Raw genomic sequence first — 55,986 nt, forward strand, 5'->3', positions numbered from 1 at the left:
GCCGCGCTCCGCGGAATATCTCCTCGATCGGCGCATGTTGGCGTGATCATGAAGACGCGATTCGATCTCCCGGACGGTGTCCACCTCGCCTACGAGTCGACGGGCGAAGGCGAACTCGCCGTCTACGCCCATGGCATGCTCCTCAGCCGTCAGGCCGAGGCCGACCAGGGGCTGTACGCCTGGGACGCGGTCGAGCGGCTGGCCGGTCGGCAGTTCGTCCGTTATGACGCTCGTGGTCATGGCGACTCGTCGGGTCGGGCGGAGGCGTCCGACTACACGTTCCCGCGTTTCGCCGGCGATCTGCTCGCGTTGCTCGACCACCTTGGCGCCGACCGGCCTGTGGCGGGTATGGGGGCCTCGCTCGGCTGTGCCACGGTTCTGACCGCCGCAGTCCGGGAGCCGGAGCGTTTCGACCGGCTCGTGCTGCTCATCCCGCCGACGGCATGGGAGACGCGCCCGGCGCAGGCCGCTCTCTACAGCCGGCTCGCCGACGTGGTGGACCAGGGCGGCGTCGAGGCGCTCGGCGCGGCGATGGCCGGGGCGGCCGTCCCCTCTTCCCTCGCTGACGCCCCTGGGTATCCGCCGCGTTCGATCGGTGTGCCGCCTCAGCTGCTGTCGCCTCTGCTGCGCGGCGCCGCCACGTCCGACCTCCCCGCTCGCGAGAAGCTCGCCCGACTGACCCAGCCGACGCTCATCCTGGCCTGGGCCGACGATCCCGGCCACCCGCTGTCGACGGCCGAGCAGCTGGCGGAGCTTTTGCCTGGGGCGTCGCTGCATGTTTCCGGCAATGCGGCGGATATTGCTACGTGGGGTGATCGGGTGGCGGGGTTCCTGGGGGCTTGAGCTTCGGGTTGGGAGGGGCAGGCGTGAATTCCCGGGGTGTTCGGGAGGTGCGGGGCGTGCCGCCTGCGGCGCTTTGTTCCCCTACCCCGCCCCTTCCCGGCTGCATCTGATGTGCGGCTCCGCCGCGCGGGGGGCTTCGCCCCAGACCCCCGAAGCACGCTTCGCGCGCTGTCCTCAAACTCCCCCAGCTACCTCCCCCAGACTCCGTCCGGGGGTGCCCCCAGAGGTGCCCCCAACGGGCTGAAAAACAAAAGCATGGCGCACCCCACGACCCGATGTTGCCCACCCCCGGCACCCACCACAACCGAAGCCCGGCCGGCGTTTGAGGCCGCCCGCCGCAGGCGCAACTAACCCGCGCCCGCCCTCAACGCGACCCGCAAACCACATCCCCCGCCCGTTCACCCCGCACCAAAAACCGCGTCACCGCCGCATCCCCACAATCATTCCCCCCATCCAGATAAACCCCATGCCCACCCGCATCCACCGAAACCATCCGAGCCCTCCCCCCAAAAGCGGCCCGCATCTTCAGCGCACCCCCATACGGCGTAGCAGGATCACGCAGATTCTGAATCATCAGCACATTGGACGGCCCGTCCGACGTGATACGGGTCGGCTTCTCCCTCGGGGTGTCCTTCCAGAAGGGGCACGGCGTGATACCCACCGGCATGCCCGCCGTCAGGGGGTGGCGGGCGCGGTCCGTGGTGACGGCTCGGGCATAGGCGTCGACGGAGCGCGGCCACTCGGCGCCGTCGTTGCACACGATGCCGGCGAAGACGGCGGCGTCGGCCTGCGACAGCGGCTTCGGGTACGGGTCGGGCACACTTACCGCGCCGTCGCCCGTGCGGGCGGCGCGGATGAGGGCGGCGAGTCGGGGGAACTGGTCATCGCCGTAGAGGCTGTTCTGCATGACCTGCCGCAGCAGGTTTCCGGTCAGCTCATGACCCGTGTCGGCGAACTTCCGCGGTTTGCGGTCGAGTTCGGCCGCCAGCGCCAGGAACATAGGCCGTACGTCCGCCGCCTTCGCCGCCAGGCGGTCCGCGCCGCGCGCGGGGTCCGCCGCCCACGCGGCGAAGTCGGGGAAGCGGTCGTCGGCGCCACCGGACATGTTCGCGAGCCAGCCGCGCTCCACCCGCGACGGGTCGGGGTCGCCGCTGCTGTCGAGGACCCAGCGGTCGGTGTGCTGGGGGTACTTCTGCGCGTACACGGCACCCACGTACGTACCGTACGAAACCCCCCAGGCCGACAGCTTCTCCTCGCCCAGGGCCTGGCGGAAGCGGTCGATGTCGCGGGCCTCGTTGGCGCTGGAGATGCTGCGCAGGAGCGGGCCGCCGTTGCGGGCGCACGCGTCGGCGATGCGGCGGGCGCGGGCCACGTTGGCGCTGATGTCGCCGTCGGGGCCGGGCCACGGGCGGAAGTTGACGAGCTGCCGGTCGTCCTCGTCGATGCCGCAGTCGGGCTGGGCGCTGCCGCCGGCGCCGCGCGGGTCGAGGCTGACGAGGTCGTACGCGCCGCCGGTCTTCTCGCGCAGCCGCTTGCCCTTGTCGGCCAGCATCTCGCGCCCCGAGCCGCCGGGCCCGCCGGGTATCAGCAGCAGGGTGCCGCGCCGGGCCTGGGGGTGGTCGCTGCGCAGGCGGGAGACGGCGATGTCGACGGTCGGGCCGTCGGGGCGGGCGTAGTCCAGCGGCACTTGGAGGGTGGCGCACTCGCGGCCGTCCTTCTCCGCGCAGGGCTGCCAGGCTAGCTGCGGGGCCTTCGTGGCGGCGTGGGCGGGAGCGGTCAGAGTGGCTGCCAGGGCGGCCGCGGAGAGAGTGGTCAGGAGAGCCTTACGGGTCATTGGTCGCATGGGTGAAGCGTGCTGTGCGGGCGGCGACTTGCCCATCCGGCCAGCCGTTCCCCTAAGGGTAGGGAGAGCCCCCCCCTGAAGAGCCCCGAAGCGCTCCCGGAGGAGCTCCCGGCCCCGATCCCCGTCCGATGGGTGCACATTCAACTCCCCGGCCAGTAGCTTGTGTTCGAACGGGGGAAGGGGAAAACACCATGGACCGGACACCCACCGGGCTCACCGGAACAGCTCGTGCGCTGGCCGCGGGCGACGTCACCTCGCGCACGCTCGTGGAGGAGGCCCTGCGGCGGATCGAGGAGACACAGCCCGTACTGAACGCCTTCCGGCGATTACGGGCCGAGGCCGCGCTCGCCGAGGCCGACGTGGCGGACCGGCGGCTGGCGGCGGGGGAGCGGGCGCCGCTGCTGGGCGTGCCGCTGGCGGTGAAGGACGACATGGACGTGGCCGGGCTGCCGACCGCGTTCGGCTGCGCGGGCCGCTTCCCGCCGCGGCTCGCGGACAGCGAGGCCGTACGCAGGCTGCGCGCGGCGGGCGCGGTGATCGTGGGCAAGACGAACACGCCGGAACTGGGTCAGTTCCCCGTCACGGAGGGCCGTGCCTTCGGCGCCACCCGCAACCCGTGGAACACCCGGCACACGCCCGGCGGTTCGTCCGGCGGGGCCGCGGCGGCGGTCGCCGCGGGCCTGGTGCCGGCCGCGCTGGGCTCGGACGGCGCGGGATCCCTGCGCATCCCCGCGGCCTGGACGCACCTGATCGGCATCAAGCCGCAGCGCGGCCGGGTCTCGACCTGGCCGGAACCGGAGGCGTTCCACGGCATCACCAGCCACGGTCCGCTGGCCCGTACGGTCGCGGACGCGGCGCTGCTGCTGCACGTGGTGAGTGGTTCGCACCGCGGCGACCTGCACCGGCCGCCCTCCGTCGGGCTGCTCGCGGCGGCGGGCCGGGAGCCGCGGCGGCTGCGGATCGCGCTGTCCTTCCGGCCCGCGTACGCCGTGGCACGGCAATGGCTGGATCCGGCCGTACGGGAGGCGACCCTGCGCGTCGCCGGGCGGCTGGCGGCGCTGGGGCACGACGTGGTCGAGGAGGATCCGCGCTACGGCTTGGTCGGGCTGAGCTTCGTGCCGCGCTCGATGGCCGGGATCCGCGACTGGGTGGAGCGGGCGCCCGACCGGACGCTGCTCGATCCCCGTACGCACGTGAACGCCCGCAACGGGCTGCTGCTCGGCGGCCCCGTCCTGCGCGCCGCGCGCGCGGCGGAGGGGCCGCTGCGGCGCCGCGTCGGCGAGATCTTCGACCGCTTCGACGTGATCCTGACCCCGACGACGGCCGTGCCGCCGCCACGGATCGGCGCGCTGGACGGCCTCTCCAGTCGGGAGACGGACGCGCGGGTGATCGCGGCGTGCCCGTACGCGTGGCCGTGGAACGTTCTGGGGTGGCCGGGGGTGAGCGTGCCGGCGGGGTTCACGGCCGAGGGGTTGCCGTTGGGGGCGCAGCTGCTTGGTCCTGCGTCCGGCGAACCGTTGCTGATCTCGTTGGCGGCGCAGTTGGAGGCGGATCAGCGGTGGTTTGAGCGGTGGCCGGTGGGGGTGGTGCGGGCGCTCCACGAGGTGGGGCGGGGGGTGTGGGGGGCGTAGGTGGTCTTGTGCGGCTCGGTTCGCGCCTGCGGCTCGGACGCCCTTCGGGCGTGGCCTCAAGCGCCGGCCGGGCTGGGTTTGTGGTGGGTGCGGGTGCGTTTCCGGGTGCGGGTTGTGTGCGCCTGCGGCGGGCGGCCTCAATCGCCGGCCGGGCTTGGGTGGTGGTGGGTGCCGGGGGTGGCGCCTCCGGGCTGGGAACCTGGAACGCGGTGCGGGAACCCTTACGCGTATTGAGTGCCGTGAAGTCGCACCGCGTTCCAGAACCCCACCCTCCGACCCCACCCCCTCCCGCCGGAGAGCGACATCACGCTTCGGGGCACGCCATGCTCTTGTTTTCAGCCCGTCCGGCGTTTGAGGACACGCCCGAAGGGCGTTCCCGCCGCAGGCGGCGAACCGGCCCGCAGCTCGGGGTCTGGGGCAGCGCCCCCCCCACGCGGCGGAGCCGCAAATGAGATGCAGCCGGGAAGGGGCGGGGTTGGGGAAAGAGCCCGCCGCAGGCGCCCACCCACCCGCAGCCAGGGGTCTGGGGCAGCGCCCCCCACGCGGCGGAGCCGCACATCAGATGCAGCCGGGAAGGGGCGGGGTTGGGGAACAAGCCCGCCGCAGGCGCCCACCCACCCGCAGCCACGGGGCTGAGGCAGCGCCCCCAACGCCGCGGAGCCGCACATCAGATGCAGCCGGGAAGGGGCGGGGTAGGGGAACAAGCCCGCCGCAGGCGCAACCGCCCCGCAGCCGGGGGCCCGGGGCGCGTGCCCCGGTTTGGGGAGGGGCGGGGCTGGGGGACAAGCCCGCCGCAGGCGCCCCACCCGTTCAGGCCACCCGCCGCAGGCGCCAGCCACCCGTTCAGACCACCCGCCGCACCAGCCCCTCCCCCCGTTCCTCCGACGCCGCGAACGCGACCGCCGCCCCCAGGAACCGCCCGACCGCATCATCCGTCATCCACGCCATATGCGGCGTGACCAGCGCATCCGGATGCCCGCGCAGCAGATCGTCGGCGGGCAGCGGCTCGACGTCGAAGACGTCCAGCGCCACCCCGCCCAGGAGCCCCGCGGCCAGCCGCGCGCGCAGTTCGGTCATGTCGATCAGTGACGCGCGGGCGGTGTTGACCAGCAGCGTCCGGGGGCCGAGCAGGGCGAGTCGGCGCGCGTCGATGATCTCGCGGTTCCCCGGCGTGGCCCGTAGGTGCAGGCTGACCGCGTCCGCGCTGCTCAGCAGGGTGTCCAGGGGCATGTGCACGGCCCCGGCCGCGCGGGCGGTGGCCTCGTCCAGGGACGGTGACCAGGCCGCGACCCGCATGCCGATGCCCTGCGCCAGCCGGGCCACCCGGGAGCCGATGCGGCCCCAGCCGACGATCCCCAGCAACTGCCCTGACAGATCACGCCCGTTGGCCGGTGACCAGCCCCGCGCGGAGCCCACGGCCGTCGGCATCCGGTGGGCCAGCGCGAGCAGCATCGTCAGCGTGAACTCGGCCACGGAGTCCGCGGCGAGGCCCGGCGTCTCGTAGACCGCGATCCCGGCGGACCGGGCCGCCTCGGTGTCGACCGCCCGGCCGACCGGCCCCGCGACCACGACCTCCCGGGGGCGTTCCGCCAGCAGCACCTCCGTGTCCAGCGGCCGGCCGCCGAAGAAGTGCACGACGGTACGGGCTCCGCGGATGCGCTCGGCGAGCTGCGACGGAGTGGTGCACGGATCGGTGAAGATCTCGATCGCCTCGCTGCCGGGGCAGCGGCGGACGATCTCGGCCAGTTGCGGATACCCCTGGCAGTCGGGCATCACGAGGCGTCCCACGTGTGTTCCTCCCCCTCTCCGTACGCGTACGGTGTCGTGCGGCAAATCGGCAAATCGGCAAATCGGCGGATCGGCGGATCAGCGGGTCGCGAGGCGGACGCGGCAGGTCCACCACCACGTCGACCGGTCGGTCATCCGGCGCCCGGCGACCTCCCGCAGCCGGGTGAGGCCCAGCGCGTCCTCGTCGACGCCCTGCTCGCGGAGGGCCGGGATGCCGCCCTGGCTCGCCGCGAAGTCGACGAAGCGGTCGGCGCCGCCGGTCTCCTTCATGTGCAGGCACACCTCGTTGACGTGCCGGAACAGGCCGCTGTCGCGCAGCCGTCCGAGGTGCCCGCTCTTGGCGAGGAAGGTGGGGCGCAGGCCCCGCTCGGCCTCCAGCGCGGTGTGGGTCGCCTCGAACTCGCGGTAGGCGGCGTCGACCTCGGGGTCGACGGCGGGCGGCCAGTCGAAGTCGAAGGCGGCCAGGACGGCGCCGGGCCGCATGATGCGGGCGATCTCCGGGAAGGCGCGGGCCGGGTCGAACCAGTGCAGGGCGTGGCTCACGGTCACGATGTCCGCGCAGGCGTCCGGCAGTCCGGTCTCCTCGCCGGTGCCGTCGACGACCTTGATGCCGCGCCGGGCGGCGATGGCCCGCATCTCGGCCGAGGGCTCCACGCCGGTCACCTCGGGCCAGATCGTGGACGAAAGGCCGGTGCCGCAGCCGATGTCGACCACTGACGGGTTCTCGGTGCCGGACCACTGACGCAGCAGGTCCGCGAGTTCCTGCGGCGGCTTCGGCCGGACCCGGTCATAGAATTCCGCGAACTTGCTGAAACGCTCCGTCGATTCGGGAATTGAATTCGTCATGAAAATGACGCTAACACGAACGGCGTGTAACGCCGGCGTGACAAGGTGCATAGTCAAAACTGTGTCAACTGATGCATGGATATGGCCAGTTGAGGAACCCCCGTGAATGGGTGGCAGCTTTTCGGTATTCCGGCAATTCCGGGCGATCAGGCCGACAGGCGCAGCATCGCCTCGTGGTCGGGCGTGCCCGGCGGCGCCTGGTAGACGATGAGCCGCTGACCGTCGCTCCGGGCCACGTCGAAGGCTTCGTACGTCAGCGTCATCAGCCCCACCTCCGGATGGCGGTGCACCTTGCGCCCGTTGGTCCGCGTATGGACGTCGTAGCGCTGCCACAGGGTGGCGAATTCGGGGCTCTGCGCCGTGAGTTCGTCGACGACCCGGGCGATGTCCGGTGCGCCCGGGTGTACGACGACGGCCGCGCGCAGATGGGCGACGACGCCGTGGGCGACATCGTCCCAATTCGCGTACAGCTCACGGGCGGTGGGGTGCAGAAAGGCGTAGCGCGCGGTGTTGCGCTCCGGCTCGGGCCAGTCCTCGATGCCAGGGAAGAGGCGCATCCCGGGTTCGTTGGCGGCCAGCAGGTCGCTGGCGCGGCTGAGCACGCAGGCGGGGTAGGGGTGGGCGATGCCGGGCATGCGGCGCACGTCCTCCCGGACCGTGCGGTACGCCTCGCCCGGCCGGTCCCCGGGGGCCGGTGTGCGGCGTCGGCTCAGTGCCATGAGGTGGCGGCGCTCGTCCTCGGTCAGGTCGAGGACCCGCGCGATGGCCTCCAGGACGGCGGGGCTGGGGCGTTGCTGTTTGCCCTGTTCCAGGCGGCGGTAGTACTCGATGCTGACGCCCGCGAGGATCGCGACCTCCTCGCGCCGCAGCCCGACGGTGCGCCTGCGCCCCGCTGACGGGGGCAGGCCCGCCTGCTGCGGGGTGACCCGGCTCCGCCGGCTCCGCAGGAAGTCGCCCAGTCCGGTCGTGATCCCCTCCGGCGCATGACCCATAAATGCATTATGCATTGACCGGTGCGGGGGAAGGGGGGCCCTGCCAGGGCCCCCCTTGGCCGGGCCTCCCCACTCCCGCGCTCCGGCGGCAAGCTGAGGCCACCGCGGAGCTCCGCGGACCCGGAAGCGACGGGGCTCAGGGCCCCCGGAGGAAGGACGGTGGACAGACCGTGTCCACTCAGGCTGAACTCACCCGTAAAAGGCGGAATCTCGTCCTGGCGGTCTGTTGCACGAGCGTCTTCATCGGCAACCTCAACAACACCGTGCTCAATGTGGCGCTGCCCGCGATGCAGCGCGATCTGCACAGCTCGCTGTCGGGGTTGCAGTGGACCACCGACGCGTATCTCATCGTGCTGGCCTCGCTGTTGATGCTCGCCGGATCCGCCGGTGACCGGCTCGGCCGCCGCCGCGTCTTCCAGACCGGCCTGAGCCTCTTCACCCTGGGGTCGCTGCTGTGCGGGCTGGCGCCCGGCCTGGACTGGCTCATCGCCTTCCGCGTCCTCCAGGCGGTCGGCGCCTCGATGCTCAACCCGGTGGCGATGTCCATCATCACCAACACCTTCACCGAGCCGCGCGAGCGCGCCAAGGCGATCGGCGTGTGGGGCGCGGTGATGGGCGTGTCGATGGCGCTGGGCCCGATGGTGGGCGGGGCACTCGTCCAGGGCGTCGGCTGGCGCTCGATCTTCTGGATCAACCTGCCGATCGGGCTCGCGGCCCTGATCTGCGCCGCCCGCTTCGTGCCCGAGTCGCGCGCGCCCCGGCCCCGCCGGTTCGACCCCGTCGGGCAGATCCTGGTCATGGTGCTGCTGGGCAGCCTGACGTACGCCATCATCGAGGGCCCCAGCACCGGCTGGACCGCGCCGCAGACCCTCTCCTGCGTGATCGCCGCGCCGCTCGCGCTCATCGCCCTCGTCGCCTACGAGAGCCGGCGCGTCGAACCCCTCGTGGAACTGCGGGTGTTCCGCAGCGCCGCGTTCAGCGGGGCGAGCGTCATGGCGGTGTGCTCGTTCTTCGTGCTCGGTGGCTTCCTCTTCCTCAACACGCTCTACCTCCAGAACACCCGCGGCATGTCCGCCCTGCACGCCGGCCTCTACATGCTGCCCATGGCCGTCATGAACATCATCACCTCGCCGATCTCCGGCCGGCTGACCGCGGGCCGCGGCCCGCGGCTGCCGCTGCTGCTCGCCGGGGCCGCCACCACGGCGGGCGGCGCGCTGCTCGCCGCCGGTGCCGCGTTCACGACCGACGGGCTGCTCTTCACCGCGTACGTCCTGATCGGCATCGGCGCCGGGCTGGCCAACACGCCCATCACCAACGCCGCCATGGCCGGCATGCCGAAGGAGCAGGCGGGCGTGGCCGCGGCGATCGTCTCCACCAGCCGCCAGTTCGGCCAGGCGCTGGGCGTCGCGGTGCTCGGGGCGGTGCTCACCACCGGGCTGCACGACGGCGGTACGGGCTACACGCGGGCGGTGCGGCCGGGTTACTGGATCGTCACCGCCTGCGGCGTGGCCATCCTCGTCCTGGCCGTGATCGCCACGCGCCGCGTCGCGCCGCGGGCGGCCGCTCCGATGCCCGAGCAGCGGCCGGTGCCGGCCGCCGTCGCGGAGCGGCAGCACTGACGAACCGGCAGCGGTACGGGTCCGGCGGGGGCGATCGCCCCCGCCGGACCCTTTTCTGCGGTTCTACGGCTCTCAGCCGGTTCCGCAGCGCCCTGAAGGGGCGCGGGGAACTGCGCGACCAGCCAACGACTCACCCGCAGACGACGCACCGGACTTCCAGCGGAGCGTCATGGCGCCAGAATGTCCAGCTCCGCCATCGCGCCCGCCGTGATCTCGCGGGTGAGGGCCTCCGCCCGGACCGGGTCGTGTTCGCGTACGGCCTCCGCGACGCGTACGTGCAGGGTGACCGCCGCCGGGTCGGGGTCGGTGAACATCACCTCGTGCTGGGTGCGGCCGGTGAGGACCTCGGCGACGACGTCACCGAGGCGCGCGAACATCTCGTTGCCCGAGGCGCGCAGGATCACGTGGTGGAAGGCGATGTCGTGGACGAGATAGCGGTCCAGCTGCTGGCCGCGTGAGGTGGCGACCATGCCGAGCGCGTGCTCGGTGAGTTCGGCGCACTGCGCCGGGGTGGCCAGGCGGGCGGCGAGACCGGCCGCGACGGGTTCGACCGCCGAGCGCAGCACGGTGAGCGAGCGGAGCTGGCGCGGCCGGTCGGCGCCGGCGAGCCGCCAGCGGATGACGCGCGGGTCGTAGACGTTCCACTCCTCGGTGGGGAGTACGGTCACGCCGACGCGGCGCCGCGAGGTGACCAGCCGCATGGACTCCAGGACGCGTACCGCCTCGCGGATGACCGTCCGCGAGACCTCGAACCGCTCCTCCAGCTCGTCGGTGCGCAGGACGGTGCCCGGTGCGTACTCGCCTGCCGTGATCGCGGGCCCGAGGGATTCCAGCACGCGCGCGTGCAGCCCCTGCCCCTGGTTTTTCATGGGGTCAGCCTACGGTTCACGAGCACCGGCAATTAAGTATGACTTTTAGGTCACAGGGGCTTGAATACGTCGTACCAATGAGTTTGAGTGGGCCGCGTCGCCGATGGCGTCGAGGTCGACGAAGACAGCGAGGTAGCGATGCAGGCCCCCCACGCCCCCCACGTCGTGGCCGTCATGGGAGTGTCCGGCACGGGCAAGACCACGATCGGCCCCCTGGTGGCGGACGCCCTCGGTGTCCCCTATGCCGAGGGTGACGACTTCCACCCGGCCGCCAACATCGCCAAGATGTCGGCCGGTATCCCGCTGGACGACGCCGACCGCGCCCCCTGGCTGGACGCCGTCGGCGCCTGGGCGCACAGCCGCGCCGGGCTGGGCGGGGTCGTCAGCTGCTCCGCCCTCAAGCGCACCTACCGGGACCGGCTGCGCGCGGCCGCCCCCGGCATCGTCTTCCTCCACCTCAGCGGGGACCGCGCGCTGATCGCCGGCCGGATGGCCGCCCGCAAGGGCCACTTCATGACGGGCAGGCTCCTGGACTCGCAGTTCGCGACCCTGGAGCCGCTCGAAGCGGACGAGGCAGGCGTCGTCGTGGACGTCGCGCCCGCGCCCGAGGCCGTCGCCGAGCGCGCGACCGCCGCACTGCGGCGGCTGTGAGCCCCCGCATCCCCCTCCCACCCCTTTAGGAAGCCCCGTGAGCACTCTCAGCGTCGAGATGCTGGCCGCGGCCCCCGCCGGACCGATCACTTCGGCGGGTCACGCACAGCTCGGGATCGCCGTACTCGTCGGCATCGCCGTCATCGTCCTCCTCATCACCCGCCTGAAGCTGCACGCCTTTCTGGCCCTGACCATCGGCTCGCTGCTGCTCGGCGCCGTCGCGGGCGCCCCGCTCGACAAGGTCATCACCAGCTTCACCAGCGGGCTCGGCGCGACCGTCGCGGGCGTCGGCGTCCTGATCGCGCTCGGCGCCATCCTGGGCAAGCTGCTCGCCGACTCCGGCGGCGCCGATCAGATCGTGGACACGATCCTGGCCAGGTCGAGCAAGCGGGCCATGCCCTGGGCGATGGTGCTGATCGCGGGCATCATCGGGCTGCCGCTCTTCTTCGAGGTCGGCATCGTGCTGCTGATCCCGGTGGTGCTGCTCGTCGCCAAGCGCGGCAACTTCTCCCTCATGCGCATCGGCATCCCCGCGCTGGCCGGACTGTCCGTGATGCACGGCCTGGTGCCGCCGCACCCCGGACCGCTCGCGGCCATCGACGCCATCGGCGCCAACCTCGGTGTGACGCTGGCCTTCGGCGTGCTCGTCGCCGTGCCGACCGCCGTGATCGCGGGCCCGCTCTTCTCCCGCGTCGCCGCCCGCTGGGTGGACATCGCCCCGCCCGAGAAGCTGATCCCGCAGCGCCCCTCGGAGGAGCTGGAACGCCGCCCCGGCTTCGCCGTCACAGTGGGAACGGTCATGCTGCCCGTCGTGCTGATGCTCGCCAAGGCGCTCGTCGACATCGTCGTCGACGACCCCAAGGACCACGTCCAGCGCGTCACCGACGTCATAGGCTCCCCGCTGATCGCCCTGCTCGCCGCCGTGCTCGTGGGCCTCTTCACCCTCGGCCGCGCCGTCGGCTTCGGCCGGGACCGGCTGGCCACGACCGTCGAGAAGTCGCTGATCCCGATCGCGGGCATCCTGCTGATCGTCGGCGCGGGCGGCGGCTTCAAGCAGACCCTGATCGACGTCGGCGTCGGCCGCATGATCCTCGACATCTCGCAGGACTGGTCCGTCCCCGCGCTGCTGCTCGCCTGGCTGATCGCGGTCGGCATCCGCCTCGCGACGGGCTCGGCCACAGTCGCCACGATCTCCGCCGCGGGCCTGGTCACCCCGCTCGCCGCCGACATGAGCACCGCCCACGCGGCACTCCTCGTCCTGGCCGTCGGCGCGGGCTCGCTCTTCTTCAGCCATGTGAACGACGCGGGCTTCTGGATGGTGAAGGAATACTTCGGCATGGACGTCGGCCAGACGATCAAGACGTGGTCACTGATGGAGACGGTGATTTCGGTGGTGTCGCTGGTGTTCGTGCTGCTGCTGTCGCTGGTGGTGTAGGCCCTTTGGGCGACAGGGAGCAATGCACGGTGACGGTGTTCTCCCAGCCTGAGCGCGGCCGGTACAGCGACACCCACATCGCCGACTTCGGGAACACCGTCACGCTTCCGGGTCTTGGCATCTCCCTGGCGACCGAACGGCTGAAGAAACTACGTCCGCTGAACTCGGGGAACCCTCCCTTGCTGTCGCCGCATGCCACGGGCCCGACCGACACCGATGCCAACCCTGCCGACGGCGCGAGCGGACGCCCGCTACATCACCGGGACGACCGTGAGCGTTGACGGCGGCTTCGCCGTCTGACGTTCACGGGCGGTCCGGCGCCTGCGCCGAGGATTCCTCGCAGAGCTTTTTCTCGTGTTCCTGAAGGGACTTGACGGCGCTGGCGAGCGACATGGCGTAAGCGATCGCCGACACATATCCGTTGCCGGGCCCGACCCTCAGTCGGTGCCCGGCTTCGTCAGTCGCGGCGAGGGCGGCATCGCGCACCGGGTCGTCGAGGACGAGCTTGAGGGCGTCCTCCCGCACGACGCGGATCACGCCCGTCAGATAGATCGTGAGCTGAGCGGTCCACGTACGCAGCTCGACGTGCGTGGGCTTCGGGTCGTCCTTGTCGATCAGCTCTTCGAGAATCCGAACGAGTGGCAGGCTGTGGCCGGTCACCGCGGTGCCGGGGAAGACGGGAACCATGCGAGGTCCTAGGGGAGTTGTCCGTACGGGGTTCTTTCGGTTCTCAGCATCGGGGCGTAGCGCTAGGGTGACCAGTAGTTACGGTGTTAGAAGATCGGGAACGATGTCAGGGGATGTCGGCTCCCGGAGCAAGGGGGAGCGACTGTGCCCGCACCCAAGCGACTTCACCCCTCGTCGCTCAATGAGTGGTACGGGAAGAAGATCCGTAAGCTGCGCATCGCGCGCGGGCTATCGCAGGAGCAGCTGGGTGAGTTGGTGCGGCTCTCGCGGAGCCGTATCGCGCAGTACGAACTGGGTACGGATGTGCCGCCGTTGGATATCGTGCGGCTGCTGGACAAGGTGCTTGAGGCGGGCGACGACCTCATTGAGCTGTGGGACTATCTCACGCACGGCCGTGATGACAGGTGGGCCGAAAAGCTCGTCGATGCCGAGTCCCAGGCGAAGAAAATCCAACACTATACGGACACGATCCCTGGCCTGCTTCAGACCAGGGAGTATGCGACGGCCATGCTGCGAGCGGGTGTGCCCTTCTTCGGTGGCGATCCCGACGAGAAGGTCGAAATCCGAATGGGGCGACAGGACGTCCTGGGTGGCTCCAACCCGCCCTGGATCTGGAGCGTTCTGGATGAATCAGCTCTCTATCGGACCCTCGGTCAGCCGGACGTCATGCGGGACCAGCTGTTGCACTTGATCAAGCTGGGAGAGCAGCCGCGCATCAATGTCCAGGTCATTCCGTTCGGCCAGGACACCTTGATCGCAGGCATCGGCTTGACCTCGATCTTCAGCCTCCGTGACGGCCGCACAGTGGTGTACCGGCAGGAACCCACCGACCCGAAGTTCATCACCGCCCCGGATGACGTGGAACCTTTCGTCGCCCTCTATGATCACTTGCAAGCGGAAGCACTGTCGCCACGAGCATCAATTGGATTCATTCGCCAGGTAGTTGAGGAGAAGTACGCGTGATAGGCACCCTTGCTCATGCTGCCTGGCGCAAGAGCTCCTACAGCACCAATGCTGAGGGTTGTGTCGAGGTCACCGACGACTTCCCCGGCATCGTCCCCGTCCGGGACAGCAAGAACCCTTCCAGACCGGCCCTGATGGTCACTTCCGATGCCTGGGCCGCGTTCGTCACCGCCGTGAACGCGGACACCCTGACCGCCTAGGGAACCCGTTCGAGGGATGTGCGCCAAGTAGCCGCGGCCGGGCGGAAATCGTGCTTTACGGTGGCGGCAGACGGGTTGCCTCGTTCCGACATACGAGGCGACCCCTGGCGGTGCTACCCACACCAGTCCAGGGGTCTACACCCGGTTGGGAGATAGGCCCACCAAGTGCTTCGGCATGCTATCGCGCCTGCGCGTGCGTTCACGCAGGTTGCCAACGACATCATTCGCCATCCCGAGCTCTCCTCGGACGCCGTGCGCCTGCTGATCTGGCAGCTGTCGCTGCCGCCCGCCGCGGATCTGCCGCTGTGGAAGGTGGCGGAGCGGGCGGGGATCAAGACGACGGGGTTCATCCGTGCGAAGCGGGAGCTGGCTGCGGCCGGTTACTACCACGAGTGGCGCAAGCAGGGGCGGGGCGGGCGGTGGACCACCGAGCAGCTCGTCTCCGGGGTGCCGCTGACGGCCGAGGAGGCCGCTGCCGCGCGCGAGGCGCCACCGGGTACCGATATTCCGGCCGTCGGTGAGCCGGGGCGCCGGTCCGTCGGCCGTTACCAAGACAAAGACACGAGGGAGAACACTTCCCAACCTCCCCAACCCGCCCCTCCGGAAGAGCCCGAACCCGCCCCCGTGCCACCGCCTCTGGTCCAGCAGGGCGCGTACGCCCTGACCACCGTCTCCCGCACCGAGCGCCGGTTACGCCTGACGGGCCGGGACATCGCCCGCCTCGCACCGCTCGCGGGGGAGTGGTTCCAGCGGGGTGCGTGTCTGGCGGAGGTCCGGGAAGCGCTGACGGGCGGGCTGCCCGATCACGTCCACTCCGCCGCCGGATTCATCCGCAACCGCCTGCTCCGCAAGATGCCGGACGCTCCCACGTTCGCGGAACAGCGCGCGAAGGAACGGCAATTCACGCAACCACCCGTACGGGCGGTGGCTCCCTCTCCTCCCGCTCACGACACCTCGGGTGCCGTGGCGGCGACCCGCCGAGGCATGGCCGCCGTACGGGCGGCGCTGCACGGGGCGGGCCCGGAAATGTTCCCGGCTCAGGGACCCGGTGCGGGAACGCCGACGGGATGGACATAGGCTCCGATACATGGGGCACGAAGCGCTTCGGCGCCGTATTCGAATCTGGCTGGTCGTCTTTATCGTCGGCCTCGTATTGAGCGGACTGACGGCCTTTCCGCTGGTCACCGAAATCCGCTGGCTCGATGAGGCGTTGCGCTCCGACGGCTCACCGGTGCCCGGCCACCTGCCGGGCCTGGTCGACTGGGTGGGCAGGGTCCGCGAGGGCCTGGAGGCGACCGACACGAAGTACCCCTTCGTGCTGTACGGCACGGACTGGCTGGCCTTCGCCCACCTGGTCATCGCGATCGCCTTCTACGGCCCCTACCGCGACCCGGTCCGCAATATCTGGGTCATCGAATTCGGAATGATCGCGTGCGCGGCCATCGTCCCGCTGGCCCTGATCTGCGGGCCGATCCGGGGAATTCCCTTCTATTGGCAGCTGATCGACATGTCGTTCGGGTTCTTCGGGGTGATCCCGCTGCTGATCGTGCGGCGCATGATCAAGCGGCTGGAGGCGTACGAACTGGCGGCGTAGCCGCGTCCGCCGCGCACACGCACGTGCGGCCGCACCCCCCGTACGGGGCCCGGCCGCAGACGGATGAACTGGTCAGGCTGCGGCCGTGTTGAAGGACAGCGATTGCTTGGGATGGAAATGTGGAGCCGTCAAGGGGGCGGGGCTCTCGGCGACAAACGTCGCTGAAGGCTTGTCCCTCACCAGGTCCATCCAGTCCCACACCGTGCAGTCATGCCGCACATAGACGACCTTTTGTGGCCCCTTCGTGTCCACTGAGAAGTGGACGCCCGTGATCACGTCGTCCCTTGAGCTGACCAGTACGACATCCCGGTTCGCCTCGGCTATGAAGCGCATGACTTCATGAGCGGGTTCGTCATGACCGGCGATGGCCAGGATGTGTTGATCTGCCGGGTTCTCCAATGGAAGGCGGGACACGAACTGGGAGAAGCCGGCGAGATGTTCCATCAGCGCGGCGAAGACTTCCTGCCTCGACTCGGTGAACCCCTGCGCAGGCGTGGAGCGGAACGAGAAACTCAGAGCGTTCGCCAGGAAGTAGTCGATCTGCGTCATCTCGTGCCGGGTCGGGTAAAGGGTTCCGTCGTCAAGGCCGTGCTGGCGCAGCCAGTCATTCACCTCGCTCCAGAGCCAAGCATGCGCCCGGCCCACGGTGCCTTCCGGCAGGGGGAAGGGCCCTTTGTCGGCGAGGCGTGCGCCGGTCGCCCACTGATGAACGTTCTGACGTGAGCGACCTGTTCGCTCGGCGATCTCCTGCACCCCGACCAGATCACGGTCCAGCCGCAGCAGTCGCAAGCCGGGAATCAGGCCGCGGGCTGTGTGGGCCACGGAGAGCGCGGCTTCGACAGCGCTGTCCCCATGGGAAGAGACGCCGAGGAGGTTTTGACCACCGGCCCGGGCGAGCATTGCGTCCAGTTCATCTGCGAGGCGGTTGACTGCTGTGTCGTCGTCGACAGTCGCTCCGTCCACGACGAACGTGAACTCATACTCCATGTGGATGCCCCCTGTGTTGGTGGCCAGAGTGCCTGAGCTGTTGGCAATCGTCAACAGTAAGATCTGCCATATTGGGGCAAATCGCAAGCCTGTGAGTGGGATGTCACTCGCGCGGCCTCCCTGTCCGACTTCTGTTCGGGGCGTCTGGCGGCAGAGGGCATCGGCGTGCCATGCGAGCGATCCGCCTGGCGAGATTTCCCTCGTTCTGTGGTGTCCCTGCAACCGGAATCGTCGTGCACGCGTTGTCGCACGGGCAGTACAAGCGGGCGCCGTGCCCTTCCTTGTGGAGGGTCCAGCCGCCCTCCTTCAGCAGTTCCTCGACGACCTTGCGCACGTCCTTGGACTGGATGCTCGACGCATCCAGGGGTTTGCCGACCATCAACTCACCCCCGAACGACAAGGGGGGTCAACCAGCCAGAAGTTGGCGAGCCGTGCTGGAAGCCGGAGCTCGCCGACGATCACAAGGGGTATGCGACTATGGTTGTGTGATGACACTGAGGGGGATTCTCCTCTGACGCCGGCCTCGACGCGGGACCGGCCACTCCCCGAGGCGCGTTGCTATTTGTGCCGGAGGTGTCGCTCTCTGGCACTGTTCGGACCAAGATACTCCCAACTGCGGTCGTGCGCCCGGATCTACCGGGCATCAAGTGATCGAACCCGAAGGTGGTCGACCCGCCGGGCTGCCGTCGCGTATTCACGCAACTCCACGTCATGGTCGTCCTGTTCGGGGTTTCCGTGCCGCACGTACGTGCGGCCGGACCCCGTACGGGGCCCGGCCGCACCGGAAGCGGAGGATCAGTGGGCCGTGCCCGACCACCAGATCGCCTGGCTGCCGTCGTAGATCACGACGTTGCCGTCGTCCTGGACGGCCAGGCGGGAGCCCGGGTGGCCCCAGGTGTGGGAGTGCCATGCCGCGCGGCCGGAGCGGGTGTAGACGACGAAGTTGCCGTCCGTCTGGAACTGGGCCGTCCAGCCCTGGCCGACGGTGTCGGAGTTCCAGCGGGCGCGGCCGAACTCGTCGTAGATGACGAGGTTGCCGTCGGTCTGCATGACCAGCGTGGCCGTGTCGGAACTCACCGACTCACCGCGGCCGAGGGCGAACGGCGCGTTGTACACCTGGCTCGCTCTGATCCCCACGCCCGTCGTCTGTCTGGCGGCGTCGGCCGAAGGGGCGTGGTCCGAAGGGGCCGCGCTCGCCTGCCCGGCGAGCGTCATGGCGGCGAGTGCGGAGGCTGCGAGAAGTGTGGCGACTTTCTTCCTCACCGGAGAACTCCTTGCGTCAGGTGGTTCCTCCAGCGGTGCCCGGCCGGGAACCGCACGCCGGACTCTGGCACCAGGTGCGGGGCGGAAGGATCCGCCCCGCACGGCCCTGACGCGTTCGCACTACTTTTTGACCGGAAACGGTCAGAACGGGTGTCCCGCCAGAGCGGGTGTCCTGTCAGAACGTGCGCCCTGCTCAGGCGCGGCAGCTCGGGTGTCCCCAGCCGGTGTCCAGCTTGGTGATCGGCTCGCCCGCCGCGTAGGCCGTGCCGCAGGTGCAGCGGCCCGGGAACTTCGCCTTGATGGTCCGCGCCCCGCCTCCGCCGCCGGAAGTCGGCTTCGCCCCGGCGGCCTGCTTCTTCACCGGGCGCGCCTGGCGCGCCGGTCGCGCCGGGGTGGCGCGGGCCGGGGCGGGCACGGGCATTTCCGCGTCGCCCAGTGCCGTCCCGGCGGGCCGCTGGGTGCCCGCCGCGTCGCTGGCGGCCTGGTCCGCGATCGCGTTGAGGTGGTCACCGTCCTCGCGGTGCGCCGGGACGTAGCGGAACTCCACGTCCCGCCCCGTCAGCAACTCGTCGATCCGCTCGACCAGTTCACGGTTGGCGACCGGCTTGCCTCCCGAGGTCTTCCAGCCGTTGCGCTTCCAGCCGGGCAGCCACTGGGTCACCGCCTTCATGGCGTACTGCGAATCCATGCGCACCTCCAGCGGGGTGGTGGCCGGCACGGTCTCCAGGAGGTCCTTCAGGGCGGTCAGCTCCGCGACGTTGTTGGTCGCGGTGCCGAGGGGGCCTGCGGCCCAGCGCTCGGGCCGCCCTTGCGGATCGGCGACGACCCAGCCCCATGCGGCCGGGCCGGGGTTCCCCTTGGACGCGCCGTCGCAGGCGGCAATGATGCGGTCAGACATCCTCCGATCATGCCAGGGCTGGCGCGGGGGCGGAAAACGATCGGGTGGGGTGGGTGGGTGCGGGTGCGTTGCCGGGTGCGGGCTGCTTTTTCCCCAGCCCCGCCCCTTCCCGAAACTGGGGCGCGTGCCCCAGACCCCCGGCTGCGGGTCGGTTGCCGCCTGCGGCGGGGGCGGCCTGCGGCCGCGTCCTCAAACTGGGAGGTGCCCCCAACGGGCTGGAATTCGGTGGTTGGGGTTCGCGTCAGCCGGTCCGTTGGCTGGGGCTTGTGCCCCCAGGCCCCCGGGTGCGGGTCCGTTGCCGCGAGTTCTCAAACGCCGGACGGGCTGAAAGCTGTGGTTACGGTCCGCTTAAGCCGGCCTCCGGCTACGGGACCAGCCACCCCACATACTCCCGCACATCCCCCGGATCATCCGTCGCCAGTGCCACATAGCCGTCCGGGCGTATGAGGAACAAGCCCGTGCCGTAAGCCGCCTTGGCGTGGCCCTCGGTGTCCAGGAGGTCTGCTCGGGGGCCTCCGATTCGGCAGGGGTGCAGCCATTCCGTGGAGGGGAGGTCGTCGTCTCGGCCGGTGAGGTCGAGGAGGGTGAAGTGTGGGCCTCGGAAGGTGTCGAAGAGGCGGGTGGGTGCGCCCTCGGGGGTGTGGCAGGGGGCGTCCGGGGCGCGGTCGCCCGCTTGGAGGGCGTCCTCGGGCAGCCGGTGGCGGCGCTCCCGGGTGAGGGGGCTCTCGCGGTAGGCGATGTGGAGCTGGTGGGTCTCGGTGCCCCGGGGCGAGAAGCCGGATTCGGTGGCCCGGTCCGCCGCGTTCTGCCGGGTGGACAGGCGCAGGACGTCGGCCGCGACGGGCACCCGCTCGGTGTCGTAGGAGTCGAGCACGGCGTCGGGCGCGCCCCGCAGCACCGCTGCCAGCTTCCAGCCGAGGTTGTACCCGTCCTGCACACCGGTGTTGAGGCCCTGGCCGCCAGCCGGGGAGTGGATGTGGGCGGCGTCGCCGGCGAGGAGGACCCTGCCCGTGCGGAAGCGCTCCGCCATGGCGGCGTTGGCGCGGAACGCGGAGGACCAGCGGACCTCGCCCACCCGCAGCCCCGGCAGCCCGGTGCGCTCGGCGACGAGGCGGGCCAGGGCCTCGGGTGTGGCGTCGCGCTCGGGGTCCGGCTCGTGGGTGGTGTCGTTGAAGCCGGCGATGAGCTGGAAGGTCTCCACGCCCTCCAGCGGCCGCAGGGCGAGCATCCCGCCCGGCGCCGTGGGCCACATGTGCCAGTGGTCGCGGTCGAGCCCCTCCAGCATGAGGTCGGCGAGCAGCACCGGACGGGCGTCGACGGGGGTGCGGGCGAAGGGGGTGCCCAGCGCCCTGCGAACGGCGCTGCGGCTGCCGTCGGTGCCGACCAGATACCGCGCCCGCACGCTCTCGGTGGAGCCGTCGGCGTGCCGCAGGGTGGCCGTGACGCCGTCCTCGTCCTGGGTGAATCCGGTCAGCTCGGTGCTGAACTCCACCGTGCCGCCCAGCTCTTCGAGCCGGGCGTGGAGCAGCTCGACCGTGCGCCACTGGGGGAGCATGCGGATCTCGGGATGGGGCACGGCGGGTGTGGGCTCGGCCCGCTCGACGAGATCCCAGACGCGCAGGCGCTCGGTGCCCTCCCAGGTCTGGATCCGCGGGCACGGCCCGGACGCCGCCAGGATCGTGGGCCCGAGGCCCAGGTCGTCGAGCGCCTCCAGCGTGCGCGGCTGGAGGGCCGTGCCCCGCGAGCCGGGGAAGCCGCGCTCCGCGCGCTCGACGATCCGGTGGCGGACGCCCCGGCGGGCGAGGTCGGCGGCGAGGACGAGACCGGTCGGGCCCGCGCCGGAGATCAGCACCTCGGTGTCCGTGGGCGGGGGAGCGGGAGTGGCGGTCGGGGTAGCGGAAGCGGCCATGACGGTGTCCATGAGGACCCCCCTTAACGACGTTAAATTCGCTCTGCCCCCAGAATGAACTGAACAACGTTAAGGTGTCAAGGTGGCAACTCGAATCGACCGCGCCCTCGTCGCGCGCACCGCGCTGGACCTGCTCAACGAGGTGGGCCTGGAGGGCCTCACCCTGCGCAGGATCGCCAAGGAGCTCAACGTCCAGGCCCCCGCGCTCTATTGGCACTTCAAGAACAAGCAGGAGCTGCTCGACGAGGTGGCCACCGAGATGTTCCGGCGCATGGCCGAGCCGCTCGCCGCCGCCGAGGGAGACACCTGGCAGCAGCGGATGTCCGCCGCGATCCGCGAGATGCGCCGCTTCCTGCTCGCCTACCGCGACGGCGCCAAGGTCTTCAGCGGCACGCGCCTGACCGATATCAGCTACGCCACTCCGCTGGAGCACCTGCTCCGCGACTGCCTGGACGCCGGGTTCACCCCGCGCGCCGCCGCCCGCGCCTGGTTCACGGTCATCACCTACACCGTCGGCTACGTGATAGAGGAGCAGTCCGTCCACCCCACGCCGACGACGGGCGAGCGCGACCCCGCCTACGACCTGGAGGCACGCGCCCGGCGCCTGGAGGGATACCCGCTGGCCGACGAGGCCGGACGGGAGTTCTTCGGCGACCTCGAATCCGGCTACGAGGACGGCCTGCGCGCCATCATCGCGGGCATCGAGGCCACCCTGCTACCGAGCGGCCCCGCCGCTCCCTGAGAGGCCCTTGGCGGACACGCGCAGCAGTGAGGTCCGCAGCGCCGGCGTGAACCGCCGCTCCACGCAGCGGTTCAGCAGCCACGCCAGCCCCAGCATCAGCAGGATCGTCAGCGCGAACGTCCCGTACGCCGGAACGCCCAGCTTCCGGTGCAGCGCCCCGATCACCACCCACCCCAAGTGCTCGTGCACCAGATAGAAGGGGTAGGTCAGCGCGCCCGCCACGGTGAGCCAGCGCCAGTGCGCCCAGTGCGCCTTGCCGAGCGCGATCAGGGCGACCGCCGCGTAGCCCAGGGCGATGACGGCGATGATGGCGTACGCCGAGCGGTAGGAGAAGTAGTGCGGGTTCGGCGGGTGCCACAGGCCCGCCACCGCGTAGTGCTGGCCGATCAGGAAGCTCACGCCCACGATGCCCCAGGCCAGCGCGTCATGGCCGTATCGGTGGATCAGATAGAGGCCGATGCCGCCGATGAAGAACGACGAATACTCCGGCATGACCACCACCCGCAGCACCTCCACGTGCGACGCGGTCGTCACCACCGTCGCCAGCGTCCACACCGCGCAGAAGAGCACGACCCGGCGGCGCGTCGCCCCCGGCAGCACGACGAACAGCGCGAACAGCGCGTAGAACCGCACCTCCGCCCAGAGCGTCCAGCACACCCCCAGCACCCGCTGCGCGCCCGCCGGCTGCTGGAGCATGGTGAGGTTCACCAGGAAGTCGCTCGGCGAGACCGTACGGTACGCCACCCACGGCAGCGCGAACACCAGCGTCACCAGCGCGATCGCCGCCCAGTAGGCGGGATACAGCCGGGCCACCCGGGAGGCGAAGAACGAACGCAGCGGGCGGCCCCACCCGCTCATGCAGATCACGAAGCCGCTGATGACGAAGAAGATCTCCACACCGAGGCAGCCGTACGCGAACACACCGGACAGCGTGGGGAATTCATGGCGTGGCGAGGAGCCCCACGCCCGGCTGACGTCACCGTCCCGGCCGCCGTAGTGGTAAAGCGCCACCATCAGCGCGGCGATCAGCCGCAGTCCGTCCAGCGCCCGCAGTCGGCCGCCCGGCCTCTCGCCCCGCGGGGCGGTCTCCGGGGCGGCGGGCGCCGTTCGCGTCCTGGGCAGGGCCGGGGCCGTCATGCCGTCACCGTCTCCTTGGTCGTCCGTGCGGACCTGCGGGTCAGCCGCCGCTGCACGGCCCGCGCGCGGCGGGCCACCTTCCGCACGGTCGGATTGCGCGGCAGAAAGGCGAGTTGGGAGGGGAGCGCCCCCGGCAGCGCGAGAGCGGTCAGCCGCCGCCGCTTGAAATAGCGGCGCGTACGCGCGTCCAGATGTGCGGCCAGATACCGCTCGGCCGCCTCCCGCATGCCCGGCAGAACCTGCGGCTGCATGGCGAAACCGACCGCCGCCAGCAGCCCCTGGGTCTCCTCCGCCGACAACTGCCGGTGCGTCCCCGTGTTCTCCAGGCCGGGTAGCAGCGCGTCGACGAGCGTCACGGGAACGCGATTGCTGTTCTGGTACGGAGTGAGCCGCTCCAGCAGCAGATCCGTGCCGGTGGTGGCGACCGGCAGCCCGTGGAACGTGCTCGCCGTCAGCAGCGCGGTCGAGAAGCAGCCGACCACCAGCGCGGGCCGGATCCGCCGGAAGACCACCTCCGCCAGCACCGGCGTCTCCAGCACCGTCAGGTGCACGCCGAGGCGCTCCGCCTCCTCCTCCAGCATCCGCGACCAGCGGGCCGGCGCCGAAGGGTGCGGCTTGAACACCAGCTGCCGGTGACCGCGCCCGGCCGCACCGCGCAGCATCCGTACGTGCAGCCGTTCCTCCTCCTCGGGCGTGAGGATCTCCAGCGCCGACAGATACTGGCCGAGCAGCAGTGCCGCACCCTCCGGAGCGGTCACGGCAGGCGCGGCGGCGGCGAGTTCGTCCAGCACGGCGGTGAACGCGGCGGTGGGTACGATCTCCGGCTCGACCCCGAACTCGCTCAGCAGCAGCGGGCGCAGGCCGGGCACCAGGTCCAGATGGAGCAGTCGGCGGACGCGGGTGCCGATGAGCGGGTCGAGCTTGCTGCGCGTCGGGCCGTAGCTCATCAGCCCGTCCGCGTAGACCTCCAGCGGGGCGTCCGCGAAGCACAGGGCGAGCGCCTGCGCCGGGCTGACCTGGATCGACTCGACGATCAGCGTCAGATCGTCGTCCCCCAGGCCCCACAGCAGCCTCAAGTGCCGCTCCCACAGCGGGGTGTCGTCCGGACGGGGCGTCCAGCCGGTGGGGTGGAAGGGACTGATCGCCGCGTTCCACGACAGCACGCCGTCGAAGCGGGCGCGCAGCACGTCGAAGCCGGGCGCCTCGTCCAGCGGCGGGGTGGTCTCCGGGACCGCCGCCGTGTTGGCGACCAGCAGCAGCCTGCGGTCGGCGGGGGAGAAGCAGCCGGTGTCGAGGGCGGCGGCGAGCGTCGCGGCCCCGTAGAGGGTCGACGCCAGGAAGATCTGGGTGCGGGGACGGCCGTGCATCAGGCGGAGACCCCCGGGGCGGTGGGGCGGCGGCGCAGGCGGCGCAGCCGGGCGGCGCGGTCGTGATCCATGGAATTCAGCGCGTCCTTGACCAGATCGGGGGGCATGCGCCGGAGCGCGGCCGCGCTCTTCGAACGCAGTGCGCGGGCGACCGCGGGTTCGAAACGCTCGATCGAGCCGAGATGGTGGGAAATGATTGCGCAATACGTTCGGACGGCTTTCGGGAGAAACGCGTCCGCGTCCTTGTCGAGCGCCGTCTCCTCGATTACCTGATCGAACGCGCGAAGGAAATCGAGTTGCCGCACATCGCCGATCTGGGTGAGTGAAGTGGCCACTCCCCGGCGGTAGAAGACGCCCAGCAGACCGGTCACCGCGAAAGTCCGCGCCTCGCGGTGCAGCCGCCAGATCCACGGGCGGTCCTCGGCGGTGCGCAGGCCGTGCCGGAAGTGCAGCAGCCCCTCGTCCAGCAGCCGCCGGTGGTAGATCCCGGCCCAGGCGTAGGGATAGTCGACGGACGTCGAGCGCCCGGCGGGCAGGATCGCGCCGCGCGGATCGAGCACCACTCCGCGCCTGCCGTGCGGCGCGCGCTGGAGGGTGCGGATCCGGCCCGTGCACTGGACGTGGTCGGTGCGCACGAAGTCGACGGCCAACTCCTCGATCGCATCGAGGAGTTGGGGGAAATAGCCGGGTGCGAGCCAGTCGTCGCCGTCGAGGAAGGTCAGGTACTCGCCGTTCGCCGCGTCCAGCCCGCTGTTGCGGGCGGTGGCGAGGCCGCTGTTGCTCGCGTGGCGTACGATCCTGGCGCCCGGCAGGTCGCGCGCGGCACGGTCCAGCAACTCCGGTGTGTCGTCGGTCGAGCAGTCGTCCACGAGAATGAATTCGAAATCCTCGCGGGTGTTCGCTTGCAGACTCCTCAGTGTGTCGGGCGCATAGGTCTGCACATTGAAGAACGGCACGATGACGGAGAGCTTGACCACTCACCGGACATTAGGTGGCCCCCCGGCATTCGTCTTGTCCTGGGGCAGGCGCGAAGGTGAACGAAGCGCGGCGGAATGATGAACCCGCCGCGCGGACAAGCCGATTCGCCGATCGTCGGTGTGCTGTTTACCGGCTGTTGTGCTGGCGTTGGGCAGCCAAACGGAATGGATTCCTATCGTCGGCGACGTGCCATCACGAGCTGTCTCCTCACCGACCGCGCCGCGGATCGCCGTGCTCGCCGACTCCGACACCCGGTGGAAATGGGGTGCGCTCACCGCCCACCGCCTCGCGCCCGGCGCCCGCCTCGACGGCCTGCTGCTCAGGGGCCGCGCGACGCCCACGGTCCGCCAGCTCGCCGAGGTCGGCGTGCGCGCGGAGACGCTGCGCGAGGTGACGGCGGCCGAGTTCGTCCGCACGACCGGCCGTGAGCGGTACGACATCGTCGTGCTCGCCTGCGTCGGCGGTGCCGTCCAGGCCATGCTCCACGGGCTGGCCCACGCGTGGGGGACCGCGCCGACGCGCCCGGTCGTCGTCACCGGCTACGTCGGCGTCGTCTACGAGAAGCTGGCCGACGGGCTCCTTCTGCGGCACGGCGCGGACGTCGTACTCGCCAACTCCCCGCAGGACGCGGAGCGGTTCCGTGCGGTGTACGAGGGCGTGGGGGCGCCCGCGGACAGTGTGACGGAATGGGCGCTGCCGTTCCTGTCGGACGAGAGCGGCGAGGAGGCGGACCCCGAACCCCGGCCGTTCACCATGGTGTTCGCCGCCCAGCCGTCCGTGCCGGAGAGCCGCGCCGACCGTACGTATCTCCTGAACCGTGCGGCTCAGCACGCACGGAAGCACCCGCGGCGCGACGTCCTCATCAAGCTCCGCAGCAAGCCCGGTGAGCACACCACGCACATCGAGGAACTCCCGTACCAGAAACTGGCCTCCCGGATCCCCGGCGGCCTGCCGCCCAACTGCCGTCTCGTCTACGGCCACATGGGCGAGGTGCTCGACCGCACCGACCTCCTCGTCACCGTCAGCTCCACGGCCGCCCTGGAGTCACTCCACCGGGGTGTGCCCACCGCCGTCCTCACCGACCTCGGCATCCGCGAGGCCCTCGGCAACCACCACTTCCTCGGGTCCGGCTGCCTCGCCTCCTGGGACCGGCTCGACGCCGGACACCTCCCGGAGGCGGACGCGGACTGGGTCGCCCGGCAGGGCGTCGCCACCACTGGCCCGTACGCCCACGGCACCGTCCACGACGCGGCCCGGCGGCGCGTCGCCGAACTCGTCGCCCGGCCCGCGCTCCCACCGCTCGCCCCCTATTACACGGCCGCGACCGCCCCCGGCTACCTCCCCGCGGTCCTCGCCCGCCACGGCCTCGACCCCGAGGGCCGGCCGCTGCCCGGCACCGCCAGGCCGCCCGGCGAACCGAGCGCCCTGCGGCGGGCGGTACGGGAAGCGGCGCGTGGTGCGTACCGCCACGGCGTGCAGCGCGTCGCGCCCGTCATCCGGCGGCTGGGGGAGCTGTGAGCGACGCCGCCGTTCCGGAACACGCTCCGGGCGCCGTTCCGGAAGCCACCGTGTCCGCCGCCTTGGGATCCGCTTCGCAAGCCGCCCCGGAGCGTGTTCCGGAACACGCTCCGGACGCCGCTCCGGAATTCGCCGCGGAATCCGCTTCGGAAGGAGCCGCCATGTCCGCCACCCCGGACACTGCCCCGGACACCGTCCTGGCCGTCATCCCCGCCCGCGGGGGGTCGAAGGGGGTCCCCGCCAAGAACCTCGCCCCCGTCGGCGGCGTCCCGCTCGTCGCCCGCGCGGTGCGCGCGTGCCGCGCGGCCCGCCTGGTCACCGACGTCGTGGTGTCGACGGACGACCCCGGCATCGCGGCGGTCGCGCGGGAGGCCGGAGCGGTGGTGGTGCCGCGGCCCGCGGGGATCGCGGGCGACACGGCGACGAGCGAGGCGGCGGTGCTGCACGCGATGGACGCGTACGAGGCGATGTACGACCGGAGGGTGTCCACCGTCCTGCTGGTGCAGTGCACCAGCCCCTTCGTCACGGCGGCCGACATCGACGGCGTCGCGGCGGCGGTGGCCGAACAGGGCGCGGACACGGCCCTGACGGTGGCCCCGTTCCACGGCTTCGTGTGGCGGGAGGAGGCGATCTCCCCGACCGGCCCTTTCCCGAACCAAGCCTCCGTCCCGGACGACGCTCAAGTGCCGGACGGAGCGGGCGGGGTGGCGCGCGAGGCGGGCCCCGGTCCGCGAGGGCCGGGCGGGCCCGGCGCGCCCACCCGGCAGGCCGACCCCGGCAGCCCTCGGGCATCGGACGAGCCGGGTTCCGGTTCCCGGCTGTCGGGTGTGCCTGTGGGGCGGGAACCGGTCTCCGGGCTTCAAGAGGCGGACGGGTGGCAGGCCGGCCCCGGTCACCCACGGGCTTCGGACGGGGGCTCCGGCGTGCTCGTCACCCAGGAGCCGCCCCCCGCGCTCCGAGACGCGGACGCGCCCCGCGCTTCGGTGGCGGCTGAAGGCGTCGCGGCGCAGCGCGGTGCGGGGCCTCGGGGGCCCGTCACCGGTCGTGGGGCGGGACGGGCAGGGGAACAGGCTCCCGATCCCCAAGAGGCGGACGCGCCCAGCGCTTCGGTGGTGGCCGTTCGCGGCCGTGAGCCGGTCCGTCCGGCGGTCGAGGACGTCGCGGCGCAGCGCGTTCCGGGGGTCCGGGGGCTCGCCCCCGGTTCCGGGGAGGGGCGGGGAGGGGGGAAAGACCCCGGCCCCAGCAGCGGCGGGCGCGGCGTCAACCACGACAAGGCGCACCGCCCCCGTCGCCAGGACCGCCCCCAGGACCTGCTGGAGACCGGCGCCGCGTACGCCATGCGCGCCGACCGCTTCCGCGCCGAGCGCCACCGATTCTTCGGCCGCACCGAACTCGTCCGCACCGACCCCGCGCGCGTGCTGGAGATCGACGACCCGCACGACCTCGCTCGGGCCCGCGCGCTCGCGCCCCTGCTCGACGCGCCCGCCGCCGCGCTGCCCTCGCGCGAGGACGTCGACGCCGTCGTCATGGACTTCGACGGCACCCAGACCGACGACCGGGTGCTCATCGACGCCGACGGCCGCGAGCTCGTCGCCGTGCACCGCGGCGACGGCCTCGGCGTCGCCGCCCTGCGCCGCGCCGGGCTGGCGCTGCTGATCCTGTCCACCGAGGCCAACGCGGTCGTCGCCGCGCGCGGCCGCAAGCTCGCCGTGCCGGTCCTGCACGGAATCGACCGCAAGGACCTCGCCCTCAAGCAGTGGTGCGACGAGCACGGCATCGCGCCCGACCGCGTGCTCTACGTCGGCAACGACGTCAACGACCTCCCCTGCTTCGGCCTCGTCGGCTGGCCCGTCGCCGTCGCGAGCGCCCACGACGCCGTACGCGGCGCCGCCCGCGCGGTGACCTCCGCACCCGGCGGCAGCGGAGCCCTCCGCGAGATCGCCTCCTGGCTCCTCGGCCCCACCCTCTGATCTTCCTCTGATCTCCCCGATGTCTCCGAGCCCTAAGGAACCTCCCCAGATGAGCCCCGCCCTCCGCACCCGCCGCCTCGGCGGCAGGACCGCCGGCCCCGGACACCCCGTCTACATCACCGGCGAGATCGGCATCAACCACAACGGCGACCTCGGCAACGCCCTCGCCCTCATCGACGCCGCCGCCGACGCCGGCTGCGACGCCGTGAAGTTCCAGAAGCGCACCCCCGAGATCTGCACCCCGCGCGACCAGTGGGACGTCGAACGCGACACGCCGTGGGGCCGGATGACCTACATCGACTACCGCCACCGGGTGGAGTTCGGCGAGGAGGAGTACCGCCGGATCGACGAGCACTGCCGGGAGCGCGGCATCGACTGGTTCGCCTCGCCCTGGGACACCGAGGCCGTCGCCTTCCTGGAGAAGTTCGACCTGCCCGCCCACAAGGTCGCCTCCGCCTCGCTGACCGACGACGAACTCCTGCGGGCCCTGCGCGCCACCGGCCGGACGGTCATTCTCTCCACCGGGATGTCCACGCCGAAGCAGATCCGGCACGCCGTGGAGGTGCTCGGCAGCGACAACATCCTGCTCTGCCACGCCACCTCGACCTATCCGGCGAAGGCCGCCGAACTCAACCTCCGGGTGATCCACACCCTCCAGGCGGAGTACCCCAACGTGCCGATCGGCTACTCCGGCCACGAGACGGGCCTCCAGACGACGCTGGCGGCCGTCGCGCTCGGCGCCACCTTCGTCGAGCGGCACATCACCCTCGACCGGGCGATGTGGGGCTCCGACCAGGCCGCGTCCGTCGAGCCGGGCGGCCTCCAGCGGCTCGTACGCGACATCCGCGTCGTGGAGGAGGCACTGGGGGACGGGGTGAAGAAGGTGTACGAGAGCGAGCTGGGTCCGATGCGCAAGCTGCGCCGTGTGACGGGCGTCGTCGCCCAGGACGGCGACGAGCGGGCCACCGACCGCGCACCCGCCACGGTCTGACGGGCCCTTACGGTGACCGCGCCCGCCGGGCCGTCCGCCCGCACCCTCGCCTTCGTCGAGAGCCCGGTGCAGCTCCTCAACGTCCTCGAATGGGCGCACGTCACCGGAGACCGGGGCGCGGGCACCACCGTGCCCGAACCCCGCGACGGGGAGCGGCCGCTCCGCGACGGCATCCCGCGCCAGCCGAAGGACCGCGACCCCGCCCCGGTCCGCCCCGCCGGCGCCGGCCTCCTGGTCGTCGTCCTCGCCCCGCACGACCCCATGACGCGGGGTCAGCTGCGCCGCATGGCCGAGCTGGCGCGCGAGCAGGGGCACGAGGTGCGCTGGGAGGAGGCGCGGGGCGGGGCGGGGGCGCCGGTGCGGACCGTCGGCGGCCTCGCGGGGGCGCTGCGCAGGGCGCACCGGGTCGTCATCGGGGACCCGTTCTCACGCTATGTGCAGCTGCTGCTGACGATCACCCCGGCCCGGGAACTGGTCGTGGTGGACGACGGAACCGCCACCATGGAGTTCGTGGCCCAACTCGCCCGTGGGGAGCGCCTCGTGCGGTGGCACCGGCGCGGCAGTCGCGGGGCGCGTGACATCGCCTTCGCGCCGGTATCCGCTTCCGCGCGCCGTCGGCTCACGCCGAACGCCCGCCGGGCGGTAGAGGTGTTCACCTCGATGCCCGTCGAGCCGCCGCCCGGCGTGACCGTCACACCCAACGACTTCGCCTGGACCCGCGCCACCTTCGGCCCGCCCCGCCTCACCCGTGGCACCGACCTCGTCGGCACCTCGCTCGTCGAGACCGGCGTGGTGGACCCGGACCGCTATCTCGACGCCGTCGCCGCCCTCACCCGCACCCACGGCGCCACCCGCTACTTCGCGCACCGCCGGGAGAGCACCGACAAGCTGCGCCGCATCGCCTCCCGCGTCGGGCTGGAGGTCGTACGCCCCGAGCTGCCGCTGGAGCTGATCGCCCGGCGCGGCCCCATCGGCCGCACGGTGCTCAGCTTCCCCTCGACCGTGGTGCACACCCTGCCGCTCGCGCTCGCGGGCACCGGCGTCACGGTCGCCGTCTGCGACATCGACCCCGTCTGGCTCACCGAGGGCGCCTCGCCCAGGGCCGAGGGATTCCTCTCCGAGGTGACGGACACCGCCCCTGATGTGCGACGACTTCCGGTCATGCCGATGACGGCCCCCTGAGCCGTAATAATTGGTCATACCCCGCCCGCGACCCATCCATGCGGCTGAACTTTTCTAGATCTGGGGGCAGTTGCCTCGGTGAGGGCTCTACCCTTCACTGCGTGAACCATCTGATGCCTTTGGACGCCGAACCCGACACCGTCGACGCCAAGCTGCCCGGTGCACTCCCGTCCGCGCTGCGCGCCGAACTCATCGCGTTCCGCCGTGACTTGCACATGCACCCGGAGCTGGGGAACCGCGAGTTCCGGACCACCGCGGCGGTCAAAGCGAGGCTGGAGAAGGCCGGGCTCAAGCCCCGCACCCTCTCCACCGGCACCGGACTCTTCTGTGACATCGGCCGGGACGCCGTGCGGCAGGCCGGCCGGCACACCACGGTGGCCCGCGGCATGCTCGCGCTGCGCGCGGACCTGGACGCGCTGCCGATCCCGGACACCAAGACGGTCCCGTACCGCTCGACCGTCCCCAGAATGGCGCACGCCTGCGGTCACGACGTGCACACCACCGCCGTGCTCGGCGCCGGTCTCGTCCTCGCGGAGCTGGCGGCGCGGGGGGAGCTGCCGCACCCGGTCCGGCTGATCTTCCAGCCCGCCGAGGAGGTGCTGCCCGGCGGCGCCCTCGACGCCATCGAGTGCGGCGCGCTGGACGGCGTGGGCCGGATCATCGCGGTGCACTGCGACCCCAAGGTCGAGGTCGGGCGCATCGGCCTGCGGCAGGGCGCGATCACCTCGGCGTGCGACCGGCTGGAGGTCTCGCTGGACGGCCCCGGCGGCCACACCGCGCGGCCGCACTTCACCACCGACCTGGTGACGGCCGTGGCCCGGGTGGCCACCGACGTCCCCGCGGTGCTCGCGCGCCGGGTCGACGCCCGCTCGGGCCTCTCCCTCACCTGGGGCCGGATGGAGACCGGGCACGCGCCCAACGTCATCCCGCAGCACGGCGAACTCTCCGGCACAGTCCGCTGCCTGGACCTGCACGCCTGGCGGGACGCGCCGGACCTGGTGCACGCCGCGATCGACGAGGTCGCCACGCTGCACCGCGCGAAGTCGGAGATCAATTACGTCCGGGGGGTGCCCCCGGTCATCAACGACCCCGAGGTCACCGAGCTCCTGCGGCGCGCCATGACGGCGCGCCGCGGTCCGTCCTCGGTCGAGGACACCGAGCAGAGCCTGGGCGGCGAGGACTTCTCCTGGTATCTGGAGCACGTGCCCGGCGCGATGGCCCGGCTCGGGGTCCGGTCGGTGGGCGATAACACCCGACGTGACCTGCATCGGGGTGATTTCGACGTGGATGAGGGTTCCATCCAGGCGGGGGTGGAATTCTTCACCGCCGCCGCACTGCTGGACGGCCGGCTGCCTTAAATGATCGATCAATTGGAGGATCCCCCAAAGCCTTCTCGGGGCTTGCCGGCCGCATTCGCCGCGTTTGGCGGGCGTTTGAGGCTCATTTTCCGGGGGTTTCCGATCAATCAGTAGGCAATCGGGTCAAGAACCGTTCGCATCGGTCCGATAACGGCTTTCAAGCACCCCTTTTATCTGCATCTACGCGCGTTACGATGCCCGCGAACCAGCGCCGACGGAGGCGCTTCGAGTGAAGGGGCCCCTTCGTGCGCCGGGTATCCACAATCACTGTCGCGGGGATCGCCACCGCGGCTCTCGCATTCACCCTCACCGCTTGTGGTGAGTCCTCGACCGAATCGGGTGGCGGGAAGGGCAAGGGAGTCGGTCTTGCCTTCGACGTCGGTGGTCGTGACGATCACTCCTTCAACGAGTCCGCGGCCCGTGGCCTGGACAAAGCTATGAAGGAACTCAAGGTCAACGGCAAGATGATGACCGCCAAGAACGGCGAGACCGAGGCGGAGCGCGAGCAGCGCCTCAGCTCGCTCGCCGACGCGGGCTACAACCCGGTCATCGGCGTGGGCTTCAACTACAAGAACTCGATCGAGAAGGTGGCCAAGGACTACCCGAAGACCGCCTTCGCGGTCGTCGACTCCATCGCCGCCGGCTCGAACGTCGCCAGCATCACCTTCGGTGAGCACGAGGGCTCCTACCTCGCGGGTGTCGCCGCCGCGCTGAAGTCCAAGACCCACAAGGTCGGCTTCATCGGCGGCGTGCAGAACGCGCTGATCCAGAAGTTCCAGGCCGGCTTCGAGCAGGGCGTGAAGGACACGGACTCCAAGGCGGAGATCCGTTCCGAGTACCTCTACACGAACAACGACAAGGGCTTCAACGACCCGGCGTCCGCCAAGGACAAGGCCAAGGGCATGCTCGACGCCGACTACGACGTGATCTACAGCGCGGCGGGTCTCTCCGGCAACGGCTCGATCGAGGCCGTCGCTGCCAAGAAGGGCACCTGGGCCATCGGCGTCGACTCCGACCAGTACCAGCAGCCGGGCCTGGAGAAGTACAAGGACTCCATCCTCACCTCGGTCGTGAAGAACGTCGACGTGGCGGTCTTCGACTTCATCAAGAGCGTCCAGGACGGCAAGCCCTACACCGGCGAGAAGAAGTACCTGCTCAAGGACAACGGCGTCTCGCTGGCGACCTCGGGCGGCTTCATCGACGACATCAAGCCGCAGATCGAGGCGGCCAAGAAGAAGATCGTGGACGGCGAGGTCAAGGTCAAGACCTCCCCGTGACCCGGGGGACCGGTCCCGGCCGGTCCTGCGCGGCCACGGGCCCGGTGGCGGGGGATGCCCCCGCCACCGGGCCCGCACATGCTCACCGAGACAACGCTCGGAGAGCCTCCGGCCAACGCTACGCGCGTAGCTATGGGTTGACGCGTGTAGCGTCGCCCCCGCCCTCCCGGAGCCCGTCCCGGACCCCGCCCGGCCCGGCCCCGGTTTCCTCCCGCTCCCTTCCCCGAGGAGAGTGCGCCATCAAAGCGTCCAGCAGTACCGCCCCCGCAGTAGAACTCGCGGGCATCACCAAGCGGTTCCCCGGTGTCGTCGCCAACCACGACATCCACCTCACGGTCCGCCGCGGCACCGTCCACGCCCTGTGCGGCGAGAACGGCGCGGGCAAGTCGACCCTGATGAAGATCCTCTACGGCATGCAGAAGCCGGACGAGGGCACCATCACCCTCGACGGCGAGCAGGTCTCCCTGCACAGCCCGGCCGACGCCATCGCGCGCGGCATCGGCATGGTGCACCAGCACTTCATGCTGGCCGACAACCTCACCGTCCTGGAGAACGTCGCCCTCGGCGCCGAGAAGCTGTACGGCATCGGCGGCAAGGCGCGCGCGCGGATCAAGGAGATCTCCGACGCGTACGGCCTCGGCGTCCGCCCCGACGCCATGGTCGAGGACCTCGGTGTCGCCGACCGCCAGCGCGTGGAGATCCTCAAGGTCCTCTACCGCGGCGCCCGCACGCTGATCCTCGACGAGCCCACCGCCGTCCTCGTGCCGCAGGAGGTCGACGCGCTCTTCGACAACCTCCGCGAGCTCAAGGCCGAGGGCCTGACGGTCATCTTCATCTCGCACAAGCTCGGCGAGGTGCTCTCCGTCGCCGACGACATCACCGTGATCCGCCGCGGCACCACCGTCGGCACCGCGGTGCCCAGCGAGACCACGCCCAAGCAGCTGGCCGAGCTGATGGTCGGCGAGGAACTGCCCTCGCCCGAGACCCGCGAGTCCACCGTCACCGACACGCCGATGCTCACCGTCGAGGGGCTGCACCTGTCGGCCACCGACCCCGACGGTGCCGTACGCGCCGTGCTCGACGGCATCTCCTTCACCATCCACAAGGGCGAGGTCCTCGGCATCGCGGGCGTGGAGGGCAACGGGCAGGCCGAACTGGTCGAGGCCATCATGGGCATGCGCGACCCCGACGGCGGCACCGTCACGCTCGACGGCTCCGACATCAGCCACGCGCCCACGCGCAAGCGGCGCGAGGACGGCATCGGCTACATCCCCGAGGACCGCCACCGCCACGGCCTGCTGCTGGAAGCCCCGCTGTGGGAGAACCGCATCCTCGGCCACGTCACCGAGAAGCCCAACAGCAAGGGCGCGCTCCTCGACCTCAAGGCCGCCCGCGCCGACACCGAGCGCATCGTCCGCGAGTTCGACGTGCGCACCCCCGGCATCGAGGTCACCGCGGCCTCGCTGTCCGGCGGCAACCAGCAGAAGCTGATCGTCGGCCGCGAGATGAGCCACCTGCCCAAGCTGCTCATCGCCGCGCACCCCACCCGGGGCGTGGACGTCGGCGCGCAGGCGCAGATCTGGGACCAGATCCGCGAGGCACGCCGCGAGGGCCTGGCGGTGCTGCTGATCTCCGCCGACCTGGACGAGCTGATCGGGCTCTCCGACTCCCTGCGGGTGATGTTCCGCGGCCGCCTGGTCGCCGACGCCGACCCCGCGGCCATCACCCCGGAGGAGCTGGGCTCGGCCATGACCGGCGCCGCCTCCGGCCACCTTGAGCACGTAGACGAGCCCGCGGACGAGCAGGCCGAGGAAGAGGAAGGGGGCGACGACGCATGAGCCTCGTGAAGAAATTCGACAGGAACAAGCTGATCCTGGGCTTCGCCGCGCCGCTGCTGGCGATCGTGGCGGCGGTGGCCGTCACCTCGGTGATCATCGCGGTCACCGGGAAGGACCCCTTCCACGCCTACCAGGTCATGGTCGACTACGGGTCGAAGAGCGACTCCCAGGTCTGGATCATCAACAAGGCGGTCCCGTACTACCTGTCCGCGCTGGCCGTCGCCATCGGCTTCCGGATGAACCTCTTCAACATCGGCGTCGACGGCCAGTACCGCATCGCGGCCTTCTTCGCCGCCGTCGTCGGCGGCGCCATGACGATGCCGGGCTTCATCCAGATCCCGGTCATCATCATCGTCGCCATGGTCGTGGGCGCGATCTGGGCCGGCATCGCCGGTCTGCTCAAGGTCACCCGCGGCGTCAACGAGGTGATCAGCACCATCATGCTGAACGCCATCGGCGGCTCGGTCATCGGTTACTTCCTCCAGGACGGCCGGCTCGGGAAGAAGGAGGGCAACATGGTCCACACGCCCGTCCTGCCCGACTCCGCGCACTTCTTCGAGATCCCGACCACGCCCAAGCCCATCTACGGCTTCGTCGTCATCGCGGCCCTCGCCGGCCTCGCCTACTGGTTCGTCCTCAACCGCTCCCGGTTCGGCTTCGACCTGCGCACGGTCGGCCAGTCCGAGTCCGCGGCGGCGGCCAGCGGCGTCGACGTCAAGCGCATGGTGATCACCTCGATGGTGCTCTCCGGCGCGACCGCGGGCCTCGTCGGCATGCCGACCCTGCTCGGCGTCTCGTACAACTACGGCACCGACTTCCCGGCCGGCATCGGCTTCACCGGCATCGCCATCGCGTTGCTCGGCCGCAACAACCCCATCGGCATGGCGCTGGCCGCCCTCCTGTGGGGCTTCCTGGACCGCACCGGCACCCAGCTGGAGTTCGAGGGATACGCGCAGGAGATCGTCGGCGTGGTCCAGGGCGTCATCGTCCTGTGCGTCGTCATCGCCTACGAGGTCGTCCGCCGGTACGGCCTGAAGACCCAGCAGCGGAAGGTCGGCGAGGACCTCGCCGCCCAGGCCCGCAAGAGCGACAAGGCGGAGGTATCCGCGTGAGTACGACCTTTACCGCCGCCGTCACCAACGCGCTCAGCGGCAAGAACAAGCCGGGCGGGCGCAAGCTCTCCACCCCCGTCGTCCTGCTGATCGTCGCGGGCGCGCTGATCCTGCTCTCCGCGCTCCGCGAGATCACCAGCGCGGGCGACCTGACCTCCTCCGGCCAGTTCAGCGGCGCCCTCGCCGCCGCCGTGCCGATCGGCCTCGCCGGCCTCGGCGGGCTGTGGGCCGAGCGCGCGGGCGTCGTCAACATCGGCCTCGAAGGCATGATGATGCTCGGCACCTTCTGCGCGGGCTGGATGGGCTGGCAGCACGGGCCCTGGGCCGCGGCGCTCGCCGGCGCCATCGGCGGCGCGCTGGGCGGCCTCGTGCACGCCGTCGCCACCGTCACCTTCGGTGTCGACCACATCATCTCCGGCGTGGCCATCAACATCCTGGCGCTCGGTGTCACGCAGTACCTCGCCAAGCTGACGTTCGGCGCGGACGGCAGCAAGGCCCAGCTGGCCGGCGGCAACGACAAGCAGTCGCCCGTCATGCCGGACATGCCGAACTTCTCCATCCCCGGCCTGTCCGACTGGCTCAACAGCGTCGAGAAGCACCACTGGTTCCTCGTCTCCGACCTCGCCGGCATCGTCGACGGCCTGGTCACCGACGTGTCCTGGCTGACGATCGTCGCCGTGGCGCTCTTCGCCGTCACCTTCTGGGTGCTGTGGCGCACCGCCTTCGGCCTGCGCCTGCGCTCCTGCGGCGAGAGCCCGGTCGCCGCCGAGTCCCTCGGCGTCAACGTCTACACCTACAAGTACGCAGCCGTGGTCGTCTCCGGTGCCCTCGCGGGCCTCGGCGGCGCGTTCCTCGCCATCGGCACGCACATGTACTCCGACGGCCAGACCGGCGGCCGCGGCTACATCGGTCTCGCCACCATGATCTCCGGCAACTGGCGGCCGGGCGGCGTCGCGATGAGCGCGGGCCTGTTCGGCTTCATGGACAGCCTCCAGCTGCGCGGCGGCGGCGCGACCGTCCACGCGCTGCTGCTCCTCCTCGCCGTGCTGCTCGTGGGCTTCGCCGTCTGGCGGCTGCGCGTCGGCAAGCGCCAGGTCGCGATCGTGGCCGGCGTCCTCGCCGCCGCGCTGATCGTCTGGTACGTGCTGACCAAGACGGTGCCGCTGGAGTTCGTCGACGCCACTCCGTACGTCGTCACCCTGCTGGTGCTCTCGGTCTCCGCGCAGCGCCTGCGGATGCCCAAGGCGAACGGCAAGCCGTACCGGAAGGGACAGGGCAAGTGAGCACTCCCGTCGACTGGGAGTACCTCCGGACGCAGGCCCGGGACGCCATGTCCCGGGCCTACGCCCCGTACTCCGACTTCCCCGTGGGCGCCGCCGCGCTCGTCGACGACGGCCGTACCGTCACCGGCTGCAACGTCGAGAACGCCGCCTACGGTGTCGCCCTGTGCGCCGAGTGCGGGCTGATCTCCGACCTGTTCTCCTCGGGCGGCGGCCGGCTGACCGCCTTCACCTGCTGCGACCGGCACGGCAACGTCCTGATGCCGTGCGGCCGCTGCCGTCAGCTGCTGTGGGAGCACGGCGGCCCCGAGCTGGCCGTGGACACGACCACCGGCGTCCGGCCGCTGGCCGAGCTGCTGCCCGACGCGTTTGGCCCTGCTGACCTGAATCGCTGAAGATGTCCTCAAGCGCCGGACGGGCCGAAGCTTCGGCCCGTCCGGGTCACTTTCCGGCCCCGGGAAGACTGAGGACGCACGAACTTAAGGAAAATGTGCTGATGGACGCCATTTCCGTGATCCGCGCCAAGCGCGACCGCGGTCGACTGACCGACGAGCAGATCGACTGGGTCATCGACGCCTACACGCGCGGCGAGGTCGCCGACGAGCAGATGTCCTCGCTCGCCATGGCCATCCTCCTCAACGGCATGGACCGGGCCGAGATCGCCCGCTGGACCGCCGCGATGATCAAGTCGGGCGAGCGGATGGACTTCTCGTCCCTGACCGTGCCGACCTCGGACAAGCACTCCACCGGCGGCGTCGGCGACAAGATCACCCTGCCGCTGGCCCCGCTCGTCGCCGCCTGCGGCGCGGCCGTGCCGCAGCTGTCCGGCCGGGGCCTCGGCCACACCGGTGGCACGCTCGACAAGCTGGAGTCCATCCCCGGCTGGCGCGCGCTGCTGTCGAACGACGAGATGATGCGCGTGCTGCGCGACGTCGGCTCGGTCATCTGCGCCGCGGGCGACGGCCTCGCCCCGGCCGACAAGAAGCTGTACGCGCTGCGCGACGTGACCGGCACGGTCGAGGCGATCCCGCTGATCGCCTCCTCCATCATGTCGAAGAAGATCGCCGAGGGCACGGGCTCGCTCGTCCTCGACGTCAAGGTCGGCTCCGGCGCCTTCATGAAGAACATCGAGGACGCGCGCGAGCTCGCCTCCACGATGGTCGGCCTGGGCACGGACCACGGCGTGAAGACCGTCGCCCTGCTCACCGACATGTCGACCCCGCTCGGCCTGACCGCGGGCAACGCCCTCGAGGTCCGCGAGTCCGTCGAGGTCCTGGCGGGCGGCGGCCCGGCCGACGTCGTCGAGCTGACCCTCGCCCTGGCGCGCGAGATGCTCGCCGCGGCGGGCCTGCCCGACGCCGACCCGGCCAAGGCGCTCAAGGACGGCTCCGCCATGGACCACTGGCGCCGCATGATCCAGGCGCAGGGCGGCGACCCGGACGCGGCCCTGCCGGTCGCGCGCGAGCAGCACGTCGTCACGGCGGCCTCCTCCGGCATCCTCACCGGCCTCGACGCCTACGCCGTCGGCGTCGCCGCCTGGCGCCTGGGCGCGGGCCGCGCGCGCAAGGAGGACGCGGTGCAGGCCGGCGCGGGCGTCGAGCTGCACGCCAAGCCGGGCGACGAGGTCAAGGAGGGCCAGCCGCTGATGACCCTCCACACCGACACCCCGGAGAAGTTCGCCTACGCGCTCCAGTCCCTGGAGGGCGGCGTCGAGATCGCCGCCCCGGGCACGGCCTTCACGCCGAACCCGATCGTCCTGGACCGCATCGCCTAAGCGGGTCCGGCGAACTCCGGCGAACTCCGGCGAACGCAGCACCGGGCGCTCCGGCAGACGGGAATCCGTCGGCCGGGGCGCCCGGTGCGTTCCGCCGGCACATCTTGATCTATTTATTGCGCAAATCAGGAACTGTGGGCCCGGACGCCCCGTTGTTCGCGATGAAACACGGGAAAGCCGGGACAGTGGAGGAAGGTTCATGGGCGTGGCCCTGGCCAAGGGTGGCAATGTGTCGCTGAGCAGGCAGGCCCCCGGGCTGACCGCCGTGACGGTCGGGCTGGGATGGCGGGTGCGGTCCGCACCGGGAGCCGAGTTCGACCTGGACGCCAGCGCGCTGCTGTGCGACCGGGCCGGGAAGGTCCTCTCCGACCGGCACTTCGTCTTCTTCAACAATCTGCGCAGCCCCGACGGTTCGGTCAGCCACTCCGGCGGCGGGGCACCGGCCGGCGGCGGGGGCGACGTCCAGCAGATCCACGTCGACCTCACCCGGGTCCCGGCCGAGGTCGAGAAGATCGTCTTCCCCGTCTCGCTCTACGAGGCGGAGCAGCGCGGCCAGAGCTTCGGCCGGCTCGACAGCGCGCACATCCGCGTCGTCGACCAGGCCGGCGGCGCCGAGCTGGCGCGCTACGACCTCGGCGGAGTCGACGGCTCCGAGACCGCCATGGTCTTCGGCGAGCTCTACCGGCACGGCGCGGAGTGGAAGTTCCGCGCGGTCGGCCAGGGTTACGCCTCCGGGCTCGCGGGCATCGCCGGCGACTACGGCGTCGACGTCCTCCGCGAGACCCCGGCGCCGCCCGCCGTCCCGCCCGTCCCGCCGGCCCCGCCCGCCCAGGTGAGCACGGCGAAGGCGGAACCGCCGGTGCCGTCCCCGGCGTCCGCACCTCTTGCCGGTGCCGTACCGCAGAACCCCACGGCCGCCGCACCTCTTGCCACACCTCAGCAATCCTCAGGGAGTTCCTCCGTGACGTGCTTCTTCGACCCGAACCATGGCCCCGGCACGGCAGCCGTGCTGTGGTCCCCGCAGTGGGGTGTGCCCCGGCAGATCCAGACGTGCAACGGCTGCGCCCAGCGGGTGCAGACCACGCCGCCGCCGTACTACACCGCTCCCCAGCCGCAGGCGGGCTACCCCCAGGCCGGTTACCCGCAGCCGGTCCAGCAGCAGGGCTACCCGCAGCCCGTCCAGCAGGGTTACCCGCAGCAGCAGGGCTATCCCCAGCAGGGCAACCAGCAGCAGGGCGGCCGCCGCTTCGGCACGGGTGCCCTCCTCGGCGCCGGTGCGGCCGGCCTCGTCGGCGGCGCCCTCCTCAACGAGGCGATGAGCGACGACGAGCCGGACGTGATCGTCAACAATTACTACGAGGGCGACGAGGACTACTGACCCCGGCGTGGTGAACGACGAAGGGGCCGCCCCCACCAGGACAGGTGGCGGGGCGGCCCCTTCGGGCTTGTGAGTCTGGGCTGTGAGTTCCTTACGACCGGGCGACGGCGGCCAGGGAGCGGCGCTCCAGGAGCGCCCGGCGCGTCGCGTAGAGCGTGATCGATGCCGCGGCCAGCATCGCGATCAGGCCCAGGACCACCGCGCCGTCCCAGCCGCCGAGGTGGAAGGCGACGGCGCCCAGCGTGCCGCCGACCGAACTGCCCAGGTAGTACGCCGTCTGGTAGAGCGCCGACGCCTGCGCGCGGCCCGTCTTCGCCGTACGGCTGACCGAGGACGACGCCACCGCGTGGCCCGCGAAGAAGCCCGCCGTGATCAGCACCAGACCGGCCAGGACCACGATCAGCGACTGCGAGAGCGTCAGCAGCAGGCCCGCCGACGTCGTGCCCAGCGCCAGATACAGCGCCCCGCGCCGCCCCAGCCGTCCCACCAGCTTCCCGGCCGCGGCCGACGAGACCGTACCGACCAGATAGACCAGGAAGATCGAGCCGACGACACCCTGCGGCAGGGAGAACGGCGCCTCGGCCAGCCGGTAGCCGATGACGGTGTAGACCGCGCCGAAGACGGTCATGAAGAGCGCGCCGATCGCGTACAGCCGCCGCAGCAGCGGATCCGCGAGGTGGCCGCCGACCGTGCGGGCCAGCGCGCGCGGCGAGACCGCGGCCGGGGTGAAGTGCCGTCCCTTGGGGAGCAGCAGCCGGAAGGCCACCGCGCACAGCACCGCCAGGACGCCCACCGCGCCCAGCCCGGCCCGCCAGCCCCACGCCTGGGCGACCCAGCCGGCGAGGATGCGGCCGGACATGCCGCCGAGGCTGTTGCCCGCCACGAACAGGCCGATCGCACCGACCAGCGCCTTGGGCCGCACCTCCTCGGCGAGATACGCCATGGCGGAGGCGGGCAGGCCCGCGAGCGCGGCACCCTGCACGACGCGGAGCGCGACCAGCCAGCCGAGGTCGGGGGCGAAGGGCACCAGCACGGCCACGAGCGCGGCCACACACAGCGAGGCGGTCATCATCGCCCGCCGCCCGTAGCGCTCGGACAGCGCGCTCAACGGGACGACGGCGACGGCGAGTCCACCGGTCGCGGCCGATACGGTCCAGCTCGCCTGATCCGGCGTCACACCGAGGTCGTCGGAGATCGCGGGGAGCAGGGCCTGCGTGGAATAGAGGAGGGCGAAGGTGGCGACACCCGCGGCGAAGAGCGCGAGGCTCGTCCTGCGGTAGCCGGGCCCGCCGGGCACCAGCTTGTTGTCATCGGCCGTGTTGTCGACGGCTGAGGGAGGAACGGGGGACGACAGTGCGGAGGCACCCGATCGCACGGCGACGACGGATGCCCCGGTATCGGCAGGAGGCATGTACCGACCGTATGCACGCGGCGCTCATGCGTCCAATGCACAAATTCGCGATAATCGTTCCCATGCAGCATGACCGCAGGCCAGGGGCTTCTCTGTCACCAACCGGCAATGAAAGCGTGACGCGGATTTTTGACAACCCGGTAACGCCCGACACCCCCGAGATCAAGGCGGACTCCTGGGCCGCGACCCTCACGCCGCGCCTCGCGCAGTTCGTGGCCGTCGCCCGGCACGAGCACGTGACCCGCGCCGCGCACCAGCTGGAGATGCCGCAGTCCACCCTCAGCCGCTCGATGGCGCGCGTCGAACAGGACCTGGGCGTCGCGCTGTTCGCCCGGCACGGCCGCACGCTCTCCCTCACCGCCGCGGGCCGCACGTTCCTCGCCTCCGTGGAACGGGCCCTCGCGGAGGTCGAGCGCGCCGCCGAGTCCGTACGGGCGGACGCCGACCCCACCGCCGGGAAGGTCGCCTTCGGCTTCCTGCACACCCTCGGCTCCGAGACCGTACCGGAGCTGATCCGGGCCTTCCGCGCCGACCATCCGCGCGTGCGCTTCCAGCTCGTGCAGAACTACGGCGAGGCCATGCTGGAACGGCTCCGCTTCGGCGACCTCGACCTCTGCCTCACCTCACCGCTGCCCGACGCGCCCGACCTCGTCGCCCGCCGCCTCGACGAGCAGAAGCTCCGCCTCGTCGTCCCGGACGACCACCCGCTCGCCGGCCGCAAGCGGGTCCGCCTCGCCGAGGCGGCCGCCGAACTCTTCGTCACCCTCGAACCCGGTTACGGGCTGCGCCGGATCACCGACGCGGTCTGCGCGGAGGCCGGCTTCACCCCGAAGATCGCCTTCGAGGGTGAGGACCCGGAGACGCTGCGCGGGCTGGTCGCGGCGGGTCTGGGCGTCGGCCTGCTGCCACCGCCCGCGGTCGCGCGGCCGGGTGTCGTGGAGCTGACCGTCACCGCGCCGCGCGCCGTCCGCGAGATCGGGGTGGCCTGGCTCGACGGCCACCCCGACACGCCACCGGTCGCCGCGTTCAAGCGCTTCCTGCTCTCCCGCCGGGGGCAGTTGCTGCCGCGGTGACGGGGCTTGACCGTGGACCCCGGCCCGTCGGCGCCTGCGGCGGGCTTTGTTCCCCTACCCCGCCCCTTCCCGGCTGCATCTGATGTGCGGCTCCGCCGCGTGGGGGGCTTCGCCCCAGACCCCCGAAGCGCGCTTCGCGCGCTGTCCTCAAACGCCGGACGGGCTGAATGTGCTGGCTACGGTCCGCACCATCCAGCCCGTCCGGCGTTTGAGGACGCGCACGCTGGGGGCACCTCCCAGCGGTAGCTGGGGGAGCTCCCGCCGCAGGCGGCAACGGCGGGACAGCCGGGGGAAGCAAGCGCCGCAGGCACACCGCACGCACCCGGCAACGGTCAATACCCCAATGACGCCCCGAAGCCGGAGGCGAGCGGCATGCGCAGGCCCAGCGGCGGCGGAGCCGCCAGCGCGTCGGCCACCGGTCGCGCGTAGTGCCGCCCGAAGAGCGACCCGAGCACGAAGTCGACGGTCAGGGCGAGCACTTCGGACCGGTGCTGGTGCAGCGCGTGCCCGTCGGAGTGCACCTCGAAGCGGCACACGTGCCGGTTGACCTTCTTCGCCCGCTCGGCGAGCCGGAAGGACAGATCGGGGTCGGTGCGCTCATCGTTGGTGCCGTGCACCAGCAGCACCCGCCGCCCCGCGAGCTGCCGCACCGGATCTGGGTCGAGCACGGATTCCGGCGCGGGCAGCCAGGGGGCCAGCGCCAGTACGGAGGTGACGGCCGGGTGCCCCGCGGCGAGCAGCGCGGCCCGGCCGCCCATGTCCGTGCCCACCAGGCACACCGGTACGTCGCCGTACCGCCGTACGACCTCGTCCGCGGCCCACTCCGCGTCCCGCACGGGATCGGCCGCGGCGCCGTTCCAGCCGCGGCGGCGGTAGCGGACGACATGGACGACCAGGCCCTCCGCCGCTCCCGAACGGGCCAGGGCGCGGGCCGGGGCCCGCTGCGCGGCGAGCGAAAGGGCCGAGGGCCGGCGGGTCCCGGTGGGGTGCCCGCCGGGCAGCAACAGGGCGACGCCGTGCACGGAATGCTCCGCGCCGAGCGGCTTTCCGAGCCGGGCCGGACCCGCTCCCGGCCCCCGGGGATCCCGCTGGGGCAACGCTTGCTCAGGCATGGCAGAAACGATGGCAGAACGCCGCGCGGTGTCCACCCCGCCGATGGGTCACCGTTCCGTATCGTTCGCCGACATCTACGCGCGTAGGGGCTAGAGTGCCGAAATGACGACCGAGACCACCTCCCAACCCACCCCCGAGCAGATCCGCCGCGCGCCCAAGGTGCTGCTGCACGATCACCTCGACGGCGGACTGCGCCCCGGCACCGTCGTCGACCTCGCCCGCGCCACGGGCTACGACGGCCTGCCCGAGACCGACCCGGACAAGCTGGGCGTCTGGTTCCGCGAGGCCGCCGACTCCGGCTCGCTGGAGCGCTATCTGGAGACCTTCGCGCACACCTGCGCCGTGATGCAGACCCGCGAGGCCCTGGTCCGGGTCGCCGCCGAGTGCGCCGAGGACCTGGCCGAGGACGGCGTCGTCTACGCCGAGGTGCGCTACGCCCCCGAGCAGCACCTGGAGGGCGGTCTCACCCTCGAAGAGGTCGTCGAGGCCGTCAACGAGGGCTTCCGCGAAGGCGAGCGCCGGGCGCGCGCGAACGGCCACCGCATCCGGGTGGGCGCGCTGCTCACCGCGATGCGCCACGCGGCCCGCGCCCTGGAGATCGCCGAACTCGCCAACCGCTACCGCGACTCGGGCGTGGCCGGTTTCGACATCGCGGGCGCGGAGGCCGGTTTCCCTCCCACCCGTCACCTGGACGCGTTCGAGTACCTCAAGCGCGAGAACAACCACTTCACCATTCACGCCGGTGAGGCGTTCGGCCTGCCGTCCATCTGGCAGGCGCTCCAGTGGTGCGGCGCGGACCGGCTCGGGCACGGCGTCCGGATCATCGACGACATCGAGATCGCCGAGGACGGCACGGTCAAGCTCGGCCGGCTGGCGTCCTATGTGCGGGACAAGCGCATTCCGCTGGAGCTGTGCCCCACCTCCAATCTCCAGACCGGTGCGGCCACTTCTTATGAAGAGCACCCCATCAGCCTGCTGCGCAAGCTGCACTTCCGGGCCACGGTGAATACCGATAATCGGCTGATGAGCGGCACCAGCATGAGCCGTGAATTCGAGCACCTGGTCAAGACTTTCGGCTACACGCTGGACGACATGCAGTGGTTCTCCGTCAACGCGATGAAGTCCGCGTTCATCCCATTCGATGAACGTCTCGCGATGATCAACGACGTCATCAAGCCCGGATACGCCGAGCTCAAGTCGGAGTGGCTCTTCCGGCAGACCGTGACGGGCACCGCCTGACCAGCAATTCTCTTTCCCGTCGCAACCGACGGTGAATCCACGGGTAATAGCGTGAAAACGGCCGGGACTCCAGGGTCCCGGCCGTGTCATTCATTGCGGCTTCCCGGCTCTCGTGACTAGGTTGCAGTGCCGCTGCAAAATTCCCCCGTCGCGAGGACAGAATTCAGATGAAGCAGGGAACCATCAAGACGCTCGGTGTTGCCGCGCTCGGTGTCGCCTTCGCCGCCACGGCGGTGGGCAACGCGGCCGCGTTCGGCACCTCGGGCGCCGTGGAATCGGTCACCGGCACCGCCCAGACCACGATGGGCGGGCTGCCCATCCAGCAGGCCGCGAAGCTCGCACCGGCCGGCGGCCCCGTGGTCTCCGCCGCGGACCGCGCGATCCAGGGCGGCATCCTGAAGGCGCCCTCCCAGGCCGTCGACAAGGCCGTGGCACCCAACCTCCCGAAGACGCCCGAACTGCCGGTGACGCCGAAGTCCGACAACAGCCCGGGCGTGAGCGGTGCGGGCGGCGCGGCCACGAGCGGCAAGATGCACAGCACCGGCAACAAGGGCCTGCTCGGCGGCCTGCCGACGCTGCCCACCAACGGCCTGCCCCTGCCGAGCATCGGCGGCTGAGCCCCGGCACACCACGGCGGGCCGCGCACCCTTCGCACCGGGGTGCGCGGCCCGCCGCCGCGTCAACGCGGCGACGCGAGCATCACCAGGACGTGGCGGTCCGGCCGTGGCCCTGCTCGGACGGCAGCAGCACCCACAGCGCGAGATAGAGCAGGAACTGCGGCCCCGGCAGCAGGCACGAGGCCAGGAAGATGACGCGCATCGTGGTGCGGGACGTACCGAAGCGCTCGGCCAGGCCCGCGCAGACGCCGGCGATCATCCTGTGGTCACGGGGACGGACCAGGGGAGCGGACATGATGGCGACTCCTCGTCGTCGGTCCGGCGGCGTCGGGGACGCGCCGTGCGGGAACGTTTCCCGGTGCCTACGACGCTACGGGCGCGAGCCGGGGCAAAGCATCGCTCTACGGGGCGATCCCGACCCTGGGGATCGTCGGGGTCCGCCCCTGAGGGGCCTCCTTCCGGGGGAGGGCCCCGGGGCGGCGCGTGTCACTCCTGCGACGGAGCCGGGCCCGCACCGCGGGGACCACGGCGAGATGCGCGACGGCGACGCCCGTCACGTTCAGCAGCAGCGCGTCCACGTCCAGCACCTGGCCCACCACACCGCTCTGCACCACCTGGAGGGCCAGCGAGAGCATCGCGCTGGTGAAGACCGTGCGGGTCAGCGAGCCCAGCGGCGACGCGGCGACCCTGCCTCTCGCCCACGGCAGCAGCACCCCGAGCGGCGCCAGCGGCAGCATCCCCGCCCCGATCGCCCGCGTCGCCTCCCAGGGACTCAGGGCGAGATCGGCACGGATCGTAGCCAGCGGCTCCAGCGGCGCGGCCGTCACCCAGGGCGCCGTCAGCGGACGCAGGGCCAGCCAGCCGACAGCCAGCAGATGGGCGACGAGCAGCACACACCCCGCGGCGCGGTAGCGGTATCGGAGGGCGGGCGTACCGCCGTAACCATGACCCTGCACGCCCCACAGGACGCCGGGTGTGCGCCGTCCGGTTCCGCCCGTGACGACGGAGAGTGGCGGATGCCCGCGGGACCGTAGAGCCGGCGGATCAGGAGACGGCTCTGCCGCCGATGTCCGCGGTGTCTGGATGCGTCCGCATCTCCTCGGTGCAGGTGTAGCTCAGCGGCCCGGCGCCGCCCGGACCGCCCAGGAGCACCGCCGACTTGCCGTCCGCCGCGGGCGTGCCCACGAACGAGCACACCAGCTGCGCGAGGGCGACCTGCGGCAGCTCGCCCGGCTCACGGCTCAGCCGCAGGGTGCCCGCCGGGTCGCCCGGCCGCGCCCCGGTGACGGTCAGCCGCTGCGGGACCGCGGTGATCAGCCCGGCGTCGGCCTCCTCCCCGGCCGGCACCTTGCGCAGCTCGTCCACGAGCGCGGCGGCGACGATCGCCGCGTCGTCGGGCTTGTCGGGCAGCGGGACCCGGCGGCTGACCGGCACCAGCTGCGAGGCGCACTCCAGCTGCACGGTCACGGTGGTCAGGCCGGCGGCGGCGCTCGGGTCGGGGCGGCTGACGCACGACGCCCGGGACGGCGCCCCGCCCGCGTCCACCGGCACGGCCGTGCCGCGGATCCCGCACGCGGACAGCGCGGGGAGGGAGCCGAGCAGCGTCAGCGCCAGGGCGGCGGTTCTGATCCTCACGTTCGGGGTCTTCACTTTCCGTTCTCCTCCGCCCGGTCCCGGCCCCGCTCGTCCGTGAGCAGGGAGGCGCCGCCGGCCTCCGCCGGGGCCTCGCCCAGGGGGAGGGTCAGGGTGAAGACCGCGCCGCCTTCGGGGGAGTTGGCGGCGGTGATCCCGCCGCCGTGGATGTGGGCGTTCTCCAGGGCGATCGACAGGCCGAGGCCACTGCCCTCGGAGCGCGGCCGGGAGGCGCTCGCCTTGTAGAACCGGTCGAAGACGTGCGGTAGGACGTCCTCGGGGATGCCGGGGCCGTGGTCGCGCACGTCGATCCGCAGCGAACCGTCCTCCGTGCGCACCGACACCCGCACCGGCGACCCGCCGTGCTTGAGCGCGTTGCCGATGAGGTTGGCCAGGATGACGTCGAGCCGCCGCGGGTCGAGCCGGGCCATCATCCCGCGCTCGGCGTCCAGCTCGACGGCGTCCAGCCAGGCACGGGCGTCGATGCAGGCGGTGACCTGATCGGCGACGTCCACGTCGTCGAGGACCAGCCGGGCCGTGCCCGCGTCGAAGCGGGTGACCTCCATGAGGTTCTCCACCAGGTCGTTCAGCCGGCGGGTCTCGCTCACCACCAGCTGCACCGCGGGCGCGATCATGGGGTCGAGGTTGTCCGCCTCGTCCTCCAGCACCTCCGTCACCGCGGTGATCGCCGTGAGCGGGGTGCGCAGCTCGTGCGACATGTCGGCGACGAAGCGGCGGCTGGAGGCCTCCCGGGCGCTCAGCTCCTCGACCCGCTTCTGGAGCGACTCCGCGGTCCGGTTGAACGTCCGCGAGAGATCGGCCAGCTCGTCCGTGCCCGACACCTGGAGGCGCGTGTCCAGCTTCCCCTCGCCGAGCCGCCGGGCCGCGTCACCGAGCCGCTGCACGGGCCGCAGCACCGTGGACGCGGCGGCCTGGGCGAGCAGGGCGGAGCCGATGAGGGCGAGGGCGGTGGCGATGCCCAGCGACCAGGCCAGCGAATTGAGGTCCTGGCGCTCGTTCTCCAGCGACTTCAGCAGATAGCCCGTGGGGCCACCGCCGATCACCTTGGCGCCACCGATCAGATACGGCTTGCCGCTGAGCGTGATCCGCTGCCAGTAGAGGTGGTACGCGTAGCGGTTGGAGTCGTCGACCCGGCGCTCGCGGTCCACCGCCGTGCGCAGCGACTCCGGCACGACCTTGAGGGTGAACAGGTCGGGCCTGGACGGCGCGACGCAGTCACCGCCGCCGGACGTGCCGATCAGCAGCACCTCGTACTTCTGCGAGGTCGAGGCCATCCGGTCGGCGGCGGCCTGGAGCTCCTGGCAGGTCGGCGTCAGCGGCAGCGAACCGGTGTTGTCCTGCAAGGACTTGCGGAAGTCGTCGAGCGCGGCGTCCTGGGTGCGGGTGAGGACCGCGTCCCGGTTCAGCCAATAGGCGATGGCGGACGCGGAGACCGCGGCGACCAGCGCCACCAGCGCGAAGACCAGCATCAGCCGCAGCCGCAGGCTGATCCACCGCATGCTCAGCTTCAGCGCGTTCCTGGCCGGCCGCCGACCCCGCTCCCGACCGGGCTCTTGTGTCACGGTGTGCTCTCTGTGCTGTCGCGGTGGAACCGGGCGATCACTGCGGGGTGTCCAGGCGATAACCGACGCCCCGGACCGTACGGATCAGAGTCGGCGACGACGGGACGTCCTCGACCTTGGCGCGCAGCCGCTGCACACAGGCGTCCACCAGCCGCGAGTCGCCCAGATAGTCGTGCTCCCACACCAGGCGCAGCAGCTGCTGCCGCGACAGCGCCTGCCCCGGCCTGCGGCTGAGCTCCAGCAGCAGCCGCAGCTCGGTCGGGGTCAGCTGGAGGTCCTCGCCGTTCTTGGTGACGGTCATCGCCGCACGGTCGATGACCAGCGAACCGAACGACGCCGAGTCGTTCGACTCCCGCTCGCCACGGCGCAGCACCGCGCGGATCCGGGCGTCCAGCACCCGGCCCTGCACGGGCTTGACGACATAGTCGTCCGCCCCGGACTCCAGGCCGACCACGACGTCGATGTCGTCGTTGCGCGCGGTCAGCAGGATGATCGGCAGCTGGTCGGTGCGGCGGATCCGCCGGCACACCTCGAAACCGTCGATACCCGGCAGCATGACGTCCAGCACGATCAGGTCCGGCCGCTGCTCACGCAGCAGTTTCAGGCCGTCCTCACCCGTCGCCGCGGTCACCACACGGTGACCCTGGCGGGACAGGGAGAATTCGAGAGCCGTGCGGATGGCGTCGTCGTCCTCGATCAGCAACAGGAAAGGCACGGTGGCCATTCTGGCCTACGTCCGGCCGTCGTTCGACCGACGCCGTCGCGCAGGGGGCTCCCCGGCCTGTTGCAGGGCTGTGACAGTCGGCGGACAGCGTCATGAAACTGGCCCGCCAGGCTTGGGGACACCGGGCGGCACGACGGCCCGGGAACGTAACGGACCGAGCTGGCTCCACCGACGGGGGGCGCGAGATGAACACACTGCACAGCACCACGACCAGCGCAGTCATTCGCACGCGCCTGCACGACGCCGGGCGGGGCCCGGAGAAGTCCGGTGCCGTGGGCGGGCGGGGGTGCGCCCGCGGCACCGGACGTGTTCGGCCGCCGTACATGGTGGCGATCGACGCGGTCACGTACGGGGAGGCCACGGGGGCCTCGGGGGAGAACAAGGGCGCGGCCCGGACGGAGCGGGAGGACGCCGAAGCGGCGTTCACCGCCTACGTCCAGGAGCGCCGGGCCTCCCTGTACGCGACCGCCTACCACCTGACCGGCGACCGGCACGAGGCGGAGGACCTGCTCCAGAGCGCGCTGTTCTCCACGTACCGCGCCTGGGACCGGATCACCGACAAGGCGGCCGTCGGCGGCTACCTCCGCCGCACGATGACCAATCTGCACATCAGCGCCTGGCGCCGCCGCAAGCTGAACGAGTACCCGACGGAGGAGCTGCCGGAGACGGCCGGTGAGACCGACGCGATGCGCGGCACCGAACTGCGCGCCGTCCTCTGGCAGGCACTGGCCCGGCTGCCCGAACTCCAGCGCACGATGCTCGTCCTGCGCTACTACGAGGGCCGTACGGACCCCGAGATCGCGGAGATCCTCGGCATCAGCGTCGGCACGGTCAAGAGCAGCATCTGGCGCTCCCTGCGCCGCCTGCGCGAGGACGAGGTCATCGGCTCCGGCCGGGGCGTCGCGGAGTCCTTCGGCGAGCTGGTGGCCTGAGCGGAGGAACAACAGGACCAAGGGGCCCCGGGGGGACGGGGAAACGCTCGGGGGAGCGCACGGGGCCACGGGGGAGGAGCGGGCGGACAGCCGGGGGGTATGTCCGCCCGCTCCGCTGTTCCCGGGGATGTCCTTGGGCACTGTTCCCGGAACGGGCCGCCGCGTCAGACGCGGACGCCCTCCCGGCGGCCCGCGGCCGCGGCGGCGATCCGGCCCATCGCGGCGTCCTTGCCGCAGGCGTACGCGCCCAGCGCCGTCTGGCGGGCCACGATGCCGCGCTCCGCGCGCATCAGCCGCAGGCCGCGGCGGACGAGGTACGCCGCGGGCTTGCGGCCCTCGCGCAGATCGCGCAGCAGCCGGCGGCGGAACGTCGTCGCCGGGCGGCCGCGCAGGCACAGCGCGTCGGCGAGCACCCCGAGTTCGCGGCAGCGGTCGATGATGTCGGCGGCGAAGATGCCCTCCGCTATGAACAGCGGCGTGCGGCCGATGTCCAGCACGCTCTCACCGCTCCGCGCGCTGCCGGCGATGTCGTACAGCGGCACGCTCGTGCGTGCCGTGCGGCACAGCTCCGCTATCGCGGTCACGGCCGCGTCGGCGTCCCACGACAGGGGCGAGTCCCAGTCGGTGCCCGAGCCGTCGGGGAGCAGCGGCAGTGTCGGGTCGTGCCCCTCCTTGTAGAAGTCGTCGAGGTTGAGGACCGGCAGCCCGGTGCGGGCCGCGAGGGACGACTTTCCGGAACCGGACGGGCCGGTCAGCAGGATGACGCGCGCGGGGGTCAGGTGGGGAGTCACGGGACACCAGTGTGAGGCATTGGGCCGCATGGGGGATCCCCCCGGGTCGCGGGATGCGCACAGTGTCACGACTTCGCTACGGTGCGTTGTCGTTCCATCCTGTACCTCACGACCCGGCAGGTGCCCATGGCCTCGCACGCACGACACGCACGCTCCTCCCGCCCCTCCCACTCGCGCGGTCTGGTGCGCGTCGGGCTGACCGTCTCGGCGGGTGCGGCCATCGTCGCGGGCGGCGCGGGGGCGGCCAATGCCATGCCCGCCACGGGCCCGCGGGCCGAGCTGGGGGTGACGTCCATCGACGCGGCGACAGCGGGCGCGGACACGGCGCTCGGCACGTCCTCGGAGGGCGCGCTGCGCTCCCTGGAGGCGCTGAAGCTCAACCCGCTGGCGGGCACGGGCAGCGACCCGTTCGCCAACGCCGTGGGCACGCAGGTCGCCGACTTCCAGCCGATGAGCACGTCCGCCCTCACCGAGCCCCTGACCAACGGCGGCGCGCTCCAGGACCTGGGCCTGCTGGACCAGGCGACGGGTCTGTTGCCTTCGGTCTAGCAGGGACCCGATCGCCCGAAGGGCGGGGTGGTGACCGGAATCGGTCACCACCCCGCCCCTTCGGGCGTACGGAGTCGACGCGGCGTCAGTACGACGAGCCGCCCGCGCCCAGCGACCCCGTGGGGTGCCAGACCGTGCGCGTCTCCAGGAACGCCGTCATCCGGTCGAGGCCCGGCGCGGCGGCCCAGTCCACAGCCTGTGGACGAAGAACGCGCTTGAGGTTGTCCGCCGCCGCGATCTCCAGCTCCTTCGCGAGCCCGTCGTCCGCGCCCGCGAGGTCGATCGCGTTGACGTCCTGGTGCGCGGCCAGCGACGGCGTGATCTCCGCCGTACGGCCCGACAGGACGTTGACGACACCGCCGGGGACGTCGGACGTCGCCAGCACCTCGCCCAGGGACAGCGCGGGCAGCGGGGCCTTCTCGGAGGCCACGACCACGACCGTGTTGCCCGTGGCGATCGCCGGGGCGATCACCGAGACCAGGCCGAGGAACGACGACTCCTGCGGGGCGAGCACGGCGACGACGCCGGTCGGCTCCGTGGCGGAGACGTTGAAGTACGGGCCGGCGACCGGGTTGGCGGCACCGGTGATCTGGCCGATCTTGTCGGTCCAGCCCGCGTACCAGACCCAGCGGTCGATCGCGGCGTCGACGACCGCGGCGGCCTTCGCCTTGGACAGGCCCTCCGCCTCGGCCACCTCGCGGACGAACTGGTCCTTGCGGCCCTCCAGCATCTCGGCGACGCGGTAGAGGACCTGGCCGCGGTTGTACGCGGTCGCGCCGGACCAGGCACCGAACGCCTTACGGGCCGCGACGACCGCGTCCCGGGCGTCCTTGCGGGAGGACTGCGGGGCGTTGGCGAGCCAGTTGCCCTTGGAGTCGGTCACCTCGTACACCCGTCCGCTCTCGGACCGGGGGAACTTGCCCCCGACGAACAGCTTGTAGGTCTTGAAGACAGCCAGGCGATCAGACATCGAGGTAGGCCTCCAGACCATGACGGCCGCCCTCGCGGCCGAAGCCCGACTCCTTGAAACCGCCGAACGGCGAGGTCGGGTCGAACTTGTTGAACGTGTTGGCCCAGACGACACCCGCGCGCAGCTTGCTCGCGACGGCCAGCATCCGCGAGCCCTTCTCCGTCCAGATGCCGGCGGAGAGGCCGTACTGCGAGTTGTTCGCCTTGGCGACCGCCTCGGCCGGGGTGCGGAAGGACAGCACCGACAGCACCGGGCCGAAGATCTCCTCGCGGGCGATCCGGTGGGCCTGGGTGACGCCGGTGAACAGCGTCGGCGCGAACCAATAACCCGCGGACGGCAGTTCGCAGGCCGGGGCCCAGCGCTCGGCACCCTCCGCCTCGCCGCTGTCGGCCAGCTCGGTGATCCGGGCCAGCTGCTCGGCGGAGTTGATCGCGCCGATGTCGGTGTTCTTGTCCAGCGGGTCGCCCAGGCGCAGCGTCGACAGGCGGCGCTTGAGGGAGTCCAGCAGCTCGTCCTGGACCGACTCCTGGACCAGCAGTCGGGAGCCCGCGCAGCAGACCTGGCCCTGGTTGAAGAAGATGCCCTGGACGATGCCCTCGACGGCCTGGTCGATGGGGGCGTCGTCGAAGACGATGTTGGCGCCCTTTCCGCCCAGCTCCAGCGTGAGCTTCTTGTCCGACCCGGCGACCGTACGGGCGATGGCCTTGCCGACCGCCGTGGAGCCGGTGAACGCGACCTTGTTCACGTCCTCGTGCGCCACCAGCGCGGCGCCCGTGGTGCCGTCACCGGTGACGATGTTGACGACGCCCTTCGGCAGCCCGGCCTGACGGCAGATGTCCGCGAAGAACAGCGCCGACAGCGGGGTCGTCTCGGCCGGCTTCAGGACGACGGTGTTGCCCGTCGCCAGCGCCGGAGCGATCTTCCACGCCAGCATCAGCAGCGGGAAGTTCCACGGGATGACCTGGCCCGCGACGCCCAGCGGGCGGGGGTTCGCGCCGTAGCCCGCGTGGTCGAGCTTGTCGGCCCAGCCCGCGTAGTAGAAGAAGTGCGCGGCGACCAGCGGGAGGTCCGCGTCGCGGGTCTCCTTGATCGGCTTGCCGTTGTCCAGGGTCTCCAGGACGGCCAGCTCGCGCGAGCGCTCCTGGATGATCCGGGCGATGCGGAAGAGATACTTCGCGCGCTCCGAGCCGGGCAGCGCCGACCACTTCTCGAACGCCTTGCGGGCCGCCTTCACCGCGCGGTCCACGTCCTCCGCGGAACCCTGCGCGACCTCGGACAGCACCTCCTCGGAGGAGGGGCTGACCGTCTTGAAGACCTTGCCGCCGGTGGCCTCGGTGAACTCACCGTCGATGAACAGGCCGTACGACGGGGCGATGTCGACGACCGCCCGCGACTCGAGGGCCGGTGCGTAAGTGAAAGACATGATCAGTCCACCGTGACGTAGTCGGGACCGGAGTAGCGCCCGGTGCTCAGCTTCTGCCGCTGCATCAGCAGGTCGTTCAGCAGGCTGGAGGCACCGAAGCGGAACCAGGTGTTGTCCAGCCACTCCTCGCCCACGGTCTCGTTGACCAGGACCAGGAACTTGATCGCGTCCTTGGTGGTGCGGATGCCACCGGCCGGCTTCACGCCGACCTGGACGCCCGTCTGCGCCCGGAAGTCGCGCACGGCCTCCAGCATCAGCAGGGTGTTCGCCGGGGTCGCGTTCACCGCGACCTTGCCGGTCGACGTCTTGATGAAGTCGGCACCGGCCAGCATCCCGATCCAGGACGCGCGGCGGATGTTGTCGTACGTCGACAGCTCACCGGTCTCGAAGATGACCTTGAGACGGGCCTTGTCGCCGCACTCCGCCCGGACGGCGCGGATCTCCTCGAAGACGTCCATGTACCGCCCCGCGAGGAACGCCCCGCGGTCGATCACCATGTCGATCTCGTCCGCCCCGGCCGCGATGGCGTCCCGGGTGTCGGCCAGCTTCACCGGCAGCGCGGCGCGGCCGGCGGGGAACGCGGTGGCGACGGACGCGACCTTGACGTCCGTGCCCTTCAGGGCGGCCTTGGCGGTCGCCACCATGTCCGGATAGACGCAGACCGCGGCGGTCGTGGGCGTCGTACGGTCGGTCGGGTCGGGGTGGACGGCCTTGGCGGCGAGCGCCCGGACCTTGCCCGGGGTGTCTGCGCCTTCCAGCGTCGTCAGGTCGATCATCGAGATCGCCAGGTCGATGGCGTAAGCCTTCGCCGTCGTCTTGATCGAGCGGGTGCCGAGCGAGGCGGCGCGGGCCTCCAGCCCGACCGCGTCGACGCCCGGGAGGCCGTGCAGGAAGCGGCGCAGCGTGCTGTCGGAGGCGGTCACGTCCGCCAGGTCCTTCAGCCGCCCCGCGGCGTCGTTGCCGTGTGCGGGAACTGTGGTGGGCATGGTCACCAGATGAGCATATCTAC

The 55,986-nt window shown here is 71.4% G+C and carries 52 protein-coding genes and 1 pseudogene; 29 read left to right on the forward strand and 24 right to left on the reverse strand.

What is annotated here, in order from left to right; all coding sequences use genetic code 11:
- Positions 1–48 precede the first annotated feature (48 nt).
- Positions 49–843, forward strand: coding sequence for an alpha/beta fold hydrolase (locus ACFY1P_RS27795; RefSeq protein ID WP_361528657.1), 795 nt, complete (start codon positions 49–51; stop codon positions 841–843).
- A 364-nt stretch (positions 844–1,207) separates the two neighbouring features.
- On the opposite strand, the gene ACFY1P_RS27800 is transcribed toward ACFY1P_RS27795, so the two are convergent.
- Positions 1,208–2,686: an alpha/beta hydrolase gene (locus ACFY1P_RS27800; protein ID WP_390752147.1), complete on the reverse strand. Its 1,479-nt coding sequence runs from the start codon at positions 2,684–2,686 to the stop codon at positions 1,208–1,210.
- A gap of 191 nt (positions 2,687–2,877) precedes the next feature.
- Between ACFY1P_RS27800 and ACFY1P_RS27805 the strand changes: the two genes are divergently transcribed.
- Positions 2,878–4,317 carry an amidase gene (locus tag ACFY1P_RS27805; protein ID WP_390752148.1) on the forward strand — a complete coding sequence of 480 codons (1,440 nt, stop codon included), beginning with the start codon at positions 2,878–2,880 and terminating at the stop codon, positions 4,315–4,317.
- An 843-nt stretch (positions 4,318–5,160) separates the two neighbouring features.
- On the opposite strand, the gene ACFY1P_RS27810 is transcribed toward ACFY1P_RS27805, so the two are convergent.
- The 3 genes from ACFY1P_RS27810 to ACFY1P_RS27820 form a co-directional block, all read right to left on the reverse strand.
- Positions 5,161–6,105, reverse strand: coding sequence for an NAD(P)-dependent oxidoreductase (locus tag ACFY1P_RS27810; RefSeq protein WP_390752149.1), 945 nt, complete (start codon positions 6,103–6,105; stop codon positions 5,161–5,163).
- A 78-nt stretch (positions 6,106–6,183) separates the two neighbouring features.
- Positions 6,184–6,951, reverse strand: coding sequence for a class I SAM-dependent methyltransferase (locus ACFY1P_RS27815; RefSeq protein WP_390752150.1), 768 nt, complete (start codon positions 6,949–6,951; stop codon positions 6,184–6,186).
- A gap of 146 nt (positions 6,952–7,097) precedes the next feature.
- Entirely contained in the window at positions 7,098–7,943 is an 846-nt protein-coding gene (locus ACFY1P_RS27820) for a helix-turn-helix transcriptional regulator (protein WP_361534928.1), read from the reverse strand.
- A 170-nt stretch (positions 7,944–8,113) separates the two neighbouring features.
- Between ACFY1P_RS27820 and ACFY1P_RS27825 the strand changes: the two genes are divergently transcribed.
- Complete coding sequence (locus ACFY1P_RS27825) at positions 8,114–9,562, forward strand: MFS transporter (protein WP_390752151.1); 1,449 nt, start codon at positions 8,114–8,116, stop codon at positions 9,560–9,562.
- A gap of 167 nt (positions 9,563–9,729) precedes the next feature.
- Here ACFY1P_RS27825 and ACFY1P_RS27830 read toward each other — a convergent pair whose 3' ends face one another.
- The gene (locus tag ACFY1P_RS27830; protein WP_390752152.1) at positions 9,730–10,431 is read right to left on the reverse strand and encodes a FadR/GntR family transcriptional regulator; all 702 of its coding nucleotides are present in this window, start codon (positions 10,429–10,431) and stop codon (positions 9,730–9,732) included.
- 138 nt (positions 10,432–10,569) lie between these two features.
- Between ACFY1P_RS27830 and ACFY1P_RS27835 the strand changes: the two genes are divergently transcribed.
- Genes ACFY1P_RS27835 through ACFY1P_RS27845 form a run of 3 tightly spaced genes read left to right on the forward strand, consistent with a single transcriptional unit; the run spans position 10,570 to position 12,798 of the window.
- A complete protein-coding gene (locus ACFY1P_RS27835) occupies positions 10,570–11,082 on the forward strand; it encodes a gluconokinase (RefSeq protein ID WP_390752176.1) in 513 nt (170 codons plus the stop codon).
- Positions 11,083–11,119: 37 nt separating this feature from the next.
- The gene (locus tag ACFY1P_RS27840; protein WP_390752153.1) at positions 11,120–12,517 is read left to right on the forward strand and encodes a gluconate:H+ symporter; all 1,398 of its coding nucleotides are present in this window, start codon (positions 11,120–11,122) and stop codon (positions 12,515–12,517) included.
- A gap of 29 nt (positions 12,518–12,546) precedes the next feature.
- Complete coding sequence (locus ACFY1P_RS27845; protein ID WP_390752154.1) at positions 12,547–12,798, forward strand: hypothetical protein; 252 nt, start codon at positions 12,547–12,549, stop codon at positions 12,796–12,798.
- A gap of 22 nt (positions 12,799–12,820) precedes the next feature.
- Here the strand turns inward: ACFY1P_RS27845 and ACFY1P_RS27850 are convergent, their stop codons facing one another.
- Entirely contained in the window at positions 12,821–13,204 is a 384-nt protein-coding gene (locus tag ACFY1P_RS27850; RefSeq protein WP_361528300.1) for a DUF6415 family natural product biosynthesis protein, read from the reverse strand.
- Between the two features lie 144 nt (positions 13,205–13,348).
- Here ACFY1P_RS27850 and ACFY1P_RS27855 point away from each other — a divergent pair, with 144 nt between their 5' ends.
- The 4 genes from ACFY1P_RS27855 to ACFY1P_RS27870 all read left to right on the forward strand — a co-directional run bounded on the left by ACFY1P_RS27855 (position 13,349) and on the right by ACFY1P_RS27870 (position 15,961).
- On the forward strand, positions 13,349–14,167 hold the full coding sequence (locus tag ACFY1P_RS27855; RefSeq protein ID WP_390752155.1) for a Scr1 family TA system antitoxin-like transcriptional regulator: 819 nt from the start codon (positions 13,349–13,351) through the stop codon (positions 14,165–14,167).
- Positions 14,164–14,367, forward strand: a complete 204-nt coding sequence (locus tag ACFY1P_RS27860) for a DUF397 domain-containing protein (RefSeq protein ID WP_390752156.1) — start codon at positions 14,164–14,166, stop codon at positions 14,365–14,367. Before ACFY1P_RS27855 ends, ACFY1P_RS27860 begins: the two co-directional genes overlap by 4 nt.
- Positions 14,368–14,532: 165 nt before the next feature.
- Positions 14,533–15,444, forward strand: coding sequence for a hypothetical protein (locus tag ACFY1P_RS27865; protein WP_390752157.1), 912 nt, complete (start codon positions 14,533–14,535; stop codon positions 15,442–15,444).
- A gap of 10 nt (positions 15,445–15,454) precedes the next feature.
- Positions 15,455–15,961, forward strand: a complete 507-nt coding sequence (locus ACFY1P_RS27870; RefSeq protein ID WP_390752158.1) for a hypothetical protein — start codon at positions 15,455–15,457, stop codon at positions 15,959–15,961.
- Between the two features lie 72 nt (positions 15,962–16,033).
- On the opposite strand, the gene ACFY1P_RS27875 is transcribed toward ACFY1P_RS27870, so the two are convergent.
- The 4 genes from ACFY1P_RS27875 to ACFY1P_RS27890 form a co-directional block, all read right to left on the reverse strand.
- On the reverse strand, positions 16,034–16,948 hold the full coding sequence (locus ACFY1P_RS27875; RefSeq protein ID WP_390752159.1) for a helix-turn-helix transcriptional regulator: 915 nt from the start codon (positions 16,946–16,948) through the stop codon (positions 16,034–16,036).
- Between the two features lie 795 nt (positions 16,949–17,743).
- Positions 17,744–18,211, reverse strand: coding sequence for a hypothetical protein (locus tag ACFY1P_RS27880; protein WP_361528312.1), 468 nt, complete (start codon positions 18,209–18,211; stop codon positions 17,744–17,746).
- A gap of 193 nt (positions 18,212–18,404) precedes the next feature.
- Positions 18,405–19,109, reverse strand: coding sequence for a ribonuclease H (locus ACFY1P_RS27885; protein ID WP_361528314.1), 705 nt, complete (start codon positions 19,107–19,109; stop codon positions 18,405–18,407).
- Positions 19,110–19,473: 364 nt separating this feature from the next.
- Positions 19,474–21,030: an FAD-dependent monooxygenase gene (locus ACFY1P_RS27890; protein ID WP_390752160.1), complete on the reverse strand. Its 1,557-nt coding sequence runs from the start codon at positions 21,028–21,030 to the stop codon at positions 19,474–19,476.
- 70 nt (positions 21,031–21,100) lie between these two features.
- Between ACFY1P_RS27890 and ACFY1P_RS27895 the strand changes: the two genes are divergently transcribed.
- Positions 21,101–21,760: a TetR/AcrR family transcriptional regulator C-terminal domain-containing protein gene (locus tag ACFY1P_RS27895; RefSeq protein WP_361528318.1), complete on the forward strand. Its 660-nt coding sequence runs from the start codon at positions 21,101–21,103 to the stop codon at positions 21,758–21,760.
- Here the strand turns inward: ACFY1P_RS27895 and ACFY1P_RS27900 are convergent.
- From ACFY1P_RS27900 to ACFY1P_RS27910, 3 genes are read right to left on the reverse strand one after another with little or no spacing between them, the layout of a single operon-like run.
- The gene (locus tag ACFY1P_RS27900) at positions 21,734–22,897 is read right to left on the reverse strand and encodes an acyltransferase family protein (RefSeq protein WP_390752161.1); all 1,164 of its coding nucleotides are present in this window, start codon (positions 22,895–22,897) and stop codon (positions 21,734–21,736) included. The genes ACFY1P_RS27895 and ACFY1P_RS27900 overlap by 27 nt on opposite strands.
- The gene (locus ACFY1P_RS27905) at positions 22,894–24,264 is read right to left on the reverse strand and encodes a polysialyltransferase family glycosyltransferase (protein ID WP_390752162.1); all 1,371 of its coding nucleotides are present in this window, start codon (positions 24,262–24,264) and stop codon (positions 22,894–22,896) included. Before ACFY1P_RS27905 ends, ACFY1P_RS27900 begins: the two co-directional genes overlap by 4 nt.
- Complete coding sequence (locus tag ACFY1P_RS27910; RefSeq protein WP_390752163.1) at positions 24,264–25,241, reverse strand: glycosyltransferase family 2 protein; 978 nt, start codon at positions 25,239–25,241, stop codon at positions 24,264–24,266. The genes ACFY1P_RS27905 and ACFY1P_RS27910 overlap by 1 nt, the downstream gene beginning before the upstream one ends.
- A gap of 226 nt (positions 25,242–25,467) precedes the next feature.
- Between ACFY1P_RS27910 and ACFY1P_RS27915 the strand changes: the two genes are divergently transcribed.
- The 13 genes and pseudogenes from ACFY1P_RS27915 (at position 25,468) to ACFY1P_RS27975 (ending at position 40,920) form a co-directional block, all read left to right on the forward strand.
- Complete coding sequence (locus ACFY1P_RS27915) at positions 25,468–26,760, forward strand: DUF6716 putative glycosyltransferase (RefSeq protein ID WP_390752177.1); 1,293 nt, start codon at positions 25,468–25,470, stop codon at positions 26,758–26,760.
- Between the two features lie 161 nt (positions 26,761–26,921).
- Positions 26,922–27,383, forward strand: a pseudogene (locus ACFY1P_RS27920) (cytidylyltransferase domain-containing protein); the annotation flags it as partial.
- Positions 27,384–27,578: 195 nt separating this feature from the next.
- Positions 27,579–28,730 carry an HAD hydrolase family protein gene (locus ACFY1P_RS27925; RefSeq protein ID WP_390752178.1) on the forward strand — a complete coding sequence of 384 codons (1,152 nt, stop codon included), beginning with the start codon at positions 27,579–27,581 and terminating at the stop codon, positions 28,728–28,730.
- Positions 28,731–28,779: 49 nt separating this feature from the next.
- A complete protein-coding gene (locus ACFY1P_RS27930) occupies positions 28,780–29,721 on the forward strand; it encodes an N-acetylneuraminate synthase family protein (RefSeq protein ID WP_361528326.1) in 942 nt (313 codons plus the stop codon).
- A gap of 12 nt (positions 29,722–29,733) precedes the next feature.
- Entirely contained in the window at positions 29,734–30,903 is a 1,170-nt protein-coding gene (locus tag ACFY1P_RS27935; protein WP_390752164.1) for a hypothetical protein, read from the forward strand.
- Positions 30,904–31,016: 113 nt separating this feature from the next.
- Positions 31,017–32,261, forward strand: a complete 1,245-nt coding sequence (locus tag ACFY1P_RS27940) for an amidohydrolase (protein WP_361528336.1) — start codon at positions 31,017–31,019, stop codon at positions 32,259–32,261.
- Positions 32,262–32,506: 245 nt separating this feature from the next.
- Positions 32,507–33,538 (forward strand): BMP family ABC transporter substrate-binding protein, encoded by a 1,032-nt coding sequence (locus ACFY1P_RS27945; protein ID WP_361528330.1) that lies wholly within the window; start codon positions 32,507–32,509, stop codon positions 33,536–33,538.
- Between the two features lie 239 nt (positions 33,539–33,777).
- A complete protein-coding gene (locus tag ACFY1P_RS27950; RefSeq protein WP_390752179.1) occupies positions 33,778–35,376 on the forward strand; it encodes an ABC transporter ATP-binding protein in 1,599 nt (532 codons plus the stop codon).
- Positions 35,373–36,488 (forward strand): ABC transporter permease, encoded by a 1,116-nt coding sequence (locus ACFY1P_RS27955; protein ID WP_361533106.1) that lies wholly within the window; start codon positions 35,373–35,375, stop codon positions 36,486–36,488. Before ACFY1P_RS27950 ends, ACFY1P_RS27955 begins: the two co-directional genes overlap by 4 nt.
- Entirely contained in the window at positions 36,485–37,771 is a 1,287-nt protein-coding gene (locus ACFY1P_RS27960) for an ABC transporter permease (protein WP_390752165.1), read from the forward strand. The genes ACFY1P_RS27955 and ACFY1P_RS27960 overlap by 4 nt, the downstream gene beginning before the upstream one ends.
- Complete coding sequence (locus ACFY1P_RS27965) at positions 37,768–38,163, forward strand: cytidine deaminase (RefSeq protein ID WP_390752166.1); 396 nt, start codon at positions 37,768–37,770, stop codon at positions 38,161–38,163. The genes ACFY1P_RS27960 and ACFY1P_RS27965 overlap by 4 nt, the downstream gene beginning before the upstream one ends.
- A gap of 95 nt (positions 38,164–38,258) precedes the next feature.
- A complete protein-coding gene (locus ACFY1P_RS27970; protein ID WP_361533115.1) occupies positions 38,259–39,542 on the forward strand; it encodes a thymidine phosphorylase in 1,284 nt (427 codons plus the stop codon).
- A 199-nt stretch (positions 39,543–39,741) separates the two neighbouring features.
- Complete coding sequence (locus ACFY1P_RS27975) at positions 39,742–40,920, forward strand: TerD family protein (RefSeq protein WP_361533118.1); 1,179 nt, start codon at positions 39,742–39,744, stop codon at positions 40,918–40,920.
- A gap of 91 nt (positions 40,921–41,011) precedes the next feature.
- Here the strand turns inward: ACFY1P_RS27975 and ACFY1P_RS27980 are convergent, their stop codons facing one another.
- The gene (locus ACFY1P_RS27980; RefSeq protein WP_390752167.1) at positions 41,012–42,331 is read right to left on the reverse strand and encodes an MFS transporter; all 1,320 of its coding nucleotides are present in this window, start codon (positions 42,329–42,331) and stop codon (positions 41,012–41,014) included.
- A 62-nt stretch (positions 42,332–42,393) separates the two neighbouring features.
- Between ACFY1P_RS27980 and ACFY1P_RS27985 the strand changes: the two genes are divergently transcribed.
- On the forward strand, positions 42,394–43,404 hold the full coding sequence (locus ACFY1P_RS27985) for a LysR substrate-binding domain-containing protein (protein ID WP_361533124.1): 1,011 nt from the start codon (positions 42,394–42,396) through the stop codon (positions 43,402–43,404).
- Positions 43,405–43,736: 332 nt separating this feature from the next.
- Here ACFY1P_RS27985 and ACFY1P_RS27990 read toward each other — a convergent pair whose 3' ends face one another.
- Positions 43,737–44,516: an alpha/beta hydrolase gene (locus tag ACFY1P_RS27990; RefSeq protein ID WP_361533557.1), complete on the reverse strand. Its 780-nt coding sequence runs from the start codon at positions 44,514–44,516 to the stop codon at positions 43,737–43,739.
- A gap of 103 nt (positions 44,517–44,619) precedes the next feature.
- Between ACFY1P_RS27990 and ACFY1P_RS27995 the strand changes: the two genes are divergently transcribed.
- Together ACFY1P_RS27995 and ACFY1P_RS28000 are read left to right on the forward strand one after the other, a co-directional pair.
- Positions 44,620–45,756: an adenosine deaminase gene (locus ACFY1P_RS27995; protein ID WP_361533560.1), complete on the forward strand. Its 1,137-nt coding sequence runs from the start codon at positions 44,620–44,622 to the stop codon at positions 45,754–45,756.
- A 167-nt stretch (positions 45,757–45,923) separates the two neighbouring features.
- Positions 45,924–46,373, forward strand: coding sequence for a hypothetical protein (locus tag ACFY1P_RS28000; protein ID WP_361533563.1), 450 nt, complete (start codon positions 45,924–45,926; stop codon positions 46,371–46,373).
- An 82-nt stretch (positions 46,374–46,455) separates the two neighbouring features.
- On the opposite strand, the gene ACFY1P_RS28005 is transcribed toward ACFY1P_RS28000, so the two are convergent.
- The 5 genes from ACFY1P_RS28005 to afsQ1 all read right to left on the reverse strand — a co-directional run bounded on the left by ACFY1P_RS28005 (position 46,456) and on the right by afsQ1 (position 50,303).
- Complete coding sequence (locus ACFY1P_RS28005) at positions 46,456–46,668, reverse strand: PspC domain-containing protein (RefSeq protein ID WP_361533566.1); 213 nt, start codon at positions 46,666–46,668, stop codon at positions 46,456–46,458.
- A gap of 106 nt (positions 46,669–46,774) precedes the next feature.
- Entirely contained in the window at positions 46,775–47,329 is a 555-nt protein-coding gene (locus ACFY1P_RS28010; RefSeq protein WP_361533569.1) for a VanZ family protein, read from the reverse strand.
- An 88-nt stretch (positions 47,330–47,417) separates the two neighbouring features.
- A complete protein-coding gene (locus tag ACFY1P_RS28015) occupies positions 47,418–48,008 on the reverse strand; it encodes a hypothetical protein (RefSeq protein ID WP_361533572.1) in 591 nt (196 codons plus the stop codon).
- 11 nt (positions 48,009–48,019) lie between these two features.
- A complete protein-coding gene (locus ACFY1P_RS28020; protein ID WP_390752168.1) occupies positions 48,020–49,525 on the reverse strand; it encodes an ATP-binding protein in 1,506 nt (501 codons plus the stop codon).
- Positions 49,526–49,625: 100 nt separating this feature from the next.
- Positions 49,626–50,303, reverse strand: coding sequence for a two-component system response regulator AfsQ1 (afsQ1, locus tag ACFY1P_RS28025; protein WP_205519231.1), 678 nt, complete (start codon positions 50,301–50,303; stop codon positions 49,626–49,628).
- Between the two features lie 194 nt (positions 50,304–50,497).
- Here afsQ1 and ACFY1P_RS28030 point away from each other — a divergent pair, with 194 nt between their 5' ends.
- Positions 50,498–51,244 (forward strand): SigE family RNA polymerase sigma factor, encoded by a 747-nt coding sequence (locus ACFY1P_RS28030; protein WP_361533578.1) that lies wholly within the window; start codon positions 50,498–50,500, stop codon positions 51,242–51,244.
- Between the two features lie 164 nt (positions 51,245–51,408).
- Here the strand turns inward: ACFY1P_RS28030 and ACFY1P_RS28035 are convergent, their stop codons facing one another.
- Entirely contained in the window at positions 51,409–52,065 is a 657-nt protein-coding gene (locus tag ACFY1P_RS28035; RefSeq protein WP_390752169.1) for a uridine kinase, read from the reverse strand.
- A 96-nt stretch (positions 52,066–52,161) separates the two neighbouring features.
- On the opposite strand from ACFY1P_RS28035, the gene ACFY1P_RS28040 reads away from it, so the two are divergent.
- A complete protein-coding gene (locus tag ACFY1P_RS28040) occupies positions 52,162–52,584 on the forward strand; it encodes a hypothetical protein (protein WP_361533584.1) in 423 nt (140 codons plus the stop codon).
- Positions 52,585–52,669: 85 nt separating this feature from the next.
- Here ACFY1P_RS28040 and ACFY1P_RS28045 read toward each other — a convergent pair whose 3' ends face one another.
- The 3 genes from ACFY1P_RS28045 to deoC are packed head-to-tail and all read right to left on the reverse strand — an operon-like array spanning position 52,670 to position 55,963.
- Complete coding sequence (locus ACFY1P_RS28045; RefSeq protein ID WP_361535230.1) at positions 52,670–53,554, reverse strand: aldehyde dehydrogenase family protein; 885 nt, start codon at positions 53,552–53,554, stop codon at positions 52,670–52,672.
- Positions 53,547–54,977, reverse strand: coding sequence for an aldehyde dehydrogenase family protein (locus ACFY1P_RS28050; RefSeq protein ID WP_390752170.1), 1,431 nt, complete (start codon positions 54,975–54,977; stop codon positions 53,547–53,549). Before ACFY1P_RS28050 ends, ACFY1P_RS28045 begins: the two co-directional genes overlap by 8 nt.
- Positions 54,978–54,979: 2 nt before the next feature.
- The gene (gene deoC, locus ACFY1P_RS28055) at positions 54,980–55,963 is read right to left on the reverse strand and encodes a deoxyribose-phosphate aldolase (RefSeq protein ID WP_361535239.1); all 984 of its coding nucleotides are present in this window, start codon (positions 55,961–55,963) and stop codon (positions 54,980–54,982) included.
- Positions 55,964–55,986: the final 23 nt, after the last annotated feature.

The organism is Streptomyces sp. NPDC001407 (assembly GCF_042895325.1).
Lineage (GTDB): Bacteria > Actinomycetota > Actinomycetes > Streptomycetales > Streptomycetaceae > Streptomyces.

Bases quoted from the DNA above. Each gene is read 5' to 3' on its own strand.
- ACFY1P_RS27800 (WP_390752147.1), bottom strand. From the start codon at position 2,686: ATGCGACCAATGACCCGTAAGGCTCTCCTGACCACTCTCTCCGCGGCC.
- ACFY1P_RS27805 (WP_390752148.1), top strand. From the start codon at position 2,878: ATGGACCGGACACCCACCGGGCTCACCGGAACAGCTCGTGCGCTGGCC.
- ACFY1P_RS27890 (WP_390752160.1), bottom strand. From the start codon at position 21,030: ATGGACACCGTCATGGCCGCTTCCGCTACCCCGACCGCCACTCCCGCT.
- ACFY1P_RS27815 (WP_390752150.1), bottom strand. From the start codon at position 6,951: ATGACGAATTCAATTCCCGAATCGACGGAGCGTTTCAGCAAGTTCGCG.
- ACFY1P_RS27900 (WP_390752161.1), bottom strand. From the start codon at position 22,897: ATGACGGCCCCGGCCCTGCCCAGGACGCGAACGGCGCCCGCCGCCCCG.
- ACFY1P_RS27995 (WP_361533560.1), top strand. From the start codon at position 44,620: ATGACGACCGAGACCACCTCCCAACCCACCCCCGAGCAGATCCGCCGC.
- ACFY1P_RS28005 (WP_361533566.1), bottom strand. From the start codon at position 46,668: ATGTCCGCTCCCCTGGTCCGTCCCCGTGACCACAGGATGATCGCCGGC.
- ACFY1P_RS28020 (WP_390752168.1), bottom strand. From the start codon at position 49,525: ATGCGGTGGATCAGCCTGCGGCTGCGGCTGATGCTGGTCTTCGCGCTG.
- ACFY1P_RS27975 (WP_361533118.1), top strand. From the start codon at position 39,742: ATGGGCGTGGCCCTGGCCAAGGGTGGCAATGTGTCGCTGAGCAGGCAG.
- ACFY1P_RS27990 (WP_361533557.1), bottom strand. From the start codon at position 44,516: ATGCCTGAGCAAGCGTTGCCCCAGCGGGATCCCCGGGGGCCGGGAGCG.
- ACFY1P_RS27905 (WP_390752162.1), bottom strand. From the start codon at position 24,264: ATGCACGGCCGTCCCCGCACCCAGATCTTCCTGGCGTCGACCCTCTAC.
- deoC (WP_361535239.1), bottom strand. From the start codon at position 55,963: ATGCCCACCACAGTTCCCGCACACGGCAACGACGCCGCGGGGCGGCTG.
- ACFY1P_RS28050 (WP_390752170.1), bottom strand. From the start codon at position 54,977: ATGTCTTTCACTTACGCACCGGCCCTCGAGTCGCGGGCGGTCGTCGAC.
- ACFY1P_RS27985 (WP_361533124.1), top strand. From the start codon at position 42,394: ATGCAGCATGACCGCAGGCCAGGGGCTTCTCTGTCACCAACCGGCAAT.
- ACFY1P_RS28045 (WP_361535230.1), bottom strand. From the start codon at position 53,554: ATGTCTGATCGCCTGGCTGTCTTCAAGACCTACAAGCTGTTCGTCGGG.
- ACFY1P_RS27820 (WP_361534928.1), bottom strand. From the start codon at position 7,943: ATGGGTCATGCGCCGGAGGGGATCACGACCGGACTGGGCGACTTCCTG.
- ACFY1P_RS28035 (WP_390752169.1), bottom strand. From the start codon at position 52,065: ATGCGGCCCAATGCCTCACACTGGTGTCCCGTGACTCCCCACCTGACC.
- ACFY1P_RS28000 (WP_361533563.1), top strand. From the start codon at position 45,924: ATGAAGCAGGGAACCATCAAGACGCTCGGTGTTGCCGCGCTCGGTGTC.
- ACFY1P_RS27885 (WP_361528314.1), bottom strand. From the start codon at position 19,109: ATGTCTGACCGCATCATTGCCGCCTGCGACGGCGCGTCCAAGGGGAAC.
- ACFY1P_RS28030 (WP_361533578.1), top strand. From the start codon at position 50,498: ATGAACACACTGCACAGCACCACGACCAGCGCAGTCATTCGCACGCGC.
- ACFY1P_RS27930 (WP_361528326.1), top strand. From the start codon at position 28,780: ATGAGCCCCGCCCTCCGCACCCGCCGCCTCGGCGGCAGGACCGCCGGC.
- ACFY1P_RS28040 (WP_361533584.1), top strand. From the start codon at position 52,162: ATGGCCTCGCACGCACGACACGCACGCTCCTCCCGCCCCTCCCACTCG.
- ACFY1P_RS27875 (WP_390752159.1), bottom strand. From the start codon at position 16,948: ATGGAGTATGAGTTCACGTTCGTCGTGGACGGAGCGACTGTCGACGAC.
- ACFY1P_RS27835 (WP_390752176.1), top strand. From the start codon at position 10,570: ATGCAGGCCCCCCACGCCCCCCACGTCGTGGCCGTCATGGGAGTGTCC.
- ACFY1P_RS27830 (WP_390752152.1), bottom strand. From the start codon at position 10,431: ATGAAAAACCAGGGGCAGGGGCTGCACGCGCGCGTGCTGGAATCCCTC.
- ACFY1P_RS27955 (WP_361533106.1), top strand. From the start codon at position 35,373: ATGAGCCTCGTGAAGAAATTCGACAGGAACAAGCTGATCCTGGGCTTC.
- ACFY1P_RS27795 (WP_361528657.1), top strand. From the start codon at position 49: ATGAAGACGCGATTCGATCTCCCGGACGGTGTCCACCTCGCCTACGAG.
- ACFY1P_RS27850 (WP_361528300.1), bottom strand. From the start codon at position 13,204: ATGGTTCCCGTCTTCCCCGGCACCGCGGTGACCGGCCACAGCCTGCCA.
- ACFY1P_RS27980 (WP_390752167.1), bottom strand. From the start codon at position 42,331: ATGCCTCCTGCCGATACCGGGGCATCCGTCGTCGCCGTGCGATCGGGT.
- ACFY1P_RS27870 (WP_390752158.1), top strand. From the start codon at position 15,455: ATGGGGCACGAAGCGCTTCGGCGCCGTATTCGAATCTGGCTGGTCGTC.
- ACFY1P_RS27940 (WP_361528336.1), top strand. From the start codon at position 31,017: ATGCCTTTGGACGCCGAACCCGACACCGTCGACGCCAAGCTGCCCGGT.